Source organism: Thermogemmata fonticola, from assembly GCF_013694095.1.
In the GTDB taxonomy this organism is placed as follows: domain Bacteria; phylum Planctomycetota; class Planctomycetia; order Gemmatales; family Gemmataceae; genus Thermogemmata; species Thermogemmata fonticola.
The window spans coordinates 1-57,671 of the sequence record NZ_JACEFB010000012.1; the positions used below are offsets into that span (position 1 = coordinate 1).

At 60.3% G+C, this 57,671-nt stretch carries 43 protein-coding genes (1 of these 43 running past the window's edge); 14 read left to right on the forward strand and 29 right to left on the reverse strand.

Features of this window, described 5'->3' with window-relative positions:
- The first annotated feature begins 110 nt into the window (after positions 1-110).
- Positions 111-1,817 carry a serine/threonine-protein kinase gene (locus tag H0921_RS13745; RefSeq protein ID WP_194539090.1) on the forward strand — a complete coding sequence of 569 codons (1,707 nt, stop codon included), beginning with the start codon at positions 111-113 and terminating at the stop codon, positions 1,815-1,817.
- Positions 1,818-1,913: 96 nt separating this feature from the next.
- Positions 1,914-2,951 (forward strand): DUF3500 domain-containing protein, encoded by a 1,038-nt coding sequence (locus tag H0921_RS13750; RefSeq protein ID WP_194539091.1) that lies wholly within the window; start codon positions 1,914-1,916, stop codon positions 2,949-2,951.
- A gap of 8 nt (positions 2,952-2,959) precedes the next feature.
- Here H0921_RS13750 and H0921_RS13755 read toward each other — a convergent pair whose 3' ends face one another.
- The 4 genes from H0921_RS13755 to H0921_RS13770 form a co-directional block, all read right to left on the reverse strand.
- On the reverse strand, positions 2,960-3,988 hold the full coding sequence (locus tag H0921_RS13755; protein WP_194539092.1) for a WD40 repeat domain-containing protein: 1,029 nt from the start codon (positions 3,986-3,988) through the stop codon (positions 2,960-2,962).
- Positions 3,989-4,036: 48 nt separating this feature from the next.
- Positions 4,037-4,777 carry a YdjY domain-containing protein gene (locus H0921_RS13760; RefSeq protein ID WP_194539093.1) on the reverse strand — a complete coding sequence of 247 codons (741 nt, stop codon included), beginning with the start codon at positions 4,775-4,777 and terminating at the stop codon, positions 4,037-4,039.
- Positions 4,778-4,926: 149 nt separating this feature from the next.
- On the reverse strand, positions 4,927-5,994 hold the full coding sequence (gene holB / locus H0921_RS13765; protein WP_194539094.1) for a DNA polymerase III subunit delta': 1,068 nt from the start codon (positions 5,992-5,994) through the stop codon (positions 4,927-4,929).
- Between the two features lie 20 nt (positions 5,995-6,014).
- The gene (locus H0921_RS13770; RefSeq protein WP_194539095.1) at positions 6,015-8,309 is read right to left on the reverse strand and encodes a WD40 repeat domain-containing protein; all 2,295 of its coding nucleotides are present in this window, start codon (positions 8,307-8,309) and stop codon (positions 6,015-6,017) included.
- Positions 8,310-9,403: 1,094 nt separating this feature from the next.
- On the opposite strand from H0921_RS13770, the gene H0921_RS13775 reads away from it, so the two are divergent.
- The 3 genes from H0921_RS13775 (at position 9,404) to H0921_RS13785 (ending at position 12,791) form a co-directional block, all read left to right on the forward strand.
- Positions 9,404-10,066, forward strand: a complete 663-nt coding sequence (locus tag H0921_RS13775; protein ID WP_194539096.1) for a fused DSP-PTPase phosphatase/NAD kinase-like protein — start codon at positions 9,404-9,406, stop codon at positions 10,064-10,066.
- On the forward strand, positions 10,060-11,160 hold the full coding sequence (locus tag H0921_RS13780) for an LptF/LptG family permease (RefSeq protein ID WP_194539097.1): 1,101 nt from the start codon (positions 10,060-10,062) through the stop codon (positions 11,158-11,160). The genes H0921_RS13775 and H0921_RS13780 overlap by 7 nt, the downstream gene beginning before the upstream one ends.
- A 281-nt stretch (positions 11,161-11,441) precedes the next feature.
- Positions 11,442-12,791 (forward strand): OprO/OprP family phosphate-selective porin, encoded by a 1,350-nt coding sequence (locus tag H0921_RS13785; RefSeq protein WP_194539098.1) that lies wholly within the window; start codon positions 11,442-11,444, stop codon positions 12,789-12,791.
- 194 nt (positions 12,792-12,985) lie between these two features.
- On the opposite strand, the gene H0921_RS13790 is transcribed toward H0921_RS13785, so the two are convergent.
- Complete coding sequence (locus H0921_RS13790) at positions 12,986-14,479, reverse strand: serine hydrolase (protein ID WP_194539099.1); 1,494 nt, start codon at positions 14,477-14,479, stop codon at positions 12,986-12,988.
- Between the two features lie 359 nt (positions 14,480-14,838).
- Between H0921_RS13790 and H0921_RS13795 the strand changes: the two genes are divergently transcribed.
- On the forward strand, positions 14,839-16,071 hold the full coding sequence (locus H0921_RS13795) for an Lpg1974 family pore-forming outer membrane protein (RefSeq protein WP_194539100.1): 1,233 nt from the start codon (positions 14,839-14,841) through the stop codon (positions 16,069-16,071).
- A 344-nt stretch (positions 16,072-16,415) separates the two neighbouring features.
- Entirely contained in the window at positions 16,416-19,724 is a 3,309-nt protein-coding gene (gene carB / locus H0921_RS13800; RefSeq protein ID WP_194539101.1) for a carbamoyl-phosphate synthase large subunit, read from the forward strand.
- A 286-nt stretch (positions 19,725-20,010) separates the two neighbouring features.
- Here the strand turns inward: carB and H0921_RS13805 are convergent, their stop codons facing one another.
- The 17 genes from H0921_RS13805 to groL (H0921_RS13885) all read right to left on the reverse strand — a co-directional run bounded on the left by H0921_RS13805 (position 20,011) and on the right by groL (H0921_RS13885) (position 38,088).
- Positions 20,011-20,769, reverse strand: coding sequence for a lysophospholipid acyltransferase family protein (locus tag H0921_RS13805; RefSeq protein WP_194539102.1), 759 nt, complete (start codon positions 20,767-20,769; stop codon positions 20,011-20,013).
- Complete coding sequence (gene cmk / locus H0921_RS13810) at positions 20,766-21,440, reverse strand: (d)CMP kinase (RefSeq protein WP_194539103.1); 675 nt, start codon at positions 21,438-21,440, stop codon at positions 20,766-20,768. The genes H0921_RS13805 and cmk overlap by 4 nt, the downstream gene beginning before the upstream one ends.
- A gap of 70 nt (positions 21,441-21,510) precedes the next feature.
- Positions 21,511-22,575: a hypothetical protein gene (locus H0921_RS13815; protein WP_194539104.1), complete on the reverse strand. Its 1,065-nt coding sequence runs from the start codon at positions 22,573-22,575 to the stop codon at positions 21,511-21,513.
- A 109-nt stretch (positions 22,576-22,684) separates the two neighbouring features.
- Entirely contained in the window at positions 22,685-23,242 is a 558-nt protein-coding gene (gene rimI, locus H0921_RS13820) for a ribosomal protein S18-alanine N-acetyltransferase (protein ID WP_194539105.1), read from the reverse strand.
- 493 nt (positions 23,243-23,735) lie between these two features.
- Entirely contained in the window at positions 23,736-25,124 is a 1,389-nt protein-coding gene (locus H0921_RS13825; protein WP_194539106.1) for a DUF11 domain-containing protein, read from the reverse strand.
- A gap of 687 nt (positions 25,125-25,811) precedes the next feature.
- A complete protein-coding gene (locus tag H0921_RS13830) occupies positions 25,812-26,336 on the reverse strand; it encodes a nucleotide pyrophosphohydrolase (RefSeq protein ID WP_228499728.1) in 525 nt (174 codons plus the stop codon).
- Positions 26,337-26,560: 224 nt separating this feature from the next.
- The gene (locus H0921_RS13835; protein WP_194539107.1) at positions 26,561-27,562 is read right to left on the reverse strand and encodes an adenosine kinase; all 1,002 of its coding nucleotides are present in this window, start codon (positions 27,560-27,562) and stop codon (positions 26,561-26,563) included.
- A gap of 110 nt (positions 27,563-27,672) precedes the next feature.
- Positions 27,673-29,256, reverse strand: a complete 1,584-nt coding sequence (locus tag H0921_RS13840) for a glutamate--tRNA ligase (protein WP_194539108.1) — start codon at positions 29,254-29,256, stop codon at positions 27,673-27,675.
- 71 nt (positions 29,257-29,327) lie between these two features.
- Positions 29,328-29,852 carry a MaoC family dehydratase gene (locus H0921_RS13845; RefSeq protein WP_194539109.1) on the reverse strand — a complete coding sequence of 175 codons (525 nt, stop codon included), beginning with the start codon at positions 29,850-29,852 and terminating at the stop codon, positions 29,328-29,330.
- Between the two features lie 165 nt (positions 29,853-30,017).
- Positions 30,018-30,611: an NYN domain-containing protein gene (locus H0921_RS13850; RefSeq protein ID WP_194539110.1), complete on the reverse strand. Its 594-nt coding sequence runs from the start codon at positions 30,609-30,611 to the stop codon at positions 30,018-30,020.
- 535 nt (positions 30,612-31,146) lie between these two features.
- On the reverse strand, positions 31,147-31,341 hold the full coding sequence (locus H0921_RS13855; RefSeq protein ID WP_194539111.1) for a DNA gyrase inhibitor YacG: 195 nt from the start codon (positions 31,339-31,341) through the stop codon (positions 31,147-31,149).
- Between the two features lie 194 nt (positions 31,342-31,535).
- Positions 31,536-31,859 (reverse strand): FmdB family zinc ribbon protein, encoded by a 324-nt coding sequence (locus tag H0921_RS13860; RefSeq protein ID WP_194539112.1) that lies wholly within the window; start codon positions 31,857-31,859, stop codon positions 31,536-31,538.
- A gap of 222 nt (positions 31,860-32,081) precedes the next feature.
- On the reverse strand, positions 32,082-32,711 hold the full coding sequence (locus tag H0921_RS13865; protein WP_194539113.1) for a nucleotide exchange factor GrpE: 630 nt from the start codon (positions 32,709-32,711) through the stop codon (positions 32,082-32,084).
- Positions 32,712-32,843: 132 nt separating this feature from the next.
- The gene (dnaJ, locus tag H0921_RS13870; protein WP_194539114.1) at positions 32,844-33,980 is read right to left on the reverse strand and encodes a molecular chaperone DnaJ; all 1,137 of its coding nucleotides are present in this window, start codon (positions 33,978-33,980) and stop codon (positions 32,844-32,846) included.
- A 221-nt stretch (positions 33,981-34,201) separates the two neighbouring features.
- Complete coding sequence (gene groL, locus H0921_RS13875) at positions 34,202-35,848, reverse strand: chaperonin GroEL (protein ID WP_194539115.1); 1,647 nt, start codon at positions 35,846-35,848, stop codon at positions 34,202-34,204.
- A gap of 122 nt (positions 35,849-35,970) precedes the next feature.
- Complete coding sequence (groES, locus tag H0921_RS13880; RefSeq protein WP_194539116.1) at positions 35,971-36,285, reverse strand: co-chaperone GroES; 315 nt, start codon at positions 36,283-36,285, stop codon at positions 35,971-35,973.
- Between the two features lie 129 nt (positions 36,286-36,414).
- Entirely contained in the window at positions 36,415-38,088 is a 1,674-nt protein-coding gene (groL, locus tag H0921_RS13885; protein ID WP_194539117.1) for a chaperonin GroEL, read from the reverse strand.
- Between the two features lie 609 nt (positions 38,089-38,697).
- On the opposite strand from groL (H0921_RS13885), the gene pfp reads away from it, so the two are divergent.
- The 4 genes from pfp to H0921_RS13905 all read left to right on the forward strand — a co-directional run bounded on the left by pfp (position 38,698) and on the right by H0921_RS13905 (position 43,319).
- Complete coding sequence (gene pfp / locus H0921_RS13890; RefSeq protein WP_194539118.1) at positions 38,698-39,978, forward strand: diphosphate--fructose-6-phosphate 1-phosphotransferase; 1,281 nt, start codon at positions 38,698-38,700, stop codon at positions 39,976-39,978.
- A 450-nt stretch (positions 39,979-40,428) separates the two neighbouring features.
- On the forward strand, positions 40,429-40,893 hold the full coding sequence (locus tag H0921_RS13895; protein ID WP_194539119.1) for a DUF2784 domain-containing protein: 465 nt from the start codon (positions 40,429-40,431) through the stop codon (positions 40,891-40,893).
- A gap of 424 nt (positions 40,894-41,317) precedes the next feature.
- Entirely contained in the window at positions 41,318-42,313 is a 996-nt protein-coding gene (locus H0921_RS13900; RefSeq protein WP_194539120.1) for an ExeA family protein, read from the forward strand.
- A 37-nt stretch (positions 42,314-42,350) separates the two neighbouring features.
- Positions 42,351-43,319 carry a P-loop NTPase family protein gene (locus H0921_RS13905; RefSeq protein ID WP_194539121.1) on the forward strand — a complete coding sequence of 323 codons (969 nt, stop codon included), beginning with the start codon at positions 42,351-42,353 and terminating at the stop codon, positions 43,317-43,319.
- Positions 43,320-43,369: 50 nt separating this feature from the next.
- On the opposite strand, the gene H0921_RS13910 is transcribed toward H0921_RS13905, so the two are convergent.
- The 4 genes from H0921_RS13910 to H0921_RS13925 all read right to left on the reverse strand — a co-directional run bounded on the left by H0921_RS13910 (position 43,370) and on the right by H0921_RS13925 (position 49,526).
- Positions 43,370-43,633 carry a hypothetical protein gene (locus tag H0921_RS13910; RefSeq protein WP_228499731.1) on the reverse strand — a complete coding sequence of 88 codons (264 nt, stop codon included), beginning with the start codon at positions 43,631-43,633 and terminating at the stop codon, positions 43,370-43,372.
- Positions 43,634-43,930: 297 nt separating this feature from the next.
- The gene (locus H0921_RS13915; RefSeq protein WP_194539122.1) at positions 43,931-47,473 is read right to left on the reverse strand and encodes an efflux RND transporter permease subunit; all 3,543 of its coding nucleotides are present in this window, start codon (positions 47,471-47,473) and stop codon (positions 43,931-43,933) included.
- 136 nt (positions 47,474-47,609) lie between these two features.
- Complete coding sequence (locus H0921_RS13920) at positions 47,610-48,971, reverse strand: efflux RND transporter periplasmic adaptor subunit (protein WP_194539123.1); 1,362 nt, start codon at positions 48,969-48,971, stop codon at positions 47,610-47,612.
- A 111-nt stretch (positions 48,972-49,082) separates the two neighbouring features.
- Positions 49,083-49,526 carry a hypothetical protein gene (locus H0921_RS13925; protein ID WP_194539124.1) on the reverse strand — a complete coding sequence of 148 codons (444 nt, stop codon included), beginning with the start codon at positions 49,524-49,526 and terminating at the stop codon, positions 49,083-49,085.
- A 241-nt stretch (positions 49,527-49,767) separates the two neighbouring features.
- Here H0921_RS13925 and H0921_RS13930 point away from each other — a divergent pair, with 241 nt between their 5' ends.
- The 3 genes from H0921_RS13930 to H0921_RS13940 all read left to right on the forward strand — a co-directional run bounded on the left by H0921_RS13930 (position 49,768) and on the right by H0921_RS13940 (position 53,892).
- On the forward strand, positions 49,768-51,081 hold the full coding sequence (locus tag H0921_RS13930) for a Gfo/Idh/MocA family protein (RefSeq protein ID WP_194539125.1): 1,314 nt from the start codon (positions 49,768-49,770) through the stop codon (positions 51,079-51,081).
- A gap of 323 nt (positions 51,082-51,404) precedes the next feature.
- Positions 51,405-52,460, forward strand: coding sequence for a hypothetical protein (locus tag H0921_RS13935; protein WP_194539126.1), 1,056 nt, complete (start codon positions 51,405-51,407; stop codon positions 52,458-52,460).
- 208 nt (positions 52,461-52,668) lie between these two features.
- The gene (locus H0921_RS13940; RefSeq protein WP_194539127.1) at positions 52,669-53,892 is read left to right on the forward strand and encodes a hypothetical protein; all 1,224 of its coding nucleotides are present in this window, start codon (positions 52,669-52,671) and stop codon (positions 53,890-53,892) included.
- A 194-nt stretch (positions 53,893-54,086) separates the two neighbouring features.
- Here the strand turns inward: H0921_RS13940 and H0921_RS13945 are convergent, their stop codons facing one another.
- From H0921_RS13945 to H0921_RS13955, 3 genes are all read right to left on the reverse strand, one after another.
- A complete protein-coding gene (locus H0921_RS13945; protein WP_228499734.1) occupies positions 54,087-55,547 on the reverse strand; it encodes a hypothetical protein in 1,461 nt (486 codons plus the stop codon).
- 79 nt (positions 55,548-55,626) lie between these two features.
- Positions 55,627-57,081, reverse strand: coding sequence for an outer membrane protein assembly factor BamB family protein (locus H0921_RS13950; RefSeq protein WP_194539128.1), 1,455 nt, complete (start codon positions 57,079-57,081; stop codon positions 55,627-55,629).
- A 195-nt stretch (positions 57,082-57,276) separates the two neighbouring features.
- Positions 57,277-57,671, reverse strand: partial view of a DUF1559 domain-containing protein gene (locus H0921_RS13955; RefSeq protein WP_228499737.1) — the final stretch only. It continues 625 nt past the right edge of the window; only the last 395 of its 1,020 coding nucleotides appear in the window; its start codon lies beyond the right edge, outside the window; its stop codon occupies positions 57,277-57,279.

The window sequence follows — 57,671 nt, forward strand, 5'->3', positions numbered from 1 at the left end:
TTGCCCTTCTACCCTCTACCGTCGTTTGTTCCCCGGATTGGGTGTGATATGATGGAAGGTTGAGCGAATAACGGGGATAGAAGTGGTTTGTTCGGCGGAGTGCATCGCCCATGTTCTTGACCATCCTGCGTTGCGTCGGCGAAGCGGTGGGACACAAAGGTCTGGCCGCCCTGGCCGCCTCGGCTATTCCCCTTGGCGGGTTCCTCTACGAAATTGCCGAGGATGCGTTGGAACGCTACCGTCGCCGCCGCCAGATGGAACAATTCCGGGAAGATTTGCAGGCCCTGGTCCAGGCCGAGATGGCCGAGATCCGCCAGCAAGCCCAGCAGATCGCCGCTGAAGTTGTTCCTCCCGGCACCCCGTCCCAGCAGCAGAAGCAACTGGAGCTGTACCTGACGATGGTGCCGTTGGCCGCCCGGCAGACTTTTCGCCGTCCGGAAGACCCCCAGGGCCGCAGTGTGCCCGCTCATCTCGATCTGAGTCGGCCCGAAAACTTTGTTCAGATTTTGCCGCCGCGATCGCCCCGGTTTGAGATCGGTCAGCGTGTGCCTCATGCGCCGCAGTGGGAGTTGGTTCAGCCGTTGGGGTTAGGCGGCTTCGGTGAAGTTTGGCTGGCACGGCACACGTTTTTGGGGGAGCAGCGGGCGTTCAAGTTTTGTTTGGAGCCGCGGTATCAGGAACGTCTGCTGCGGTATGAGGGGGAGGTGGTGCGGCGGGTGATGGGGATGAAGGATCGTTTTCCGGCGGATCGGCACGGGATAGTGTGGTTGTTGGATGCGTATTTGGAGGGGGAGACGCCGTGGCTGGCATATGAGTATGTCGAGGGCGGGGATTTGGCGGCGGTAATTCGGAAAATGGCGGAATTGGAACCACGCCAGCGGGGACGGTGGGCGATGGAGTATCTTCAAGCTCTAGCACGGATTGTGGGTGAGTTTCATGCGTTGGAGCCGCCGATTGTACATCGGGACCTGAAGCCGGCGAACGTTCTTTTGCGTCGTACTGCGAAGGGTGTGGTGTTGCGGGTGACGGATTTTGGGATCAGTCAGTTGGCGGCGGAGCATGCGGTGGGGCAGACGCGGGTGCAGAGTCGTTGGGTGACGCAGTGCAGTTTGGTGCGGGGGGCGTACACGCCGTTGTATGCGTCGCCGCAGCAGCGGCGGGGGGAGAGGGCGGACCCGCGGGATGATGTGTACAGTTTGGGGGTGATCGGTTGGCAGATGTTGTATGGGGATACCACGGCGGAGCGTCCGACGGCGCGGACGTTGCGTCGGGTGGCGGAGCAGTGTCGGTTGCCGTCTGGGGTTCTTGAGGTGTTGGAGCGGAGTTGGGAGGATGAGGCGGGGGAGCGTCCGGCGGGTGGTCGAGAGTTGTGGCGGCAGTTGCGCGAAGCGTTGGGGTCGGCTCGCGTTTCAGAAACCAGGGTTTTGCCTTCGCCTCCGGTTTTTCGGGGTCAACTTGTTCACAAGCTGGAGGGGCACAGGGATGTGGTGTGGCGTGTGGCGGTGAGTGGTGATGGTGGGGTGGTGGTGTCGGGGGATCTTTATCAGGTGTTGGTGTGGGATGGGGTGAGTGGTCAGTTGCGGCATCGGCTGGAGGGGCACGAGGGTTGGGTGAAGTGTGTTTCCGTGAGTGGTGATGGTGGTGTGGTGGTGTCGGGGGGTAGGGATGGTCAGGTGTTGGTGTGGGATGGTGTGAGTGGTCAGTTGCGGCATCGGCTGGAGGGGCACAGGGATAGGGTGTGGTGTGTTTCCGTGAGTGGGGATGGTGGGGTGGTGGTGTCGGGGGGTTTTGATGGTCAGGTGCTGGTGTGGAAGTGAGGATGAGGAAAAAGTGGCAGCCCGTTGCAGGGGAGGGTGGCGCTGTGTAGGAAGTCAAGAGACGCAGAACCAGAACCTGAAACAGGGGGAGGAGCCATGCAGGCGGGAAGTCTCTGGTGGGGGGGAGTGGCGGCGGGAATGGTGCTCCTGGCGGCGTGGGTGGGGCAGGAGAAAGGGACAGGGGCGGCCGGACGGATGGAAGCCGCAGCACGCGCTTGGCTGGAGTCGCTCAATGCCGAGCAGAAGTCGCGGGCCGTTTTCGGCTTTGACGATCCCCACCGCCTGCGTTGGTTCTTCACTCCGCAGCAGGACAAAGAGCGGCGCTACACCCGCAAGGGCCTGCCTCTGGAGGAAATGACCGCCGAGCAGAAGGCAGCCGCCCTGCGCTTGCTGCGAGCAGGACTCTCGGAGCGGGGGTATCAGCAGGCTCTGGAGATTTTGCAACGGGAAGGGTTGTTGGCGGAGCTAGAAGGCCCGAAGGGGGCGATGGTGCGCAATCCGGGGTGGTATTTTGTGAGTATATTCGGGTCGCCATCGGGGAGCAGCCGCTGGGGTTGGCGCTTCGAGGGGCATCATCTATCCGTGAATTACACTCTCGACCGGGGAGAGGTCATCTCGGCGACGCCGCTATTGTTCGGAGCCAATCCGGCGGAGATCAAAGCTGGCTCGCGGAAGGGGCACCGGGTGATGCCGGAGGTGGAGGATCACGTCCGGGCGTTGATCCGCTCGCTGAGTGCCGAGCAAGTCCAGCGGGCCAAACAGGAGAAGCATTTCCCGGAGATCGCCGAGGGTCGAGCGCAGGCAGGGGTGGGTCCGCCGGTCGGCTTGCGGGGCAGCGAATTGACCGCCGAGCAGCAGCGGATTCTGGCCGACCTGTTGCAAGCCTACGCCGGCCGCCTGCCGGAGGATGTCGCCCGTCAGGAAGAGAAGCGGTGGCGCAGCGCCGGCTGGGAACGCATCACCTTCGCCTACTCCGGTAGCGTGGAACCTGGCCAGCCTTACACCTATCGAGTTCAAGGTCCCGATTTTGTCGTGGAGTTTCTCAACGTGCAAGCAGATAGTGCCCGCAATCCTGCCAATCACATCCACAGCGCCTGGCGACACTTGCCGGCGGACTTTGGTCTGAGCCGCTGAGGGGAAACTCAGGGACGGAGGCGTTGCGGCTGCCAGGGGACCAGATGGACGCGGCTGTCGCCTCCCGCGGCGGCAAGCATTGGCTCTGCACCGACAGTGAAGCCGAGGGCGTAAAGGACATCCTTGCTCTCCGCGACGACGCCGAGGCATTCCCGCTGTTTCAGATCATAGACGCGCACCTTGCGGTCTTCTCCCGCGGCGAGCAGATGCCGTCCGTCCGGGCTGAAAGCGACGGCGAAGAGCGGCCCCTTGGCCTCGGTGAAGGTGGCCACGCACTGGCCGGTCTCGACATTCCACAGCCGCAGTCGCTTGTCATGACAGGCGGTCGCCAGCAGTGACGATTGGGGAGCGAAGCGGCAGCGGTACACGTAGTTGTCATGCTGGAGGACATGGCGGAGTTGGCCGCTGGCCGGACTCCAGATACGGACGGTGTGATCCGCGGAGGCGGAGGCCAGCCAGCGCCCATCGGAGGAGAAGGCCAAGCCGTAGAGGGCGTCGCCGTGCCCTTCCAGGGTCCGTAGGCATTGGCCATTCGCCAGGGACCAGAGGCGGCAGACGGGGTCATGCTCCCCTCCCCCCGCAGCGAGAAGCTGCCCATCGCCGGACAGCCCTAGGGCATACACCGGATCGTTGTGGCTTTTCCATTGGCGGAGGACACGGCCCGTGGTCGGATCGAAGCGGTGGAGCCGCCCCCCGCCGTCACATGCCAGAATGTGCCCGCTCGCTGTGTCAACTACCGCATCGTAAAAGGCATCCTCGCCCCGCAGCCGGTGCCGCAGCTTCCCCTCTGGCCAGTCCCAGATGCGGATCGTTGCATCTTCGGAGACACTGGCCAGCCAGCGCCCTTGCGGTTCGCTCACCAGAGCATAGATGTTATCGCTGTGGCCTTCCAGCCGCCGCGGGACCGCTTCCGCCCCTCGAACGGCCTCCCACAACCCCGTTACCGCCAGACCTACACCGCTGGCTAACCCCAGAACATACTCCCGCCGGCTCGGCCAGCTCTCCCGACCGCGGCAGGGCCGTTCGGATCGACTCACGGATGACGACTCCTGACGAAGAAAAGGAAGCGATGCGATCAGAGAAGGTCATTCCCGGCTCAACAAAGGCCGCAGACGCACATAGACCTGTGTCCCCGCTGGAGGCGCACGGGACAAATCGAACTTGACCAGCGGTTTGGGGTCGTAGATCGGATAGCGATTGTCCGCAATGATGCCTCCCGCGCAATCACAGGGGCAGGCGATGCATCCCGTGCCGGACTTATGAATCGCCCCGCTGCCGTGGAACACGAAGTGCGGCGTCCAGGGCTTCTCCGTCGGCTTGCCGTCTACCACCACCCGTTCCACCACAAAGTCTTGGTAGGGCCGCTCCACCCACTTGCCGTTCTGCTGCCAGAAGATGGAAATATGCACCGGGTCCCCTTGCAGGTAATCCTCCGGCTTGGTATCGGGACGCAACCCGCTGCGCCGCCGACCTTCCTGGATGCTGTAATGCACTCGCGGTTTGCATCCCAGCTCCAGGAGCGCCTTGTGCACCTCTTCCGTCGGCACATCGACCAGAAAGACGAAATACGAGGCCATCTTGGCATCACCGCCTGCCGCCTTAGCACAGCCCACAAACGCCTGCACCCGCTCCCCGAACTCATCAATGCACGGCAAGCCCTTCGGATGCTGCACCCTCGCGGATAGGATCACTTCGCCGCGCTCTTTGTCCACCACCACCGTCCCCGGCACCGGCAGCTTGGGACCTTGGCCCTCCGCCCCGCGCAGCCCGCTGCATACCGCCACCCCCAAACCTAGCAACAAACCGGTGACGAAGCGCTTCCTCATCGCCACTCCCTCTCGACTTGCCATAGGACTGCCTTACCACACGCGCTACTTCCCCGTGACGTTTGACTATTAGACGTTCATCCCCGCCGGATTATTCATCCGCGCCTCGGTTCGCCATCCCAGGATCATTTCCCGCCGCCCACCCCGCTTTACCCCGCCGGGGTCGTCTGGACTTTCAACCCGGAACATGCCTGGGCATAGTGCTCGAAAAGCGACTCGAAGACCAGCGGCAGCGGTACCCGGCGATCCAGATGCTCGTAGGCTTGCAGCGTCCGTTCCTGCCAGTCCAGGATTTGCTCGACTCCAAAGCGTAGCCCCAACGTCTGCTGGCGCTGCTCTTCCGGGCTACTTCCGCTCCCGCCGATGACCCCCCAACGCAGCCCCTCCCGCAACCCTTCCAAAAGCACGTCCAGCACCAACTCCGCCCGTTCCCGTTGCGCCGCGGACTCCTTCCCAGCTCCTTCCGCATACTCCAGGCAGCGCTTGACCCAACCCTCCACCTCGACCTGTCCTTGGAATAAACGGCTGAGCAGCTCTTCGCGCAGCTCCCACAGTCCCCCCCTGGCAATTGCCAGCGCCCGCGAGGCACTCCCCCGGCACCACCGCAAGGCCGCCTCCCGGACCGCCTCGTCCTCCACCCCGTGCTCTGTCAGAATCGCCGCCACATCCTCTCGCCCCAAGGGCCGTAAACTCACCTGCTGACACCGCGACCGGATCGTCGGCAGCAGCCGCTCCCAACTCGACGCCACCAGCAAAATGACCACCCCCGCTGGCGGCTCCTCCAATGTCTTCAAAAAAGCGTTGGCTGACTCCGCGTTCATCTCCTCCGCATCCTCGACGATTCCGACGACCCATCCCCCCCGCAGCGGCTTGCGCCACAAAGCCGCGCAAAACTCCCGCATCTGCTCCACTGGCAGACTGTGCTTTCCTTCCGGCGTCCGCACGACATGCACGTCAGGATGCGTTTCCGCCAGGACCTGCAAGCAACTGGGGCACCGGTCGCACGCCGCCAGCTCTGCCGCCCGCCGTTCGCACATCAGCCCTTTGGCCAGCTCCCGCGCAAAAAGACGCTTGCCAATCCCCGCCGGACCGGTGAGCGCATAGGCATGGCCCCACCGGCCGCTCCGCCAATAGCGCAGCACCTGCTCCCGCGCCGCCTCCTGTCCTCGTATCGCCGCCCAACTCATCACCTCTATGACTAGGAAAGACCCCTGCATCCCACCAGAGCTTTCCTAGATTAGCGCGGCACTTTCCACACCCGCACCGCCTTGTCCTCACCCCCCGACACCACCACACCACCATCAGCACTCACGGAAACACCAGACACCCCACCCTCGTGCCCCTCCAGCCGATGCCGCAACTGACCACTCACACCATCCCACACCAACACCTGACCATCACCACCCCCCGACACCACCACCCCACCATCACCACTCACGGAAACACGCCGCACCCCACCCTCGTGCCCCTCCAGCCGATGCCGCAACTGACCACGTACTCCATCCCACACCAACACCTGACCATCCCCACCCCCCGACACCACCACCTTACCATCACTACTCACGGAGACACCATGCACCACACCCTTGTGCTCCGCCAGCCGATGCCGTAACTCCCCACTCTTCCCATCCCACACCAACACCTGACCATCACGACCTACCGACACCACCACACCACCATCCCCACTCACAGATACACCCCACACCTCACCCTTGTGCCCCTCCAGCCGATGCCGCAACTTCCCACTCTTCCCATCCCACACCAACACCTGACCATCATCACCCCCTGACACCACCACTCCACCATCCCCACTCACGGAAACACCTCGCACCCAGTCCTTGTGTCCCTCCAGCGTGCATAATAACTCCGGTTCCTTCATATTCAAATCAGGCTCTCCCTCTTGCTTGTCATTTTGTGCTAAATCCGAGTGTTTATTTGTTGCTGACTTTAAGTCATTCGTGTCTAAATTGTGATCTTCTTCCTTTTCAGTATTTTGATTAGTCACTTGTTCCATTTCTGACTTTATCAAGCTCTTAGTCCACCACCATCCACCTGCAACAAGACTAAGCCATGCTATTATCATGATTAGTAACGCTACTGATACTGCCTCAATAACATAGGGTCGTGCCCGTTCCCACATCCATAACTTATTACTTCCACTTGCTGACACTTCCCACACACCCTCACCCTCGTAGTTCCTCAAATGGAATGAAACCCACTGCACTGTCGTTGTCTGACCTTGGACCAGTCTTGCCACCTGAAACGCCGAGTACCAATACTTGATATTTTTCCAAACAAGGAACAATAGACAAATAAGTGCAGGTAAACCCCATACCCCAAGACCAAAATAACCAAATCCATACCCCAAAAACCACCGCAATATATTAATCGCTAAAAATAAAATTGAGAATATAAGAATAAAAAAGATAGATATAAAACCAGATATCATTGCAAGAAATTTGATATTATACCATATTAGAATTGAACATAAAGGAATAGATTTCCAAATACCAACAGGTAAATTAATTATTTTTTTGATGAAAGTATATGTTGGTGACCATAATAAAGGTAATATATACCATACTCTAATAAATATATAAACTATTTTTTCTACCAAATATCTGTAATCTCGATTCTTATGGCGTGCAGATGCTGGAACAATCGGTGCTATTGGGGAGCCGGAAGATGGATTAGCGGCCCCACCTAGCGCCCCCGCAGGAGTAGGAGTTGCTGGCAACTGAGCTGCAGTATGAGGAGATAATCCCGTCGCAATATTTGATGATGATAGAGATGCTGTTCCAGAGGATGCACCCGCTGTTGGCGCTGCCTGCTGAAGACTCGCTGTACCCATAGAGGTTCCGGTCGTGTCCCTTGCAGGAAAGGAAGTAGCCGCCGAGACTCCCCCGGACGCCAAATGCCCACCTCCCAAGCCACTACCCCCCTCTAAACCCAACACCTGCACTACCTCTCCCTCTTGCCACCCTTCCAGTCCTGCCACCTCCTTCACCTCAAAACCGTCATACCGCACCAACTCCCCCAACGGCTTCACCTGATCAACCCCACCCCGCAACCCCAACACCAGATGACCCACCAACCGCCGCAACCCCTCCTCACCACTCCCCCACAGCTCCCGCAATAAACCCGATCCTCCCGGATGGACAAAATCCCCCTCCGTAAACAAAATGTTGTCCCCCTGATCATACCGTTGCCACAAACCCCCACGATCCCCACTCGCCGCCAACGCATACAAACCCGTGTACATCACCAACAGCGGAAAATGATCCATCGCTGGTCCATAATAACCCTCACGACCCGGATGCTGATAATGCCGATGCCCATACTCCCCCGACGGAATCCCCGCCACCGCCGGGACCCACATCCCGTCATAATCCACCAACCGCATGTCATAACCCATCACTCCACCACTGCCACCCCCCACCCCCTCCAAAATGATGAGGTTCCCATGCTGAATATCCCCATGGGCAATCTCCTGCTGCACCAACTGCTGCGACAGGTACCACAACAGATACATCAAACTCCGTAACCCCGTCCCCTTCTCCAATCGCCCCGCCACAAACTCCCGACACGTCAGACCTTCCACCCACTCCATCTTCACCACCGGATACCACTCATTCCGCACACGAATCCCCCGCTCCAAATACTCAAACGGCACCATGCAGGACAACGACCGACTCTGCAAATGCCTAGCGATCGCCGCATACCGCTGCTGCAAATTGGCCACCGGACGTGTGAAACACTTCACCGCCCACTCCTGCCCCTGCCGACTCCGCAGCCGAAAAACGACGGCAAAGTTACCGCTACAGGAGACAGGCAGCCCCATACGGTTAGTCACCGCTTCAGCCTGCTGCAACTCTGGGTCGGCAAAGCGCGTCGGCGGGGATTGCACCGCCTCGAAATAGTCCACATCGGTTGGCCACATGGTGGGTCCCTCAGGCGTCGGCCACGCCCTTCCGGGGGCGTACCCCTTCGGTCCGTCCCGGGGGTGGGCGAGGTTGTCGCTATTGTAACTCATGGTTTCCCCCGACGGTAGCAGGATGGAGCTTGCTTTTCGTGTTCGTCGGACTGCCCGCGGCTTTGGTCGGACGAAGAGCAAACCGTAGAAGTTATGGGAATGTTGGTAGGAGACGGCGCTGCTGTTGGGCGGGTTGTGGGGTGTGGGTCGTCGGCGTGTCATGGTGTTGTCCTCCTGCCGAGGGTTGGAGTTTTTCCCGGCCTTGGTCGATTGGACCATTCCGGTTTATCTGATCGGATGTACTACTGTAAACATGAACCATAAAACGGAAAAAGTCAAATCGCGTCGGCAATTTTTTTGGCCAACTCCCGACCCATCAACGCCGCAAAGCCTTGGTACACCTGGACTTACAAGCCGCCAAAACAGGGGAAAAAATGTTCCATTTTTTCCAGTCAGGGACAGCCTACCGCAGGCAAAGGAAGGCGGGAAGGAAGCGACACAGATGTCCAAGAGACAGCCACGATAAGGTGAAGCGCAGGAGAGAGAAGCGTCAGGTTGGCATTGACACGGGAGGTGCAACGGGTATCAATCGGGGCATTGGAGGGTGCGCGTGGGGAGGTTGGCTGGGGGTGGCACGCAGGGCGGGGCACAGGATGCGAAACTGGTTTGGCTTATTCTGGCGGGCATGTTTGACCACAATTTTGGTGGTCATAGTGCTAGCGCCGGCGCCGCTGTGGTATCGCTATCGGTATGTGGAGGGCAAGCGCTTTCGGGTGGTAGCGGATGGGGTGCTGTATCGTGCGGGGCAGATGACAGCGGCGGGCTTGCGGGAGGCCATCGAGCGCTATGGAATCCGCACGGTGATCAACCTGCAACATGAATCGCCGGACCCGTTGTTGCCGGAGCACTGGCTGGGGCGCGGCGTGATCCGCGAAAGCGAGTTGTGCCAGCAGATGGGTGCCCGTTATATCGTTTTGACTCCCGACATTTTGCCGCCGGACAACCGCTTGGACCAGATTCCTCCCGCGGTCGAGGAGTTTTTGGGGATCATGGACGATGAGCGGAATTATCCGGTGCTGTTGCATTGTCGTGCGGGGTTGCATCGGACCGGGCGGCTGACCGCGATTTACCGGATGGAATACGAGAACTGGTCGGTCGGCGAAGCGTTGCGTGAGTTGCGGGCGAACGGTTACGGCTTTATGGCGGCCAGCGAAGCGGATGATTTCGTCGTGCAGTTCATTCAGAATTACCGGCGGCGGGCAGAGCGGAACCCACCGGTGGCGCCGTACCCCCGCAAGGTGTCCGAATCATGGTGACGACGCTGGATCGGATGTTTTTCTGGTCTTTTGTGCGTTCCTACATTTTTGTAGGGGTTAGCTTCATCAGTCTGTTCATAGTGATCGATCTATTTACACATTTGGATGCATATGTGAATCGTCCCGGCGGCTGGTGGGCCATCGCGCAGCACATCGCTCATTACTATCTGGTGCGCTTGCCGCAGATGTTCGACTTCATGGCCGAAGCGATCACCTTGATGGCGGCGACCTTCACTGTGGCGTGGATGCTGCGGAACAACGAACTGCTCCCGCAACTCTCCGCCGGCATTCCGACGCGGCGCGTCATTCGGCCTGTGCTTGTTGGTGCCCTGCTGACTCTGCTGCTGCCGCCGCTCAATCAGGAATTCGTCATACCCGAACTGGCGGATCAGTTGATGACTTCACGCGACGATCCGGAAGGAGCCAAGGCCCAGGTTCTACTCGGTACGTTCGACAGCTCCGGCATCCATTTGGAAGGCCAGGCGGGTTACCGCAAGGACAAGCGGATCGAATGGCTTTATGTTACCTTTCCGGAGCATTCCCCCGGTGGGATGGTGCATTTGGTGGCGGCGGAGGCTTTTTATATTCCACCCGGTGATGGCCCCTTGACAGGCGGCTGGCTGCTGATCAATGCTACACCGGATACTTTCCCCGGTCCGCTCCCGATGCATCTGACCGTTTTAGGGCCGGGGCGGTATTTTCTGAAGGTGGAAACGGCCAATTTCGATGCGGTGAATCGCGGCAACACGTGGTATATCCACGCGGCCACCTCCCGGCTTTACGAGTTGCTGACCAACTCGGAGGGACGGCGGCAGGAAAAGATGGCGGTGCTCTTCCACACCCGTTTGACCCGCCCGCTTGTCGGTGCCCTGTTGGTCCTTTTGGGAGTGTCGGTCATCCTATGGAATCCCCAGCGGCATGTGGTGCTTAGCGCAGGGCTGTGCGTGGTCATTGGAGCGGGGTTTTATGTTTGTGTGGTCGGGTGCAAAGCCTTAGGCGATGCGGAGTATATCACGCCTCCCCTCGCCGCCTGGCTGCCTGTACTGCTCTACGGCCCGATCGCCATCGTGGCTTATGATGCCATGCATACCTGACCGACTTCTTCCCCCATTGGATTGGAATTGGCTGGGCCTTTCACCACAGCAGGGCATTTTCGCTTCCGTCTTGGCGTCTTTTCGTAACGTCAGAACTCATTCCAGTATCGCAAGATACTCACCCTTGCAACTCGTTGACCGAGTCGTTATAGCCGGGTGCGACGCCACAACTGCAACCGGGGTAGGCCGTCGAGGGGGCATCGGCACGGAAAGGGTATGCCGTGGGAAGGTGTGGGATCGGCGGATGCGTGGGCTGGCTGCTGGGTGGACTTTTCCTATTTATGGCGAATCTTGGGCTACTGCGAGGGCAGGAGCTTTTCTCGCCACTTTCCTGTCCTCCTTCCGTCGGAATGGTGCCGGCGGCGGACGCCAGCGACCAGCCTGGCATCGGGGGAGAAGAGAAGCGACCAGAAGAGCGGCTGGCGGAATTGGAGCGCCGTCTGGATCAGCTCCACGAGCAACTGCGGCAGCAGCGCGAGCGTTCCTCCTCCCGGCCCACCGCTCAGATCACGGGGATGATCCAACTGGATCGTTACTGGACAGGGGAGGATAGCGAGTTCCGGCAGGTTTACGGCGTTTTGCCTGATGGCACGGCTTTCCGCCGCGTGCGCATTGGGGTTCAGGGCACTTACGGGCCGTGGGAATATCGGATCATTCCCGATTTTGCCGGGGCTGGCCGCCCTTCTCTTCTGGATGTGTACATAGGTCTGAACGATATTCCCTCTCTCGGCCATCTGCGGATCGGGCATTTTGCAGAGCCGTTCGGCTTGGAACAAAGTAGCAGCACGCGGGGGGTCAACACTCTGGAACGTTCGCAGCTTACGGAGGTGTATGGCCGCCGACGGCGCGTGGGCCTCATGGTCTTCAATACTTGGGATCAGGACCAGGGAACGTGGGCAATCGGCGTTTTTCGCAGCCTCAACGACATTTTCGGAGACGATATTGGACCGCGGGAATTCCGCTCCGCTTTGACTGGCCGGCTGACGCGCCTGCTTTGGTACGAGGAACGGGAGCAATCGCTGGACCTGTTTCACGTCGGCGTTTCGTATTCGGCTCGTGTGCCTCAGAATCGGGAGGTGCAATTCCAGTCGCGGCCGGAGGATCGCTTCGGTGCGGCGGCCAATAATCTACCCGTACTCATCGACACTGGTCCAATTCCGGCCAGCTTCTATCAGCTTCTCGTCGGCGAAGCCTTGTGGATTCGCGGCCCCTTCTCTGTGCAGGGGGAGTATCTTCTGGTGCCGGTGAGTACCCGCACGCAAGGGGCGGTGTACTTCTCCGCCTGGTATGTGCAAGCCAGTGTCTTTCTGACGGGCGATCACCGCCAGTACCGGCGGGACACGGCAGTCTTGGATGCGGTCATTCCGCGGCGAGATTTTCTGCGTCGGGAAAATGGCCAATGGTTCGTGGGTCCGGGTGCTTGGGAACTGATGGTACGGCTTTCCCACGCCGACCTGAACGATGGCGGTATCACGGGGGGCCGATCCACCAACCTGACCTTCGGCTTGGCCTGGTATCTCAATCCCTACATGCGGATCATCGCCAACTACATCCAGACTCATCCCACGTCGCCACAAGGGCCATCGGCCATCGGGCACATCATCGGCCTGCGCACCGCTCTGGAGTTCTGAGGTGTTTTCGCCATTCGCTATGCCAGGTTCGCAGCTAGCATCATCGGCTTGCGCACCGCTCTGGAGTTCTGAGGTCCTCCCCGTCGAGCTTCTTCCCGTGGCGAACAGGATAGTCACGGCAGGGGAAAGGCTTCCTCCCAAATTGGAGTGCACGGCGTGTTTCGCTGGTGTTTTTCTCCAACCGGGACCAAGGATCAAGGCCGCCGGGGAAAGTTCAGGTCGAGGAAGCGCAAGGCCGTGACACGCTGGCCGGTCACGGTGAAGGTTACCAGTTCATCGGTGAAGAAGCCCTCGGCGATGCGGAAGGTGTCCGCGGCGAACGGTTCCAGGGGGCAGTCGAAGGAGCTGAAGCGCAAAAGAAGCGAGGGGGACGCATCTTTCTGGGGGCGGAGGGTCACGGAAATGGGGCCGTAAGCGGGGTGATCGTACTCGCCGGCGTAGCATTCCAGGGAAAGGGACGGGGGGCGGTGGGGATCGCGTTGTTTGAGGCGCTCGGCCCGCCCGCGGGCTTGTTCGCGTTCGTCTTCTTCATCGAGGCGGCGATAGTAGCTGATCCAGTCCTTCGGAGGCAGCCCCAGATAGAGGTCGATCAAGGCATTGGAGAGAGCCAGAGGCAGGCGGCAGTCTTGCCGATTGCACAGGACGGCACAGGCCAGGTCGGCCTCGGGGAGCAAGGTCAATTGCAGGCGGAAGCCGTCGATCAGCCCGCCGTGGGCCAGGACGCGCCGACCGCGGTAGTCGTAGCTGAGCCAGCCGAGGGCGTAACAGAGCTGGACAGTCTCCGGATTTTGCCGCCGGGCGGCTTCGGTCATCGGCAGCAGATTGTGGGGCCGATGCGTTTCCCGCAGTTGGGCAGCCGAGACTAAGCGTCGGCCATTGGGAGCACGCCCTTCGTTGAGCTGGAATTGCAGCCACAGGGCCAGGTCCCGCGGCGTGGCGTGGAGCGAACCGGCGGGATTGGCTTCCGCCATCGGATAGGGAGCCACGGCTTGCAGCCGCTGGCTGGCGGTATCCCAGCGATACCCTGTCGCTGGCACCACACCTGGTGGAAGCGGGTCGCGCGCGTGCATGACCACGTTGGCCATCCCCATCGGTTCGCACAGCCGGTCCCGCAACAGGTCCTCCCAGCGCTGGCCGGTCCGCTTCTCCAGCACCTTACCCGCCGCAATAAAGGGGATACTGGAATAGGCGAAGCCACCGCGGAAGGGATAATCCAGGGGCAGATGTTGGGTGCGTCGGAGGACTTCCTCCAGTTTCCAGGGAGCACGATACCAGAGCAGATCGTGCCCGCCGAGTCCGCAGCGGTGGCAGAGCAGGTCCCGTAGGGTCAGCAAGGCGTCAGCACGGCGGTCGGAGAGGTGGAAATCGGGAAGGTATTTGCTGGGAGGATCATCCCAGTGCAACTGCTGTTCATCGACCAACTGGGCGAGCAGGGTAACCGTGAACGCCTTGGTGCAAGAGGCGAGCGGAAAGAGGGTATCGACGGTGAGGGGCTGTTCCGGCTGGAGCTGACGCAGACCGCGGGCGCGCAGGTAGAGAACCTCCTCCCGCCGGACAACGACCACAGCCACTCCCGGCGCGGACCAGGCTCGGCGGGCGGCTTCGATCCGGCGGTCGACATGCCCAGGAGTGGGGAGCGGAGCCAGCACCACTGCGGCTGGCAGCAGCAGTCCAAGGGAGGACAGCATCAGCACACCTCATCGCGAGATGGGACGAAAGCCGCCACTGTCGCTTGGGGTGGCCCCGCGGAGTTTCCGGGGTTTTCCTAGAAGGGGGCGGCCTCCTAGTTATCCTAACTGTTGCGGCAATCGCAGTTTGGTCAGTTTCCAGTTCATTCGCAAAAATCTTGAAAAAAAAGCCATTTTTGGGGCAAAAGTCTCTTGACCGCAGCGGGAGGATCGGTATTGTCCCCGCGACTTTCCACCCCATCGCGCCTGCGGTGTGGGTGTTGGGGGAAGACACCCTGAGGTAAGGTGTCGGGGCCGCGGCCGGGTTTGGGGAACTCGCCGCCGGCTGATAGTCCATGCAGTGAAGGGGGATGCGGGATATGAGGTATCGCGACTTCGGGGGAGTACTGGTGGCGGCTGTGACGGTGCTGGCTGCACCCGCCCAAAGTCTGGCCCAGCATGTGGTCGGCACACCGGCCCTGACGGATGGCTCCGACGGCGGATTCCAAGTGCCGCTCAACACCGACCCCATCTATCGCTTGCCCACAGGACGAGCTGGCGATTCCGGCTTCTACACCGCCGCCGAGTTCGTCATGTTGACCCAAACCCGCGATTTCGGCTCGCAAACCATCGCCGTCCGTGGGTTCTTCGACTCGGCTGGCGTCCTGACCGGCATCCCCGGCACCTTCGTCGGCAGCGGCACGGAAGCCCTCAACACCCGGGACTTCAGCCGCCAGACCTATCAACCCGGTTTCAACGTCGAAATCGGCTATCGCTTCGACAACGGCATGCGCCTGTTCTTCAACTACATGCAATTGGTCGAAGCCCATGCCTCGTTAGGAGCAACCCTGGTTCCGCCGCTTTTCCGTGGGCCGCCCGGACTAGCGGATACCTTCCTCTCCGCTCCGGTCTTCAACTTCCCGCCGAACTTCGCCGGCCCGGCCCAGAAGGTCCAGGGATTCGGGGACTACCAAATCTACGGTATCTGGAACGCCGCCTCGACAATGGACATTCGCATTGTCCAGCGCTATCAGGAAATGAACGCGGGCTACCGCATCCCGATGCTGGAGACGGATTATAGCCGACTCTACGGCACCGCGGGCGGCCGCTTCGCTTGGATCTTCGAGCGCTTCCAATGGTGGACCTTCAGCTATGACATCAACGGCAACGTCCGGCCCCAGGATACCGCCCGCTATACCAATACTCTCTCCCAACGGATGTACGGTCCGTTCATCGGCGTCGGCCATGAAATCTTCATCCTCAACCAGTTCTCCTTGAGCACCGATCTGACGGGGGCCATGCTCTTCGAGGTGGCCAAGATGCGGGCCAAGTACCAGCTTGGCGAGAACGTCCCCGCCGACATCGCCACCCAATCCAAATTTGGACGCGAGGAGTTCCGCATCGTCCCCAACGTCAATGCTGCCGTCAACTTCTGGTGGTATCCGGTGGAAGGCGTCCAGATCCGTGTCGGCTATCAGGCCCTGATGTTCTTCAATACCTTGCACATGAACGAACCCGTCGGTTTCAACTACGGCAACATCGATCCCAGCTACAAGGTCAAGGAGTTCCGCCTGATCCACGGCTTCAATGCTGGCATCGGCTTCTTCTTCTGATCTGATCTCACGTGGGCCTCAGTTCCGCATCGCCTCGAACCTCCCGGTGCGACCCCACGTGCCGGGAGTTCTCCCTTTGTCACGGCAATCCTCTGTCAAGGCGAAATCCCTTTTTCCTGTCTGGAAACATCTCGGAATTCTCGGTCCATTGCAGGACGAAGCAGGAGGTGAAAGCGACCGTTCCAGAGCAATCGGACCCTACCCGGCACGAGCGCAGCGGGCCGTTGGCCAGTTGCCCCCTTGGTGATGGTCAGGGGAATTCATAAGCTAAGCGGGGTTTGTGCTGGGTGGTCTCCGCACGCCGTGGAGCGGACCTGGCCGGGTTGTGACGATACTTACCAACGATGCCGAAGCGTACCGATCTCCGCAAAATCCTGGTCATTGGTTCAGGACCCATTGTCATCGGTCAGGCCTGCGAGTTCGATTATTCTGGAACGCAAGCCTGCAAAGCTCTGCGAGAGGAAGGCTACACCGTCGTGCTGGTCAATTCCAATCCGGCGACCATCATGACGGACCCGGAAACCGCCGACCGTACTTATATCGAACCGATCAAGTGGCCGATCGTCGAAAAGATCATCGCCGCGGAACGGCCTGACGCTCTGCTCCCCACCTTGGGCGGCCAGACGGCCCTGAATACCGCGATGGACCTGGTGCGCCACGGCGTCCTGGAACGCTATGGCGTGGAGATGATCGGGGCCAAAGCCGAAGTGATCGACAAAGCCGAGGACCGCCAGAAGTTCAAGGATGCCATGCTGAAATTGGGCCTGGAAGTGCCCCGCAGCGGCGTGGTCCGGTCCCTCGCGGAGGCGATCGACATCCTGGATACCATTGGCTTGCCTTGTGTCTTGCGCCCCAGCTTCACCCTCGGCGGCACCGGCGGCGGAATCGCCTACAACCGCGAGGAGTTCGTCGAGTTAATCAACCGCGGCTTGCAACTGTCCCCCGTCGGCGAGGTCCTGGTTGAGGAGTCCGTCATCGGCTGGAAGGAATTCGAACTGGAAGTGATGCGGGATCGGGCGGACAACGTCGTCATCATCTGCTCCATCGAAAATCTCGACCCGATGGGAGTGCACACCGGCGACAGCATCACCGTCGCCCCGGCTCAAACCCTCACGGACAAAGAGTACCAGCGCATGCGGGACGCCGCCATCGCCATCATCCGGGAAATCGGCGTGGAAACCGGCGGCTCCAACATCCAGTTTGCCGTCAATCCCAAAGACGGGCGCATGGTGGCCATCGAAATGAATCCGCGGGTCAGCCGCTCCAGTGCTTTGGCCTCCAAAGCCACCGGCTTCCCCATCGCCAAAATCGCCGCCAAACTGGCCATCGGCTACACCCTCGACGAACTTCGCAACGACATTACCCGCGAAACCCCCGCCTCCTTCGAGCCGACCATCGACTACGTCGTCACCAAAGTGCCGCGCTTCGCCTTTGAAAAGTTCCCCGAAGCTGATCCGACCCTCACCACCCAAATGAAGTCGGTCGGGGAAACCATGGCCATTGGCCGATCCTTTCCCGAATCCTTGCAGAAGGCCCTGCGCGGCTTGGAAGTCGGGCGCTTCGGCCTCGGCTGCGATCGCAAAGACCGCTGGGGCACTGATTCCCAACCTGACCGCGAAGAAATCATCCGCAAACTGGCCCGCCCCAACGCCGAACGCATCTGGTACATCCGCTATGCCTTGCTCGATGGCCTATCTGTCGATGACATCCACCAGCTCACCCACATCGATCCCTGGTTCCTTCGGCAGATTCAACAACTGGTCGAGGTAGAACGGCGCTTGCGGCAATGTTCCTCCCTGGAGGAGGTCACTCCGGAGTTGCTTTGGGAAGCCAAGCAACACGGCTTCGTGGACCGCCAACTGGCCCACCTCTGGGATTGCTCGGAAAACGACGTGCGCGCCTTGCGGCAACGTCACGGCATTCTCCCGGTCTTCAAGTCCGTGGACACCTGCGCCGCCGAATTTGAGGCCTACACCCCCTACTACTACTCCACTTACGAGTTGCCTGTGCGCCAAGCGGACCAGTCGAAGCACTGCGAGGATGAAGTCCGGCCTCCTACAGGCAAGCCGCGCATCATGATCCTTGGCGGCGGACCCAATCGCATCGGCCAAGGGATCGAGTTCGACTACTGCTGCGTCCAGGCCGCCTTCGCCCTGCGCGAAGCTGGCTATGAAGTCATCATGGTCAATTCCAACCCCGAAACCGTTAGCACCGATTACGACACCTCCGATCTGCTGTTCTTCGAGCCTCTCACGGTCGAAGATGTGCTCAACATTTATGAGCGGACGCGGCCTCAAGGCGTCATCGTGCAGTTCGGCGGACAAACCCCACTCAACCTGGCCAAAACGCTGGAACTCCACGGCCTGCCCATCATCGGCACCAGTGTCGATAGCATTGACATCGCCGAAAACCGTGAACGCTTCGCCCGCCTTATCCACGATCTCGGATTGCAGCAACCGGCCAATGGGACCGCCATCGATGCCGCCCAGGCCCTGCGCGTCGCCCGGAAAATCGGTTTCCCTGTTCTGGTGCGCCCCAGCTTCGTCCTCGGCGGACGCGACATGCGCATCGTCTACGATGAACACGAGCTACTCCAGTACATGACCCGCATCGAACCGGACCTGACTCCGGAACGGCCGGTGCTCATCGATCAGTTCCTCCTCAATGCCGTGGAAGTCGATGTGGATTGCCTTGCCGATGGCCAGCGGACCTACATTGCCGGTGTCATGCAGCACATTGAGGAGGCGGGCATCCATTCCGGCGACTCTGCCTGTGTTCTTCCGCCTCACAGCTTGCCCCCGGAGATTGTCGCCGAAATCGAACGCCAAACCCGCTTGCTGGCCCAAGCCCTCCAAGTCCGCGGCCTGATGAATATCCAATTCGCCGTCGCCGGACTGCGCAATGGATCAAGTCCTGGCGGTCCGCCCCAGGTCTACGTGCTGGAAGCCAACCCCCGTGCCAGCCGCACCGTCCCCTTTGTCTCCAAGGCCATCGGCCTTCCCCTTGCCCGGCTGGCCGCCCTCGTCATGGTCGGCAAAACCCTCGATGAACTCGGTCTCCACAAGGAAATCGTTCCCTCCCACTACTCCATCAAAGAAAGTGTCTTCCCCTTCAACAAGTTCCCCGGTGTCGATATCATCCTCGGACCGGAAATGAAGTCCACCGGCGAAGTCATGGGCATCGACGACCAGTTCCCTCTGGCCTTTGCCAAGTCCCAACTCGCCGCTAACTCCCCCTTGCCCAAATCGGGCACCATCTTTATCTCCGTCGCGGATCGCCACAAAGCTGAGGTTGTTCCCATCGCCCAGCAGTTCGCCGAGATGGGCTACAAACTCATCGCCACGCGCGGCACGGCCCGCCACTTGGCGGCGCACGGCATCACGGTTGAGGAAATCCCCAAAATCGCCGAAGGGCGGCCCAACTTGCTCGACCTGATGAAAAACGGCCAGGTCGCCCTGATCATCAACACCCCCAGCGGACATGGCCGGGCGACCGATGAAGGCAAAATCCGCGCCACCGCGGTCACCCTTGGAGTCACCTGCATCACCACGCTGGCCGCCGCCCAGGCCGCCGCCGATGCTTGCCGGGCGCTCCAGCATTCCGAGCTGACCGTCACCGCCTTGCAGGATCGCTTCCCCACCTCACGCCGTTGATCCTCCCCTTCGCATTCCACGGAAGCCATCACACCCGCCCTAGTCGGTTGCCCCGTGATGGGTCCCTTTTTTCCTCCCCGCGCTACCGCCTGACCCGTGGCCGAAAAAATGGACAATTTTTTTGCCCTCCGGACTAGTTGTAACTCCAGGTGTGCCAGAGCCTTGCGGCGTTGGTGGGTTGGGAGTTGGCTAAAAAATTGCCGACGCGATTTGACTTTTTCCGTTTTATGGTTCATGTTTACATTAGTACACAAGATCAGTCCAAGGGGGACAGTCCAGCGGAGGTTCACTTCCTGCGGAGGCGTTCGGCGAGGGCGACCTGCTGGATGATGGCCTGGCGGAGTTCTTCGAGCATTTCGGCGCGGGGCATGTCGAGGTAGCGGCAGGGGTCGAGGGGCGGACCGACGGAGACGGCAAGGGTGGCATCGGTCGGTGGTGCAAAGAGGGGAGCCAAGCGGGGCCAGCGGCGGAAGCGGTTCCAGGCAGCAAACGCTCCGGCAATACCCACCGGCACAATCGGGCAACGGACGCGACGGATCAAAAGCGAAACCCCCGGCTTGAGAGGCTGAACCTGGCCCGTGTGCGAACGTTCTCCTTCCGGGAACATCACGACGGCATGTCCCTCTTCCAGGGCGTGCAGGACGGTTTGGATACCTTCCTTGCCCAAGGAGCGGTCGATGGGAATGGCGTTGAGGGAACGGATGAGGGGTGCGAGAAGCGGTTGCTGGAAGAGGGTGTGACGAGCGAGGAAGGAGAGGTAGCGGCGGGCGGCCAGGCCAACGAGGATGGGATCAAGCATGGATTGGTGATTGGCGATGATGAGGACCGGTCCCGTGCGGGGGAGGTGGTGCCAGCCGCGGCGGCGGAAGCTGTAGGCGAGGGTGAAGGCGGTCCACATGGCCCAGTAGGCGGTGTTGTACCAGAGGCGGGGCAGCCAGCGGAGTTGGGCGGTGGGTGCCGGGCCGGAAAAGGTCGGCGGGGATCCAGGAGGGAGGTCCGTGGTATGGGCCGAGAGAACGGAGGCGCGAAACGGCGACGGATTCATAATGGCCGCTGGGATGGGGGAATCGGGAGTCGTTGCCGGGCGTGTAATTCCATGATATCCAGGACCTGCTGCGGGGTCAGGTGGGTGGAGTCGATGAGGATAGCATCGGGGGGCTGGCGCAAGGGGCTGTCGGAGCGGGTGGAGTCGCGGGTATCCCGCTGCTGGAGTTCGTGGAGAACGGTTTCGTAGTCGGTGGCGAGGCCGCGCTGCTGGAGTTCCAGCCAGCGGCGGCGCGCGCGTGTGGGCAATTCCGCTGTGAGGAAGAATTTGAGGTCTGCATCCGGGAAAACGACGGTCCCTTGATCCCGGCCTTCGGTGACGAGGTGGCGTCCCTGGGCATGGCGGCGCTGCAACTCGACCAGCCAGCGACGGACTTCGGGAATAACGGCTACGAGGCTGGCCCCTTCACCCACTTCCGGCGTGCGTAAGTGGGAGGTGATGTCCTGGCCGTCGAGAAGGATGCCCTGCGGGGTGAGTTCCAAATGGAGCTGCGGCAGGAGGGTGCGGAGAGCCTCGACATCTGAACAGGAAATCCCGCGTTGCAGGGCTGCCCAGGCGACCGCGCGATACATGGCCCCCGTGTCGAGGTAGTCGAAACCCAGACGGGCGGCCAAGGCTTTAGCAGCGGTTCCTTTGCCGGATGCCGCGGGTCCATCAATGGTGATGACCATAGGTGGCTCTTGCACACTGAGGCTGAAAAACGGCGCGAGAGTGGCCAACCGATGGGGAAGATTGTGGAGGTCAATGAATGCGCAGGATTACCAGTTCCTGTTCGCGGATCGGTTTGCGGACGAGGGTGCCCCCTGCCTCGAGAAGTTGATAGGAGAACTCTCCCGCGGGAATGCTGACATCGACGCTTTGCCGGGGCGGGATGCGGTAGGTGACGCCGTTGAGTACGAGGGTGACCTCGGAGGAAAAGTCGTTAACCAAACGGACCAAGCCTTTGCCAGCCCAAGGCGAGGTCGAGGGTAAGGAAGGCGTGGCGGGGCGAGTGGGAGAAAGGGCCGAGTATTGGGAGCGGAGTTTGTTCAATTCGGCTTCCACATCGGCCAATTTGTTGCGGAGTTGGCGGATTTCCTCGAGCAGTCCAGGGGTCGCTGGAGTTTCCGCGCTTCCACTGCGTCCGCGAAGCAGGTCGCTCAGTTGTTGTAACTGCTGCTGCATTTGGGTGAGGCGGGAGTTGGTCTCATCAAGCTGTTTTTTCAAGGCGGCAAGTTCGGGAGTGCTGCCATTTTTGCTGGTGTCACTGCCGGGGGTTTGGGAGACGGCGATGGGCAGAGGCGGTAGCGGGGCGTCCGAGGCGGGGGCAGGATCTGGCAGAGCGAGGAGCCAAACGCCGAATGCCGCGGCACGTGCCAACGATGATGGGGTGGCATGGATCATGGCAGAATCTCCCGGCGACACAGGTGTGAGCGGAGAAGCCGGCGGAGGTACGAGGGGTGGTGGAGCCGGCAAGGGGCGGGTTGGCACCGGAGTGTTCGTACCCGCGCCCTCTGAATTGAGAGTAGATGACGGCGGGGGCGGAAGCAAGCGGGAATCAACGGCAGCGGCAGGCGGTGGCCATAGCGGTGCTGGAGGGGGCAAAGGTGGAGCACCATCCGGCGGTGGCGGAGGCAACGACGGCAATCCAGGAGGAATCCCGCTACCCGAAGGCGGCGGAGGCAAAACCGATGCTGGCGGGGACCCGGACGGGGAAACAGCCAACAGGGGCGGAGAGCTTTCCGGGAGGACGGCTTGGCCCCACACGAGCGAGACCAAGCCGAGCAGACTGCCGATTCCTCCGATCGCTAAGAGACGAGGACGCATGCCTCTCCCCTCCGAATTTGGTACTTCGGGACACTATCCCGTCTGGCCGCAGTGTTTGGGTAAGGACCTCGCCTGCTTCAGTCCCCTCCTTCTCCCTCTGAGACCGAAGTCAGTCCGACTCGTAAGAACTAATCCGGTTGCTCAGCGAAAGCTCTGGGGTGTCGTTAGCGGTGGAAAGAGCACGATATTCCATTTGGTAAGCATCCTCGCCAGTGTCGGGATAGTAATGGCGCAGGAGCCGGACAGCCTGGAAACCCATTTTGCGGAAAAAGAGTTGGGCGGTCAGATTGCGTTCACGGACGAGCAAGGTAATAGCGCGGCGGCGGTGAGCCTCCATTTTCTGGATCAAGCGCTGGATCATTTGGGTGCCGATGCCAGTGCGGCGTGCAGAGGGGTGGACGGCGAAATTGAGGAGGTGCAGGCAGCTCTTCTGCAATTCGTAGATCATGAAGCCAACGATGCTCTCGCCTTGTTCCGCCACCATGCCGATGCAGTGGCGCTGGCGTAGGCAGCGGAGGAAATCTTCCTCCGACCAGGCATATTCGAAGCTGGCCATTTCCGTGCGGAGCACGTCGCTCAGGTCCCGCCGGATCATCCAGCGGATATGCACAGGCGGTGCCGGGTTGGTTCCCTCCCGCTGGCGTGGACGCGTCGAACGACTGTTCATAAGCGGTCTCCTTCCCCCTGGGGAATCCCCGCTGCGGCAAGGTGCCGGCGAGGGTTCCGTTTGTCCGTCGGCTTTCCGTGCCTTTCCCCTCCGCCGTCATCACACGGACTTATTCTGACTTATCCGGCGGGCACTCCGGGCGACTGGGCCGGCACTATCCCAGGCATTTCCCCCATCGGCAGATACCTCCCCCCGCCTGTGGCGAATCTGCAACAAATGTGACGCCTTTGTCGAGGGGGATTTCCGGGCTGCCAACACCTCTAGCAATAATCCCTGCATTTCCGAGTCGGGCCAGTCGTGGCATAAGTGTTGGTATCGACGCGAAGCACCCTCGATCGGGATGGCCAGGATCGTACACCCGCTTGCCGGTCGTCTGGGTCCGAGGCGAGAGCCTCGATTCGATGCTATCGGCGGACCGGATTGCGCCGGGAGGATGGCGGCTTCCAATCGCCCGCTACTGTGGTTTGTGGGGTTCATGGTGCGGTCCGAAGCGTCAGGGCTGGATAAACTGGGTACTTTCCTCCTTGATCACTGGTGCGCGTATGGAATCGTAACTCAATTGGACCCGCAGACGGGCATCGCCGGCTACGGTGCCGCGAATCCGCAGGCGATAGATGGCTTCGCCGCGCACCGGCAGGTTGGCCAAAGGAGCGAAGATCAAGCGGTTCTCTTCCTGGCGGATCGCCGTGGGGCCGCTGGAACCTTTGTATTCAGCACCTTCCGGCAGCAAGGCGGTCAGTTGAATCTGCTGGCAGGGGCTGGTTCCCTGGTTGAGCAAGCGGATTTCATACACAGCTTCCTGGCCCACGAGCACAGGGTCCTCCAGATCGAAGACTTCAAAGCGCAGGGCAGGTACTCCCTCGGCCCGCACAGGTAACTCGCTTTTGGCCTGAAGCGTCCGGCGGGAGGAAGGCAATGGAGCGGCGGCTCCCTGGACGGCGGGTGGTAGCGTTTGCGCCAGACAGCGCAGAGTCCCCTCACCAGGCGCCGTGGCCCGGAGCTTGATCCCGATGCTGCGCGAAGCTCCCGCCGCGAGTGACGGCAGTTGCCAGACGACGCAACGCTGCTCCGGCTGATAGGTTCCCCCTTCCCCCGCTTGGACGAAGTCGAGCCATGGCGGCAGTTGGACGTAAAGTGCCAACGGTTCGGTCTCCGCGGAACCAGGATTGGAAAGGGTGATCTCATAGACCGTTTCGGTTCGGACCAGGCACTTGGAGGGGCCGTGGACGCGAAGTTCCAAACGAGGCTCGACGATGCGGATCGCCGCTTGAGTCGTCACTTCTCCTTGGGCCGTCGCCACGGCGAGAATCCGGCACTGATGCATTCCTGGAGCAACGGCTGTCACCCGCAGGGGCAACGTTTTGCTCTCCCCGGCAGCTAGCACCGGAATCTGGGCTTCGATAACGGCCCCTTGGGCGTGGCGCAGCCCTTCGGACAATTGAGCCTGCACCAGCAGGTTGTGGGCGGGTCCGCTGCCGCTGTTGTGGAGCTGAATAGTCCACGTGATCTCCTCGCCGACCCGGCACTGCTGCGGGCCGCTCAGTTGGAGCAGCACACGCGGCCGCGTCACCCGCAGAACCTTCTCCGCATTGGCCGCTAGCGACACTACGGGCCGCAAGCGCAACGACCCTTCCTGCAGCGGTACTAGCCGGATCATTACATGCTTTTCGCTTCCCGCTTCCAGCGGGCCGATTTCCCAGCGGAGTTTGCGCCCTTGCACCTGCGCGGGCGGCTCACTCCCGACATAATTCGCCCCTTCGGGCACCTCATCTTCCAAAACCACCTGGTTCACACTGCTGGTCCCGACGTTGCGCAAACGGACCTCGCAGCGGCATTCCACGCCGGCCACGACCTGCGGCGGCGTCGTTACCTCCAGCCGCAAATGAGGGCTGACATCCGCAGGTCCGTCCGGTTCCCCGCGGGATGCTGGGAGTGAAGCAGAAGAAGGAGGCTTCGTCTCGGAGATTGGGGAGGGACCTGCCAGGGCCGGCGAGCTTCCTGTCTCGGGCGAGGGAACGCTTCCTGGACGTATCCCACTTCCGGGAAGCGGCGGGGGTGAAGCAGTTGCGCCCGAAACCGCGGGAGTGGGTGGGGCGGTGTGTGATGGGACTGAAGGATGTACGCCGAGCGGCGAAAGCGACAACGGAGCTGGCACGGGGGGTACCTCCGGTCCCGGAGAAGGCACGGCTGGTGTCGTTGCGGTCCCTTGGAACGGCTCTGGAGAGGCAGTCGGTGAAGAAACCGAGGAAGGAACGAGCGGGCGGGAAGGTGAAGATGCCTCAGGGAGCGGCGTAGGGCCATTCCAGACCTGAACGCCGTCGGCACCTGCTACCACCGGTCGCGTCAGCCGAGTTTTGAGTCCAGAAGGAGATTTGGGAAGGTCCGCAGGGCGCGGCTGGCCTGCCCCGGCAACGGGTGGGGGTGGCGGCAATCCTGGAGCCGATCCTGGGGCAGAGCCAAGGGTAGGTGGTAACGCCGGCGGTTGGCTCCGACTGACCGAAGCCAGCCCAGCGATGATCCCGCACAGCACGATCCATACTCCCCCGCGTCTGAGCACGGTTGGTTCCCCCTATGGATTGAGGTATTCCGCTCCCCGTTCTTCCCCCGTTGGAGGAGGGGGGTATTTCCGGGCGTTTTTTTCTAGCTTGGCCCGTACAGCGTCGCTCAGATCAATGCCGGTGTGGGCGCTCAACAGCAGGAGAATGTTGGCCACATCCGCCAACTCATCGGCGATAGCCTCCCGCTGCTGAGGATCGCGGGCAGCAGAGAGCGATTGTTCGGGACTCAGCCAGCGGAACAAGGCACATAATTCGCCGACCTCACTGGCCAGGGCTAGAGCAAGGTTTTTGGGCGTGTGGTATGGTTCCCAGCCCCGCACAGCCGCAAAGTGGCAGATTGCTTCTTTGAGCACTGCAATCGGCGTGCTCGCGTCTCCGCCCGGCAGGTCGGTCATGATCGTCGTCACAGCTTTCCGGATCGTCGCTGCCACCGCTTCCCCCGTGTGGCAGTCCCCCGACGTGGCGCCCCCTATAGCCTGGTGTGGATTCCTGTCAATCCCTTCCCCGCTGCCATCCGCCAGAGTCGCTTGTGTCATTTCCGCTTCGGTCTGGTCGTTTGTGCGCTGGGTGGACTTGAGGCCAAAGCGGAAAATCGCCCCAGAAAGGCCGCCTTGAGGGTCAGGAGGAGGGTTGACTCGAAGAGGGTCAAGGAGAGAGGTCGTCTCGAAGGGCTTGGAGAGGGTCAAGGAGAGAAGTAGTCGAAGGGAGAGTCGCGCGGAGCGGGGCAAAAACCATAGACAGATGGCGAGCCGGGATTCGGTCAAGAGGCGAGAGCTTCGTTCCAGTAGTGGCGCGTGCCGTGATGGAGGCGTGCGCCGATTTGGGTGATGACTTTCATCGCCAGATAGTTGGCCGCTCTGGCCGCCCGCAAAGGCGGCACGCCGTGGGTGATTCCGTAGAGGAAGGCCCCCGCGAACATATCCCCCGCGCCGGTGAGGTCCTTGGGTTCGCAGGGAAAGGCGGGAACATGGCCTTCCTCGCCGCCATAACGCACATAAGCGCCGTTGGCTCCATCCGTGACTACGCAGTTGGGAACCACCTCCCGCAGCGCGGCGAAGGCTTCCTCGGCATCGCGTGCATGACCGGCTACCGCCAGGGCCTCCGGAGCGTTGCAGAAGAGCAGATCGGCGTGATCCAGGGCCTGATGAAACGCCTCGCGGAACGCCAGCGGGATGAACTGCTCCGAGCAGGTAATGGCAATACGCACTCCATTCTGGCGGGCGATCGACACAGCTTTGCGGATGGCGTGCTGGCCGCTATTCGGATTGGCGAACACATACCCTTCGATGAAGAGCCAGCGACTGGCCGCGACTTTGGCCTCATCCACATGCCGATCGGACAGATGGCTGGACACGCCCAGCGCGGTGCGCATCGTCCGTTCCGCGTCCGGCGTGATGATGCTGACGCAGGTCCCGGTAGTCTCTCCGACCAGCGGCGGATGAGTAAAATCGATGTCTAGCTCCGCGAACTCTTCCACGTAATGCAGGCCGTAACGATCATCCCCCACACACGCCGTGAACGCTGCACGTCCCCCTAATTGAGACAGAGCAATGATCGAATTGGCCACGCTGCCCCCCGACACCAGCCGCGGTTCCCGATGATGGAACGCTTGCAACAGGCGCCGCTGCTCCTCCACCTCGACCAGACGCATCGTCCCCTTCTCGAAGTGTAAGGCCGCGAATTCTTCCTCGCTTAGCTCCAACAGAATGTCCACCAGCGCATTCCCCAAGCCGAGGACGTCGTAGACTTTCGTGGCCGTCATCGATGAAACCATCCCGTATAGAATCCGAAGTGGGGGACAATAGCCAGGGTCCTGGGCAGTGGCAGGGGGTGTTCCGTGGCTCCCCTTCGGAGGGGCGGCGTCAAGGTCGCTTAACTCCTGCCGGCCAATGCTGGATTGTCGCAGAGGGTCAAGGCCAGATCGATCCGCCGGAGAACTTCTTCCTTGCCAAGGATCGCTAAGGTTTCGTAGAGGCCGAAGCCGACCGTCACGCCGGTCACCGCTACACGGGTAGCGGCCACCAAGGCTTTGTGGGCGGCTTTTTCGGGAGCAAAGGTACGCAAGGCGTTCTCCAGGGTGGGGGCATCGAACGGCTCGGCGGCGGCCAGAACCGACCGGAAGGATCGCAGGAGTTCCGTAGCGGGGCGTAAGGCTTTCTCGACGGCTGCGGGGTCATAGGCCGGATCGTGCCGGAGCAGCGGGGCGGCGAATTGCACCAAGTCGGAGAACAGCTTGATCCGCTCTCCGGCGGCTTCCACAATCTGGAGCAATCGCTGCCGTTGATGTTCCGGCAGGGGATCGCTCACGAGTCCCGCTCGGCGCAGATAGGGGAGGCCCCGTTCGACCTTTTCCGCCGCCGGCACACGCTTCATGTACTCGCCTTGCAGCCAGTACAATTTCTTTTCGTCGAAGTTGGCTGGAGCCTTGGTCACGCGTTCCAAGCTGAAATGCTGCAAGGCCACTTCCAACGGGATGTATTCGCTACTGTCATCGAGCGACCAACCGAGGCGCACCAGATAGTTGATGAGGGCAGCGGGAAGGTATCCCAGCTCCCGGTAGTAGGCGACCGTGGCGATATTCAGATCATCCCGTCTTCGCAGTTCCTCTTCGGTCCAGCCGCAGGCCTTGAGCCGGGCGATCTCATCGGCAGTCAAAGGCGGGAGTTTGCGCTTGCTCATCTTCTCCCCCTTGTAGTTGACAAGAGGGATGTGGGCGAATTCCGGCGGCGTGGCTCCGAGGGCTTCGTAAATGAGAATCTGGACCGGCGTGTTGGTCAGGTGCTCCTCGGCCCGGATGACATGAGTGATGCGAAAATCGATGTCATCCACCACTGTGGCGAAGGCGTACACCGCCCGGCAATGCCCCTGCTCATCGGGTGCCCGCAGCAGAACTGGATCGCGGATGGTGTCGGTGCTGACCTCCACCGTTCCCCGGACATGATCGTGAAAGCGGACGATGCGTCCCAGAGGGACTTTCAGCAGCAGAGGGGCGGGGCGCTCCCGGTAGAGCCGCACATTGTCTGCGGGATCGTGATCCCGATGGCTGCCGCGGTGGACATACGGCTGGCGCAAGCGTTGGGCCAGTTCCCGACGCTGCTCCTGCTCTTCCGGGGTCGTGTAATCAGGGTAGGCTTTGCCTTGCTCCAGCAAACGCATGGCGGCAGCTCGATATTTGTCCTGGCGCTGGCTTTGGAAATACGGGGCATGGGGGCCGAAGCTTGCACCGCTGCCGTCGGGAGTCGGTCCTTCATCCCATGTCAGTCCCAACCAGGCGAACCCATCCAGGATGGGTTTCACAGCTTCCGCGCGATTGCGGGCGGTATCGGTGTCATCGATCCGAAGGATGAACTGGCCGCCGTGGCGCCGGGCGAACAGCCAGTTAAACAGGGCGGTGCGGACACCCCCGATATGCAAATATCCGGTCGGGCTAGGAGCAAAGCGAGTGCGCACAGTCATGGGAGTCGATTTGCAGCTTCTGCGGGTCTGCGGTCCAAGGATGCCGGCAGCCAACCGGCCTGATCCTGGCTTTATTCCATCGTGCCGTTGGGGCTGATCAAAGCGGCGTCGGGAACAGCCAAGCGCCGTTCATCCCCCTGAGCCGGCGGTCGGGCTTCCACCAAGAGCACGATCTGGCCTTCCTGCACGATCTTATTGTCTTGGTTAATCAAGCCCCGATACCAAACTACCTCTCCGCGCCGGCCGCGCCCGCGCAACGTCTTCTCCAGCACTCGGCTTTTGATGCGAATGGTATCGCCGGCGAAGACGGGTAAGAGGAAATTCCAATTGATCACGCGCAACAAGGCAATTGTCCGCAGGGGCGGGGTCATCACACCTAAGCCGCTGCCGATGGAAAACACTGCAAATCCATGAGCGATCGGCCGGCGGAAGGGTGTCGTCTTGGCAAATTCATGATCTACATGGATAGGATTGAAGTCGCCACTGAAGCCGGCAAAATTGACGATGTCCGCCTCCGTGATCGTCCGGCCGCTGGAAATCCACTCCTGGCCAATCTCCAGGTCATCGAAATACAGATGGATCGAGGAAAAGCCCATAGACGAAGTCCTAATCGAGGCGGGAAAAAACAGAGGGACCAACACCTGGTCCACTGGCACTCTATCGGACCATGAGTCGAGAAACAAGGTGGACGGCGCTGATTTAGCCGATTGGGGGAAGAATACCTGCCGCTAGATTCGTTACTCGGTATGGACAGCTTGCCGTCACTGTCGGCGGAAAGGGCGGCGGGGAAGAGGACGGCGCCGGAAACGTGAAACAGGACGTTGCTGAAAAGCCTGCAATAGACCCTCAAGCTCGGCGGCGGACAGCGTGGCCTTTTCCTTGTCTTCCTCAGGCGGGGCGCTTGCACTGGGCTGGACAGGCGGTGAGCCGGCGGGCGGGGTTTCGCGGCTCCAGCGTTCCAGAAAATCGCTGCATTCCATCCAAGCAATGCCGCGTCGATTCGCCATGTGCTGCACCCCGTGATCGTCGGACACGACTGTCACGGCTTGACGGCCTTGCAGGGAACGCAGCCGTTCTTCGATCCAGTGATCCGCATGGGTCCTGTAGGAATAATGGACCTGCAAGCCGAAATACACCTCCGGGTGAGTCGGCTGGGGAGCGTTGTAGGCATCGAAAACAACTTCCACCTCATCCTTCGGATGGCAGCGTGCGCGATGCGTTCCCAACCAATCCAGAAACTTCTGCCGGTGCCGCTGAAATGCCTTTTGGGACCGACTCGCCGTCGGATGGGTTTGGGGATGCGGCAAGGGCGACCATGCATGCATCAGGTTGTATCCGTCGATGATCCAGAGCATGGCTGGTTTCTCCCCGGCGGCCTGGGGTCTGGAATGGTTGGTGCGGACAACACTTCTATCCTGTCCATCGCTGCTTCTAGCCTTCCGTTCTGGGAACCGTGTTCCCCTCCACCCAGTTATTCGCTGCACGCATAAGGGTCTTACGCAGATATTTTACTTTCCCGACACAATCCAATGACTTGCTCACTCCCATCCGAGCAATCTAAAGCGGCTGGGGGCAGTGTCCGGCTGGCTGCTTCTTTCGGAAAGGGGGCTTTCGGAAAGGGAGATTCTGTTTGCCTCTCCCCACGAGAGAGGGCTTACTTTGGGTTTAGAACGGGAGCAGGTTTCGGGGATTTGTTCCGGCGGCGGGGAAAGTTGGGAGGGATCTGGTTTGTCCAGCCGTACTGTTCCGGGAGAAGCTGGGTTTGGCAGAGGAGATTTCGTCGGTGCTGCGGCGATAACAGCAAAGGCACGACCCATTCCCGGGGGTGGAATGGGTCGTGGAATCTATACTGAACGGCCGGGGAGGGCGGCCGGCTGGGTGGAGGAGGCCCTACTCCTGCTCGTCGGGCGGGGGCAAGGGTGGGCGATCCTCCTCGGGGGCGGCCTCGACAATCCGGTACTCCTCGTTCAACCAGCGCCCCAGGTCAATTGTCCGGCAGCGTTTGGAACAGAACGGGTAATCCGGATAGTCTTGCCAGTTGCCGGGCATGGGTGTGTCACAGATCGGGCACCGCATAGGTTTCATCGGCCCAGGCCAGCTCCGACTTCGAGAATTTCCCCGATTTCCTGCCTCCTGGTGACTGTCCATCTTTTGCTCCTCTACGGTGCCGCCTGCTCTTCCCGATTTCAACAGATTACTGGTTTTCGTGACCCAATCCCGTCCCAATGATCCGGTTTATAGATTTCCATCTCCGAGGGGATGGAGTGGTGTCCGATGTATTATGCCTGCCGCGAGGTGCCTGGCTCCGAGGAGGGGGAATCGGCATTGTTTCCTGGGGGCGAGGCCGAGCTGGAACTAGCCGAAGGGGCAGTCGAGTCCTGCTGTTTCCGATTTTTATCCGCTTGCCGTTGGGACTGAGGGCGGCGATAGTCGGTTTCGTAAAAACCGCTTCCTTTGAAGATGATAGCTCCGCCGCTGCCGAAGAGGCGAACCAAACGAGGTTGGCCGCAGCGGGGGCAATCGGTCAAGGCCGCCGCCGAAAACGACTGCCACTGCTCAAAGCGATGATCACACGCGCCACAGGCGTATTCGTAAGTGGGCATGGTAACACTCGCTCCTTTCGGACTTGGAACATCGACTTCCGTCGGTCTGAGTTATTGGCTTCTCACTCTTCTTTCGCTTTTCACCCCCTGATACACGTATACTTGGAAGGCTGCTCGTAAGCTTGGATTTTCCCGATGCTGCTCGGAGGGTGTTGGTTCCCGTGCTACGCTCCGACGCGCAGTTATCGCCGGGCAACGTCAGAGCTTGGTCGTCGTGGCAAGTCAAGAAGCCGAGGGATTGCCCTGGTGGGAAGCCGGTTCAGCGGGTGGGGCCTCCGGTGCAGTAGCCACGACAACGGCGGTGGGTCGCAGGACCCGATCGTGGAGGCGGAAACCATGATGGAGGATTTGCAACACATGTCCCGGCGCCACCGTTTGGCTCGGCTGTTGGGCCACGGCCTGGTGGATGTTCGGATCAAACGGCGTACCGGGGGCACAGTCGATCCGCGTGACACCGTGGCGGCGGAGAATGTCCAAAATCTGGGCGGCTGTCGCACCGACGCCGACTGCCAGAGGGCCGTTGTCCCCTGCAGTTTTTGCAGCCTCGATGGCTCGTTCCAGGTTGTCAAAGGCACCGAGCAAGTCCCGCACCAGCGGTTCAATCGCGTATTTTTTCTCTTCTTCTACATTCCGGAGTAGGCGCTTACGGTAATTTTCCACGTCGGCCAAGCGGAGCTTGAAGTTGTGCAATTCCGCTTCGACGCTGGCCAGCTTCTGTTCCGTTTCCGCAAGCAATTGCCGCAAGCGCTCCACCTCACCGGTGTCGGTCGGCGTGTCATTCGCAGCAGGGGTAGAATCGCTTCGATCCGTCACGGCACTTTCTGGGGTAGGGGTCATCCGGTCCTCCGCCATGGTCGAGATTCCTCAGGGTTATTCCGGAAAATCATCTGTCTATTTGAGTTCCGCAATGGCAGTTGCTCAAGTATTGGAGCCGTGGCGATGCATCATGAGAGAATCCTTGGGGATGTTTCGCCCCGGTGTTCACTACGTTGGAGGGTGTTCGCCGGTGATCAGATCCTTCAATTTTCCGAGGATGCCTTTGCGGGGTGCTGCTGGTGGGGCATTTCCTTCCAGTTCTGCCAATCGGCGGAAGAGTTGCTCCTGTTCCGGGGTGAGTTGGGTGGGCGTCTCGACGACGAGGACGACCAGCAGGTCGCCTCGACGGCGGGGATTGTCCAGATCGGGCATGCCGTGGCCGGGAATCCGCAGGACCGTATGGGTTTGCGTACCACGGGGGACCTGGAGGGTCACCTTTTCTCCTGTCAGGGTGGTCAATTCGACCGTTCCTCCCAAGGCGGCCCGCGCGAAGGAGATGGGACACTGGCAGATCAAGTTGTGGCCGTCCCGCTCGAAGACTTTGTGTTCCCGGACACGGAGGATCAGGTGTAGGTCGCCGCGGGGGGCACCGGGGGTTCCTTCGTGGCCGTGGCCGCGCAAGGTCAGGCGCGTGCGGGTGTCCACTCCCGGAGGAATGGTCACGGTGACCGTCTCGCGGGCTTCGACGCGCCCTCGACCCCGGCAGTCCGTGCAGGGATGGGCAATGGTGTAACCTGCCCCGGCACAGGCCCGGCAGCGCTGCGGCAGAGCGAAGAAACCGCCGCTGATGTATTCCGTGCCGCTTCCCCGGCAGCGGCGGCAGACCACGGGCTGGGTGCCCGGACGTGCCCCCGTCCCTCCACAAGTGCGGCAATTTGCCTCATAACGCACGGTCAGGGTGCGGGAGACTCCCGTGGCGGCTTCCAGCAACTCCAGGTCGAGCACTTCCTCGATGTCTGCCCCACGGCGCTGCCCGCCCCGTCCACCCCGCCGGCGCCCGCCGAATAGGCCGCCGATCAGATCATCGAAAACCTCCGACAGGTCAATGTGGATACTCCCCTCCGGAGGCATCCCGCCGTTGGCCAAGCCTTCATGACCATACCGATCATAAATAGCCCGCTTTTCCGGGTCCTTGAGGACTTCGTAAGCCTCTGACACCTCGTGATACTTTTCCAGCACCGAGTCATCGCCCGGATTCTGATCCGGATGGTACTTTTTCGCCAAGGCACGATAGGCTTTGGTGATTTCGGCTTCCGTGGCGGTTCGGGGAACACCCAGAACCTCGTAGTAGCAACGCTTGGGCATAGTCGATCCACCGCCAAAGGCGTTTCCAGTCTCGGTATGGGGGCGGAAAGAACAACAGTCCAAAGAGGCAAGCCGACTTTATTGTACGGCCATTCTCTTTGGACTGTGTCAAGGTCAAGGTAGACGGGCAAGAAGAAGAGGGTCGCAGTCGGAAGGCTGGACCGCTGAGTGGACCGACTCCGCGGGGAATAGGCATTTTGGCCTGCGGGAGTGGGTCTTGCTCAGGCGACAGCTCCAGCCACGGGAGCCTTCTTCTTGTCGTCTTCCTCTTCGATCTTGGTGATGGCCACTTCCGTGGTCAGCATCAGCCCCGCGATGGAGGCGGCGTTTTGCAGGGCATTGCGGGTCACGCGCAGAGGATCGACGATCCCCGCTTTGAACATGTCCACGAATTCATCGGTATTCGCGTCGTAGCCGATGTTGGGGTTTTTCTCGCCGCGGATGCGGACTTCATCGGCGATGACCGCGCCATCCTTGCCGCAGTTTTCGGCGATTTGGCGGAGCGGTTTGGCCAAGGCCCGTGCGACGATCTCAGCTCCGGTTTGTTCGTCACCCTTGAGTTTGGCGGCTAGCTCTTCCACCACAGGGATGCAGCGGAGCAGGGCCACACCACCTCCCGGCACGATCCCCTCAGCCACGGCGGCGCGTGTGGCATGCAGGGCATCTTCGACCCGCCCCTTGGTTTGCTTCATCTCCGCTTCGGTGGCCGCTCCAACCTTGATGATAGCGACGCCCCCCACGAGTTTGGCCAGCCGCTCCGAGAACTTTTCCTTGTCGTATTCGCTTTCGGTTTGCTCCATTTGCTTGCGGATCATATCCACCCGGGCCTTGATCGCCTCCTGGCGCTTCTTGTCCACCGACTTGTCGCAGATGATGGTGGTGCTTTCCTTGTCCACGACCACACGGTCGGCGGTGCCCAGCATGTCCAAGGTTGCATTCTCTAGCTTGATGCCGCGATCCTCACTGAGGAAGACGCCTCCGGTCAAGACCGCGATGTCTTCCATCATGGCCTTGCGGCGATCGCCGAAGCCGGGGGCCTTGACGGCGCACACCTCCAAGAGGCCCTTGAGGCGGTTGACCACGAGCATCGCCAGGGCTTCGCTTTCCACATCTTCCGCCACGATCAACAAGGGCCGACGGGCTTGGGCGACTTTCTCCAAGATGGGCAGCAATTCCCGCACACTGGAGAGCTTCTTCTCATGGAGCAGGACGAAGACATTTTCCTGTTCCCACTTCAGGTCCTGGGTGTTGACCGCGAAGTAGGGGGAGATGTATCCCTTGTCAAACTGCATGCCATCGACAAATTCCAGCGTCGTTTCCGATGTCTTTCCTTCTTCCACGGTGATGACGCCGTCCTTGCCCACCTTCTCGAAGGCGTCGGCCATCAGTTTGCCGATCCGGGGATCGTTGTTGGCGGAAATGGTAGCCACTTGCTCCATTTCCTCCTTTTTGGTGAGCTTTTTCGTGAGGTTGTTTTCCATGTACTCGACGGCCTTGGCGACGGCTTTGTCGATACCGCGCTTGATGCTCATCGGGTTGGCCCCGGCGCTGACACTGCGCAGGCCTTCCTGGTAGATCGCCAAGGCCAGGACCGTGGCGGTGGTGGTTCCATCCCCGGCCACATCGCTGGTCTTCTGAGCCACGGCATTGACCAGCTTGGCCCCCATGTTCTCGAACGGATCCGGCAGGTCAATTTCCTTGGAAACGGTGACGCCGTCCTTGGTGACTGCTGGACCGCCGAAGGATTTTTCGATGATCACGTTACGCCCGGTCGGTCCTAAGGTGGAACCGACAGCCTTGGCGAGTTTCTCAGCGCCCGCCAACAGTTTCTTACGGGCCTCGTCGGTATAAAGCAGTTGCTTCGCCATACTTGATATCTCCCCTTTGCGGTGATGTTTCTATCGTATTCGATTCCAGACTTATGCAGATGCAACGCCTCATGCAGATACAAGGCCAGGTAAGCAGGCAATCCTCCTAGATTCGCGGCCGTTCACTTTTCGAGCTTGGCCAGAATATCGCTTTCGCGGAGGATTTTCAGTTCCTTGCCGTTGACCTCGACATCGGAACCGCTGTATTTGCCGAACAGGACGATGTCGCCCACGGCTACATTCAGGGGCAGCCGCTTGCCGTCGTCGGTTTGCCGTCCCGGCCCGACGGCGATGACTTTGCCCTGCTGCGGCTTTTGCTTAGCGGTATCCGGCAGCAGGATACCGCCGGGGGTCTTCTCTTCGGCCTCAAGCGGCTCCACAACAATGCGATCATCCAGAGGACGCAGGGTGATGTTCGCAGTTTCTTTTTTCGCCATGTGTGTTCTCCCGTAAGGATAAATGTAGTCAGTCTATGCTTGTCTCCTCGTAAACCTCATCATTATTTCTGGTGAACCTCTGGACGCTTTTTGGGGATAGTCCAGGAGGTGTCGAGGTTGGCATAGGGTTTAGAAGTCGTGGTGGTGATGGTCGTCTTGTCCGCCCGCCTTCTTGGGTTCCGGAATGTCCGCGATCATGCATTCGGTAGTCAGGAGCAGGCAGGCGACACTGGCACCGTTCTGCAGGGCGCTGCGGGTGACTTTGAGAGGGTCGATCACCCCGGCCTTGCGTAGGTCCTCGTACTGTTCCGTGTCGGCGTTGAAGCCGTAGTTCTTGTCCTTCTGCTTGAGGATGTTATTGACCACGACGGTGCCATCATACCCGGCATTTTCTGCGATGAGGCGGGTGGGCATCGCCAGGGCATCGTAGAGCACGCTCAGTCCTTGGGCTTCCTCTGGATTGTCGTGATTCTTCCGAGCTTTTTCGAGGACTTTGCGGGCATTGAGCAGGGCGACACCGCCACCCGGGACGATCCCTTCCGCCAGAGCGGCTCGCGTGGCATGCAGGGCATCCTCGTAGAGGGCCTTGCGTTCTTTCATGGCCGTCTCGGTGGGAGCGCCGACTTTCACGACAGCGATACCACCCGCCAGTTTCGCCAGCCGTTCCTGAAGCTTTTCCCGATCGTATTCGCTTTCCGTCTTTTCGATCTCCTTGCGGATCTGCTCCGCTCGGCCCTCGATAGCGGCAGGATCGCCTTTCCCCTCGGTGATCGTGGTGTTCTCGGCATCGATCCGGACCTTCTTGGCCCGGCCCAGGTAGTCTACCACTGTCGGTACCGGTCCCTTGGGCGTTTGCTTGACGCTCTCCAGTTGGATGCCTAGGTCCTTGAAGATGGCCTTACCGCCGGTGAGGATGGCGATATCTTCCAACATGGCCTTGCGGCGATCCCCATAGCCGGGAGCCTTGACGGCGCAGACCCGGAGTACGCCCTTGAGCTTGTTGTACACTAGAGTTGCAAGGGCTTCCCCTTCCACATCTTCTGCAATGATGAGCAAGGGGTCCTTTTGCTTGGCGGCCCACTCCAACAGGGGAATGAGCGACTTCACATTGGAAATCTTGTCCTCGTAGATGAGGATGTAGGGGTTCTCGAATTCACAGACGACTTCTTCCTGATTGGTGACGAAGTGCGGCGAGAGATAGCCCCGGTCGAACTGCATACCTTGGACGACGTTGACGACGGTTTCCGCCGCCTTGCCCTCTTCGATGGTGACCACGCCGTCTTTAGCTCCCACCTTTTTGAGGGCTTCCGCTAGTTTCTGGCCGATTTCCTTATCGTTGTTGGCAGCGATGGTGGCGACCTCGGTGAGAGCCTTGGTATCCTTGGGATCAACAGGTTCGGCCAGCTTTTGCAATTCTTCGACGACCAGGCTGACTCCCTTCTGAATGCCGCGGACCAAGGCCATCGGGTCGTGCCCGGCAGCCACGGCTTTCAGTCCCTCGCGGAAGATGTACTCGGCCAGGACCGTGGCGGTGGTCGTACCATCCCCGGCGACATCGCTGGTCTTGCTAGCGGCTTCCTTGACCAGTTGCGCGCCCATGTTCTCGAAGGGGTCCAGCAGGTCGATGGCTTCGGCCACCGTCACACCGTCTTTGGTCACGTTCGGGGCCCCCCAGCCTTTATCGATGACCGCATTACGACCGCGAGGACCTAACGTGCAACGGACCGCCCGTGCCAGTTTGCTCGCCCCGCTGAGCAACTTCTGGCGCGCCTCGTCTGCGTAAGTCAGTTGTTTCGATGCCATGGGTCGTGTTCCCTGATCGAGTCGTTGGATGCCTCGGATGAACGATCGTCTGGGCAATATCCCATCGATGCACAACTTGCAGATGCAATTCCTGTGCCTCTTAACCGATCGTTCATTAGTCACGATTCCGTAAAGACTTATGACTCATTCCCGCTCGTGTTTCCCCGCCCTTGGTGCCATTCTGGCAGTATCGTCCGGTCCGCTCCCCGCCGATTCTGGCAGCCCTGTAGCGGATCATTGGTCCCCTTTTTCGATGGAGGATCATTGGTCAACTTTTGGGGATGGAGGTAAGGAATCCCTTCTCTGTCTCTCAAAACAGTTTTTCAGGTCGCAACTTGAATGGTGGATGGAGAGGAAGGAAGAATGCCGCTGGGTCGAGGAGAGGCTGAGGAAACCGGATCGAAATGTTGCCAGAATGTTACTCGGATTATTCGTTCTTTCCGCTGGGTCAACCGGAAACCGAACCTTATTCTCCGGGGTCCAGAAACTCTCCCCCCTTGAATCTGAGAGGGCCGCTTCCGATGCTATACCGCGAGTCTGGGTGCGGCGAGACATCGCAGTGCTCCAGACCATCGAAATCTGTTTGTGAACCTTTGAGGAATTGTCCCTATGGCAGAGCGTGGTAAGTTGGGCATTGTCGTTGGAGGAGGACCGGCTCCCGGCATCAATGGCGTCATCAGTTCCGTGACCATCGAAGCTATCAATCAAGGATTGGAGGTGATCGGCATTCGCGATGGATTCAAGCATTTGGTCAACGGCGATCTCACCCAGGTTCGCACTTTGACAATCCCGGATGTTGCCCCCTTTTACCAGAAGGGGGGAAGCCTTCTCGGCACCAGCCGGACCAACCCGACGAAAGACCCGCAGCACATGGCCAATGTCCTGGAGGGGTTGAGGCGCTTGGGGATCCAGTATCTGGTGACGATTGGCGGGGATGACACAGCTTTCAGCGGCAGTCAGGTGTATCAACATGCCCGCGGAGAAATCCGGGTAGCTCACGTACCCAAAACGATTGACAACGACCTGCCTTTGCCTCCTGGTATTCCCACCTTTGGTTTTGAGACGGCCCGGCATTACGGCGCTCAACTCGCGCGTAACCTGCATGAGGACGCCAAAACCACCAACCGCTGGTACATTGTGGTCAGCATGGGGCGCGCTGCCGGTCATCTGGCCCTGGGCATCGGCAAAGCCTCGGCGGCGACGGTGACCATCATCGCCGAGGAGTTCCAGAATCGCACGGTCACGCTGGAGCTGATCTGCGACATCATCATCGGTTCGATGATCAAGCGCAAGGCTCAGGGGAAGGGTTACGGCCTGGCGGTCCTGGCGGAGGGACTGATGGAAAGCATCGGCGAGGAACGCCTCAAGGAAATCCTGAGCCAAAATCCCGGCAAGTTCGGCAATATCGAGGTGGATGCCTTCGGGCACTTGCGGCTGGGCGAGATCGAATTTGGCCGACTGGTTCGCACCTTTTTGGCCGACCGCCTCAAGGCACTCGGTTTGAAATTTGACATGATCGACAAGGACCTGGGGTATGAGTTGCGTTGCGCCGATCCCATTCCCTTCGATGCAGAGTACACCCGCAATCTTGGCTACGGGGCCGTCAAGTTTCTTCTCTCGCCGCAGGCCGAACGCCACGGTGTGGTCATCACCTTCGTAGGCGGCAGCATGGTTCCCCGGCCCTTTGAGGAAATGATCGATCCGGCGACCCGGAAAATGCGCCCGCGACTCGTGGACATTCACAGCGAAACTTACGAGGTGGCCCGCCGCTATATGATCCGCTTGGAAAAGAGCGATTTCGACGATCCCGCACGCCTGGAAAAGCTCGCCGCCGTGGTCAAAATGACCCCGTCTCAATTCACAGAGCGCTTCGGCTACCTGGTGCACTGACGGCTGCTGCCTGCGGATGAGCCGCGCTAGCCCCGCGATGACTTGATCACGTCGGAGGCCAACCGGCCTTCCCCCGCCCTCTTTCCCCTTCGGTACAAACCCTCTGCCTCGGAAACAGGTCATACCCGGAGATCCCGCGTCATGAGTTCGGGCATCTCACTGAGACGCTGTTCCACTTTCCTTGCGGGATAATTCTGGGCATGCTTGCCTCTACTGCCTGCATGGATGGGCCGGCGGCTGTGATACTGGGTGTTTGAAATGAAACTTGAGATAGCCGGCTGATGCTGCTTTTTGGGGAATAGTTCCCGCTTTTCTCCATCCTACCTATTGAGATACTTCCCATTGTGCACTCACCGTGATCCGGATCCCTGGCGGCGTGACAGAGATCGCTGGTCCGACTGTAAGACCTATTCCGGGAATCGATCTACATATTGCTGGTGGAACTGTATCATGAGTGAATCTGTATATTATGGTTTGTTGGCAGATGTGGTAGTGGCTCTACATCTGGCCTATGTTGCGTATGTGGTTGTTGGGCAGGTTCTGATTGTGATCGCTGCCCCGTTCCGCTGGCAGTGGGCGCGCAATCCATGGTTCCGCCTGACCCATTTACTGGCCATTGCGATTGTGGCTTACGAAGCGATCATGGGAATCCGCTGTCCGTTGACGGTGTGGGAGGAGCAACTGCGCGAGTTGGCCGGCCAGCCCTTTGACAGCGGTCAAACTTTCCTAGGCCGCCTCTTCCACGACCTCCTGTTTTACGAAGGTTTGCCAGACATCTTTTTCACCACGCTCTATATCTCGATGCTTGTAGTAGTCCTTCAGGGAATCATTATGTATCCGCCGCGGATGTTTCGCATCAGACGAATGCCTCCGCCAGTCTCTCCAACTGCACACACATTGTCGCTACCAGCCTGAAGTGGTTAGGAAATTTTGTATCGCATCGTGTTGGCGACTGCTTGTGGAGTGCAGGGCTTGAATCCTCCACTCTTTAGGTAGAGTTCCGCGAAAGCCTCCCTCGACCGCTGGCCAATCCTCTGCCGGTAGCGCCCTTTCCATCCCAAGGTAACCGATCCTGTCAAGTGACTCCTCCGGTCGGGTCGATGAAGACAGCAGACTCGTCGATGATGACAAGGGGCATGGGTATCATCGCAGCCGGGCTGTTCCTTGGATCGCGGGGGGAGTTCTGGCGCGACTGGAGGCGAAAACTGGGTGTTTGCGCATGGAAAAACTGCCCTTAGAGCTGCAAAACTTCCGCCCGTGGAACTGTCAAAGGCTGATGTGAAGATCGTCGACCGGGCTGTTCTAGAGGGCGAGGTTGGAGGGCCAAAGGAGGGTTAGTGTGAGGGAGTCAGGCATAGCGTTGTCGGGGGCCGGTTTTGCGTTGGAGGGAAAGCGCTATTGCCCTCTGCCTGCTCTGGAGGCGGCGCGTCAGATGTGCCGGCGGGCTTGGCAACGGCGGGAAAGCGTGGTCATCACGGGTCCCAGCGGTGTGGGCAAAACCATGCTGTTGCGGCTCCTCCTGGCAGACCTGCCTCCCGCAGCAACGCTTTGGCTCATTCCCCATGGCCGGGCCGAGACCGCCGCCGAATTGTACCAGGCGATCCTCTTCGATCTCGGCCTTCCTTATCAGGGACGTTCCCCGCAGGAATTGCGCCTGGCCGTCTGGGAGGTATTAGTTTCTGCCAAGATGCCGGTGTCGCTGATCGTGGATGAAGCCCAGCATTTGGGGGAAGAAGCGATCGAAGAGATGCGGCTGTTGACCAGTTTCGGTAGCTTTCAAGGTGCGGTGGTGATCCCGGTATTGGCGGGGCAATGCGGACTTCTCGCCAAGCTGCGCCAACCAGCCTTGCAGTCCTTTGCCGCACGCGTGGGCCTCCATTGCCGTCTGGAAGCGTGGAGTGAAGAAGAGTCGCTGACCTTCCTGCGTTGGCATTGGCAACAGGCGTCGCTGCCGATCGAGGAGGAGGCGCTGGCATGGATCGCACGTGTTTGCCAGGGGAATGCCCACCGTTTGGTGCAATTGTCGCTGGAGGCCGAGCGCTTGGCCCAGGTGGATGAAGCTTCCTGTGTGGATGGTGAGGCGGTTTGGGAAGCCATCCAGCAACTGGGTTTATCGCCGAAGATAGCCGAGGAATCTGGGGAAGCGAAGTTGACTCAGCAACGGGAGCAGGAGGAAGAGGTGGGGGAGGGAATAGCCGCCGTGCCGCCGGGCCTTCCATCGGGGGATGGTTCTCGATGCGAGCGGCGGGCAGCCAGCAAAGATCAAGTCTCGTCCCTGGTTCAGACGAAGGAAGTAACAGCACCTGGCGGCGTACCGGAGGTAGAAGCAGCATGAGGGCCGCGGGGTTCTACTATCACAGCGAGGGCCAGGGATGAGCCGGCTTTACAACGCTATGACTGGAACGGATGCTGCCGCTCCTGTGCCTGCCGTTTCGATGGCGCCCGACGACGGGGTATGGGAGAACAGCCCGGAAGAGGTGCCGTACATCGAAATAGGCGGACCGGAAGGTCCGGTCGGCACCGTGGTCGCATCTTCAGCCGGTTCAGTCGCCTCGACTTCCCGCGGCAGCGGTGCGGCTGGGTTTTCCCGGACCGGTCCAACTCCTCAGACCCGGCCTTACCCCCGATTGGCCGATGCCTCACCACCGCTGTATCTCTCCGTGCGATTCCACGATTTTCCCGCGGCTCGCCAGAGCGACGCCCCTCAACCGTCCGAGCCGGATGCTTCTTTGGTTGTCTTTCATCAGCCGCAACATCCTATCAGCACCGAGTACAAAGAAGTTTGGGAAGCGATTGTCCAGCAGTGTCGGGGCAATGCCAGCCATCTACTACATTTTGTCGCGCCTGCGTCGGAAGCGGGAACTACAACCGTCATCTTGAACCTGGCCATTCAGGCGGCCCGCCAACGGGGGCGGATTGTCGTGGTGGATGCTCATGGGGAGCGGCCCGCTGTCGCCGCTCGCTTGGGTATGCCGTCCGCTCCTGGTTTGTCGGATGTGCTTGTGGGTCAGTGTCCTTTGACGCTGGCACTCCAGCCTACCGGGATCGAACGGTTGCACGTTCTCAGCGCAGGTGAGGCTTCACCAGTCCCACCCGAAGCAGTGGGCCGGTCTTTGCCGCTGGTACTGTCCCAATTGCGCCAGTGGTACGATTGGGTGCTCGTCGATGGAGGAGTGTGGGGCGAGAACCCTCAGCGCGACGCACTCTGTGCCGGAGCGGATTCTCTTTACGTCGTGGCGCGCGACGCCGATGTCTTTGGAGCTGCGGTTTCCGATCTGCGGGTCCAGGTGCGTCGACTGGGAGGGCAGGCCCGTGGGGCAATTGCCACTCGTTTAGCTTGAACTGACGCCGTGGCTCGCCGATTGAGTCTCGGTCGCGCGGCGTTCCCCTCTCATCCTTGGAGGCGCTCTTTCACCAGCCGGGCTAAGATTTGCGGGTCTTTCTGCTGGAGAATGTGGGTAATGCGCGCTTCGGGCACCTCCAGAGCGCGGAGATGAGCGGCCACATCCTCCCAGAGCCGGTCCCGCCGTTTTCCTTCAGCTAGATACAGCTCGCTGACCAGTTCCGCCAGCCGTTGCCAAGCGATCTGACCCCGATGGCGGTAGTAACGCTTGATGATCCGTTGCTGGTAGGGGGTATAATCTTCCAGGCTCATCGGTTCTTCTCCGGTGCGGCGACTCACTCGGAATCTTGAGGGATTAGAGCCAGACCCGCCGCGTTCATTCATTGTAGCTTCACGGCGTGAGTCCGTATTCCCCTCTTGTCCCCGCTGCTACTGGTATGCAAAACCCTTTCAGCTATCACTGCTCTGGAGTCTCAGGCGAGAGATTGTTGGCTAACGGAGTAATCGAGACCGACCATGTCGGGATCATCGAGATCGGTTACTTTCATCTCCGCTGCCAAGGCTAGGCATAACTGGGGGGATGAATAACCGTGGGGAATGAAAGGCGGATCAGGAGGCGGGGGAGTGCGGAAGCGGTGAGGGTTTGTCGGGGGCCGCTGAGGAGGAAGAGCCAAGATCCGTAGTGTCGTTGGAGGTGGACTGGGCGAGTCGTACCGCATCCCGTCCGCAGAAGCGCCAGAAGACACCGGGATGAATGAGAAACTGGCAGAAGGTCGCTGTGAGAATGCCGCCGAGGATGACCGTAGCGACGGGATAGAGGATTTCGCGGCCCGGTTGCTGCCCGCCGATGACCAGAGGCAGGAGGGCAAAACTGGCCGTCATCGCCGTCATGAGGACCGGCGTAAGGCGTTCCAACGTGCCACGCAGGATCATCTGTTCGCTGAAGCTCTCCCCCTCGTGCCGCATGAGATGGATGTAGTGGTTCATCAGCAGGATGCTATTGCGAATGGCGATACCTCCTAGCGATATGAAGCCGACAAGGCTAGCGACACTGACGGTCTGGCCGGTCACAACCAGGGCCAGGACGCCGCCGATAAAGGCGGTGGGGACAGCATTGAGGATTTGCAGGACGATCCGCAGGGAAGGCAACGGCATGAGCAGGAGCAGAAAGATGCCCAGTGCTGCCAGAGCGGCCAGGAGGCTCAAGGTTCGAGTGGCCCGTTGCTGACTGGCGAACTGACCGCCGTACTCGATGAAGTAACCCTCCGGCAGTTGAACGCGGTCCGCAACTACCTGTTCAATGTCGCGCACGACACTGACCAAGTCCCGCCCTTGCGCGTTGCAACGGACAATCAGCCGGCGGCGCAGATTGTCCCGCTTGACTTGGTTGGCGCCCGCATCGCCACCGGTGGGGGGGGTGACGTCCGCGATCTGCTCCAGATGCAGGTGGTCGCCGTTGGGCAACTCCAGGTGCAGATGGCGGAGATTGGCTACATCCGTGCGGTACGGTTCGTCAAAACGGAGGACCAAGTCGAAGCGCCGCTGCCCTTCGATGACTTGCGACACGACCGAACCCCGCAAGGCGGTTTGCAAGAAGTGCCCGACATATTCCCGGCTCAAGCCGTAATGGGCGAGGGCCTCGGGCTTGAGCTTGATGTGGACTTCCTCGACCAGTCCGATCCGTTCGATGACCAGGGAGCTGACGCCGGGGACCGTCGCCGCGGCGGAGCGGACTTCCTGAGCCAGACGCTCCAGCACATTCAGATCATCGCCGTAAATCTTGATCGCGATCTGAGCGGTGCTGCCGGAGATCAGGTGGCTGATGAGGTGGGCCAGGGGTTGCTCGACTTCGACATCGACCCCTGCGACTTCCTCCGTGACCGCTGAGCGGAGCAGGTGCAGGATTTCGCTGCGGCTTTTCCCGCAATCAGGGTTAATGGTGACAAAGAATTCGCTCTCGTTGGGCGGGTCAGCATGCTCGTCCAGTTCGGAGCGTCCTGTCCGGCGGGCATAGGTCAGAATCTCGCCGTGGGGATTGTCCGGAGAAACCTGATAGCGGCGCAGGAGGCGATCCACGACGGCAGCGATCTGATTCGAGGCTTGGAGCGAACTGCCGGAGGGGAGCAGGACGTTGATCTGGACGGTTCCTTCGTCGAAGGCCGGGAGGAAGTCACCGCCGAGCGTGGTCAGCCGCCAGGCGCAGTAGCCGACCAGGAGCCAGGTCGCCAAAAGCAGAAGGTAAGTGTAACGCATGCTCCAGCGGATGAGGATGCGGGCGATGGCCTTGAGAACTCGCACGAGCAGGCTCTCCCTTTCCCGATGGAGGACCGGCGCGCGCGACAGCAGGTAATACGACAGCACCGGCGTCAGAGTCAGGGACACCAGCAGGGAAGCGAGAATGGAAGTGATGTAGGCGATGGCCAAGGGAGTGAATAGCCGACCCTCGATCCCGGACAAGGCGAGCAGGGGGAGGAAAACCAGGATGACCACGAGGGTGCCGAAGACAATCGTGGAGCGGATTTCGACGCTGGCTTCGTAGATGACCCGCAGGGGAGAACGAGGCTGCGACGAGTGGGCGTTCTGCCGCAGCCGGCGAAAGATGTTTTCCACGTCCACTACGGAGTCGTCCACGAGTTCACCGATGGCCACTGCGATGCCACCCAACGTCATGATGTTGATGGAGAGCGGCGTGCCCGTGAGCTGACCGACCAGCCGGAAGATGATTGCTGTAATCGCTAGGGACAAGGGAATAGCAGTCAGCGAAATGAACGTGGTGCGGACGTTGAGCAGAAAGAGGAACAGAACCACCAGGACGAGCACGGCTCCGATGACAAGAGCTTCCCCGACGTTGTAGACGCCTCGATCGATGAAGTCCCGCTGCTGGTACAGATTGCGGTCGATGATAACATCTAGGGGGAGAGACGGTTCGATTTGGGCTAAGGTATCCTGGATGGCGGCGGTGACATGACGGGTGTCGGCCTGGGGTTGCTTGATGATATTGATGAGGATGCCCGGATGGCCGTTGATACTGGCATCGCCGCGAGGAAGCTGTGGGGCTTCGGTCACCCGTGCGACTTGTTCCAGGAGAACCGGACGATGTGGATGCGGGCGGAGGGGAATTTTCCGCAGGTCAGCCAGGACCTGCTCGCTGTGCGGTCCCAAGCGCCCCAATACGCGGATGGAGCGTTCCACATCTCGCAAGGTGGATAGCCCGCCGCTGGTATTGACGTTGTTCTGCTGCAAGGCAGTTTCCACATCGTGCAGGGTCAGGTCGAATTCGTGGAGGGCGTAAGGGTCGATCAGGACGTGATACTGCTTACGCCCACCGCCGACGGTGAGCACTTGAGCCACTCCAGGAACCTTGAGCAGCCGGGGGCGCACCACCCAGTCGGCCAGGGTGCGCAGCTCCATCTGCTGCCTCTGCTCGCTGGGGAAGAGGACCCAATGGGGCTTGCCGTCGAGTAGGAGCCAAAGATGGCGATTCCCTTCTGCATCCGGCGGTTGCCAGTGGGCAGCCTCGTAGGGGACGGTAGTCCAACGGCTGGGGTCCCGGCGCTCGGTTGGTTTCCAGACGGCAATGCGGGGGGAGGTCACGCCCGTAGCCGTGGCAGCGGGTGAGGAAGCTGGTGGTGGAGTTGGCGGAGGCGGAAGCTGCTCAACAACGTAAGGAGTATTCGGGATGGGGGCCAGGATGCCACCTTGAGGGCCGAGTTGCCGACGTAAACCCGCCAGCATGATCTGGCCGAGCAATGCCCCCGGCGGCGCCATGTAGGGGCGAACATCCGCGGGCAAATCCGCCGTCACTGTGGCCAGACGCTCCTGGACCACTTGGCGGGCGTACCGCTGTTCCACACCCCAATCGAACTCCACCACCACGGAGGAAAATCCCGGTGCCGACTGGGAACGCACGTCGGTCACTCCACTCGCCCCAATAACGGCGGATTCGATCGGAAAGGTCACGAGCGTTTCCACCTCTTCCGCTGCCAGGCCAGGGCATTCGGTCAAGATGGTGACCCGCGGACGGTCCAGCTCCGGGAACACATCGATCGACATCGTGCTCGCCAAGTAGCCGCCATAGAACAGAACAACCAGTGCAGCGATGACAATCAGCGGGCGGTGGCGCAGCGCAAAGAGAATAACGGCATTGAGCATGGGACATCACTCCTGGCAGTCCGAAGCTGGCGAACAGCGGGAAGGACATCGCCAGTGGGTTGGGTCAGGAATGAGCGGCAGGCGGTAGCCCCCATGGGGCGGCCGGTAGCTTTCATGGCTTTCCGCGAGCATGGCCTCAGTGATCATGGTCATGGTCCGAGCCGCCGGTCTGAGCGGCTTTGAGGGCGCGATTCAGGGCCGCTGCCTGGTTCAGTACCACGAGTTCCGCTTGCGTGATGCTCCGGTCGTTGGCCAGGACCGCCTCGCGCCAATCCTCGTACAACACGCGCACAGGTTTGCGGATGAACAGATCGCCCGCCTGAACGAAGACGTAGGCTTCCGGTCCTTCCCGTACCACAGCTTCCACCGGTACCACGAAGGGGTCGAGGCTCGTGAGGCCATCAGGGCCATTGGTGGTAAGCTTTTCCACAGGCACGCGCAGCCGGACCCGCTGTCCGGGGCGGAAGCGCCAGGCCAGATAGGTTTTGCCATTGCGCTCAAAAGACCGGGCCTGGTTGGGCAATGACAGATAGAACGGAAAGGTGCGGTTGCGAGGATCCAATTGGTTGCCTAAATGGTGGATAGTGAGCGGCTCAAGGGGTGGCCAATCTTCCGGTTCCTCATCCACAAAGTCGGCGGTCACGGGCCAGTTTTTCTCCGCTGCTTCGGTGAGGGCTTTGGCTTCGCTGGGAAAGGCCCAGCCTTCGATAAAGAGCCAGCGGTGGTCGGATAGGGTGCACAGATGTGCGCCAGCGGCCACCTGATCGCCCAGGCGGACCTTGAGCTCCTTGACCTCATAGAGGGTCTGGGCTGTGGGGGCATCGGAACGCAGCGGGACGGTCAGGAGCAGCGTGGTTTCCACCGCGCCTTTCTCAATCCGTTCAATCTGATCCGGTTGCAGGCCGTAAAGCTGCAACTGCCGGCGCAACGACTGAACAAGGTGCGTCAGGCGTTCTACCTGACTTTGTTGCCGCACGAGTTCTGCCGCAGCGACGCTACCCCCTTCGACCAAGCGCGCAATCCGGTCCCGCTCCACTTGCGCCAAAGCGAGTTCCTTGACTGTTTTGGCCAGTTCAATTTGGGTGGCTTGGAGAAACTCGCTGACTAGCTCGATGCGGAAGAGAAGCTGGCCGGGACGGACCGTCTCGCCAGGCCGAATGGCAATGTCCGTGATCACTCCTCCCACGCGGGCATGGATGCCTATGTCTGATTCTCCTGGTCGATCGACCACAACCCCAGGGATCAACAACGTTCGCCAATAGGGCCGCGGAGTCAAAGTCGCGGAACGCAGCCCCAGATTCTGCTGAGCCTGCGGCGAGAGTTTGATCCGATCGGCCGGGGCAGGTTCGGTTTCCCCCGCGTTTGCTTCCTCAACGGGAGGAGGCGGTGCTGGAAACACGTACGGCCACCAGTAAGCCTGTGTCTGATACGCAGCGACCAGGGCGCCGATGAGGCACAATCCCACCATGCCGCGAATAAGCCAATGCCCGATGCGCATAAAGAGCACTCCGCCTGATCTGAATCCCAGAAGCCGCCCCCCGGCAGGCCAACACTGCGGAGTTAGCCTCATCCCCGGGAGCACAAGGACCACCGATGTGGCGTCTGGGCTTCAATTGCGGAGTTGGCACAAAACCTGATGCAAGGGAGTTGGTGAGAAGCGTAAAGGCGGGGAGTAGGAGTCCAGCGAAAACGGGACAGAGTCGAGAATTGACAGCCCGTCCCAAGAAATCATCTCTACCGGGGGCATTTCCGGACTCGCTTCGTCGGGCAGATCTGCCGGGGTAGGCAGAATCCCCGGTGCCATCAGCGGTCGGGGGCGAACCAGGTGGCAGTCCGGATCATGTTCCACCAGCGGTTGCAGATGGTCGGTCAGGATGGACTCATCAGGAGTAACCGGGGCCGGTAGGGGTGGGATGTTCTGCCGCCCATCGAAAGGGGAAAGACCATGCAGATGCAGACTCGCCCCGCAGGTGCAGATGCGCACCGGTAGGGCGCCCGCTACGGTGATCGCGAGAGCCAACCAACGCAAAGCTATAAGCAGCGGTGCAGCCATCGGTGCGCAAAGTCCGGAAAAAGGCGGACTAGGTCTCAGCTTGCGGGACCGTTTAGTGACTAACCCAATTATGGTAGGTTAGGCTGCCGACGTCAACTCAGGCCGCAGCTTTCGGGGAAAACCATTTCCAGGCCGAGGAAAGAGGAGCTATATTGACAGACAACAATATGCCCAGATGTTGTTCCTGCCTCTATCCCTCCCTCCGTGTTGCGTTCACCGGAACCTTATCAAGGAGTATCCTATGGCTCGTCTCACTCGCCGTCGTTTCCTGCAAGTTGGTAGTACGGCACTGGTTGGGCCTTATGTGTGGCGCCGGCACGGTTACGCCGCTCCCAGCGAGACGGTTCTGCATGCTAGCTTTGGCGCCGGGGGTATGGCTGCGTCGGACATCAGCGCCCTGACGGCTTCCAAACATCTGCAATTGGTGGCAGTTGCCGAAGTCGATGAAGCTCGTTTAGGCAATCTCAAACAGCGGTTCCCCCATTGCACCGTCTACAAGGATTACCGCGTCCTCTTGGACAAGGAGAAAAATCTCGATTCGGTCAATGTCTCCACTCCGGACCATATGCATGCCCCGATCGCCTTGCGGGCGATGATGCGCGGTTTGCACGTGTATTGCCAGAAACCGCTCACTCATACCATTCAGGAAGCCCGCTGGATGCGGCAATTGGCTGCTGAAAAGAAGCTCGTCACCCAGATGGGGATTCAGATTCACAGCCATCCTATTCACAAGCAAGTGGTCCAAATGATCCATGACGGCGTGATCGGGAAGGTGAAGCAGGTGTACTCCTGGAGCGGCAAGCAGTGGGGCGATCCGCAGCCGCGTCCCAAACGGGAGGACACCCCGCCGCCGGGGTTCGATTGGAACTTATGGCTGGGCGTGGCGGCGGAACGACCGTTCATTGGCAACGGCTACTATCACCCTGGCAATTGGCGCAAACGCCTCGACTTCGGCACGGGGACCTTCGGCGACATGGGATGCCATATCCTCGATCCGGTCTTTGGTGCTCTGGGAGTGAGCCATCCCACCACGGTGTGCTCGGTTCTTCCCGGCCCCAATGACTACAACTGGCCGCTGGATGTGGAAGTGCATTACCGCTTTCCCGGCACCCAGTACACCACCGATCCGGTGACCCTGGTGTGGTATAACGGCAATGCTCGACCGCCGCAGGAAGTCCAAAAACTCCTCGGCAAACCGCTTCACGACCAAGGCTCGATTTATGTCGGAGAGAAGGGGATTCTCTACTCGCCCTACATTGCTCCTCCGCAATTGCTCCCCGCCGAGGCATTCCGCGATTACAAACTTCCTGAAGTCAAAGGGGACAATCACTATCTCCAGTACGTCGAAGCGATCCGTGGCCACGGCCAAACTTCCACCCCTTTTTCCTACTCCGGTCCGCTGACAGAGATGGTTTTGCTGGGCTGCCTCGCGACGCGATTCCCGAAAGTCGAGTTGCACTGGGATAGCGCCGCCCTTCGATTCACGAACCATGAGCCGGCCAATGCCTTCGTTCATAAAACCTACCGGCGGGGTTTCGAGGTGCCGGGATTGTGATTCGTTCCCCGTGGAGTCGGGAGCAGCATTGCGTGCCAGTACGTAGTCACGAGTATGTGGTGGGGGAGTTCCCCCCTCCTGGTGTTCCTTCCTCCGACATTTTTCATGATTTTTTCCTTGCATGAAGCATGGGGCAGTCAGGAAGATCAAAGAACCGGGAGCACTTTCCCTCTGTGAGGGATGGATTGTTCGGGGTCGTCGCGGGTGTCCCTTGGCTGCGCGGTTGGTTCCAGTGTGGCTGGCGCAGGAGCGGAAGCCCACCGGATGACCCATCGGACGTGAGCCTGGGAACCGTTCCTTCGCCCATGACAGGAGGATGACGCATGCGAACGATTCTGTTGCTTGTCGGGACCTTGTGGGTGGCCCCCCTTTGGGCTGCCGAGGGGGTAGTCAGCAAAGGAACGCCGCCGTTGCAATCGATTACGGCTCTAGCTTTCGGCCCGGATGGATTGCTGTTTTTGGGCGATCCGCAAAGTGGCATTGTGGTAGCCTTGTCTACCGGCGACACTAAGCCAGCGGGCAGTCAGGCTGTGAACATCGAACGGCTTGACGCGAAAATCGCCGGGCTGTTGGGAGTCGGCGAAAAGGAGGTGCGGATCCACGACCTGAAGGTGAATCCCGCCTCCGGGAACATTTACGTTGCGGTGACGCGCGGCACAGGAGCTGGCCAGCCTGCCCTCATTCGCGTCAAGCGCAACGGAGAAGTCGAGGCCGTTCCGCTCAAGGATGTGGAGTATTCCAGCGTCAAGCTGCCGAATCCCGGCAAGACGCAGCGGGAACCGTTGGGGGCTATTACCTGCATGGCCTTCGTGGGCGGCCGCCTCTTTGTGGCCGGCCTATCCAGCGAAGAGTTCGCTAGCACCCTGCGTGTCATTCCTTACCCCTTCAAGGAGGCGGATAAGGGCACCGTCATCGAAATCTATCACGGTTCGCATGGCCGCCTGGAAACCAACGCTCCGATTCGTACCTTCACACCCTACCGCATCGGCGAGGAAGAGTACATCATCGCCTCGTACACCTGCACTCCGCTCGTGAAAATCCCTGTGAAGGAACTTAAACCGGGGGCCAAGGTGCGCGGCGTCACCATTGCGGAGTTGGGCAATCGCAATCAGCCTTTGGACATGATTGCCTACACCAAGGATGGCCGGGAGTACATCATGACGGCCAATACGGCACGTGGCGTCCTCAAGATTCCCACCGAGGAATTCGCTACCGCTAAGCCCATCACCAGCCGCATTGCTGACACTGCGGGCGTCCGCTTCGAGAAAGTCGAGTCGCTCCAGAACGTCGTCCAGTTGGACAAGCTGGATGATAGCCGAGCGGTCATCCTCGTCCGCAGCGGGAATGGCTTTGATCTCAAGACGATTCCCTTGCCGTAAGGACGAATGGGTGAGCCAGGTCGTAGCAGAGAATGACCGCGAGGGCTAGCGGAGTACCGAGAGTCGCTCTCTGGCCCTCCTGGGTCTTTTGCTGGGATCCGAGGCCCCCTGCTTGCCTCCGCCTTCCCGTAACCTCCAAGCGGCGTGGCGTGCAGTCCTCCCCGGTGCCGGTAACGACATGTTTTGTGCTCTTCTCCAGGATAAAGCCATGATCATGCGGTCGTTCCAGAGTGTGAGTATTCTTGCTCTATGTGTTTCCTTTCCCGTTGTTTTCGTGGAGTTGGGAACGATCCTGTGTCCAGAAGGGGTTGAGGCTTCGCCGTCTGTACTCCGTGGAGAAGAAGCGGAACGGCCGGAGATCGTGCTGGTCTCCGTTCCTAGTTCTGGGACTGCTGGAGAGAAAATCTGGGTGATTGAGGCCCGGCATCTGCCTGCCGAGTGGCTCCAACGCTGGAAGCGTCAGCCGCCCGCTCCAGAGCAATGGCGGCTGCTGTTTCCCGTGCGAGTGGCGGAGGGGGCTGGGGATCGACCCGCCTTGGCCGGCACCTACAGTATGACCGCAAGCGGTGTGCGCTTCGAGCCGCTATATCCCCTGGCCGCGGGGCATGAGTATGTGGCCGAATTGCGGCTGTCTGCCAATCATCCGGCGGCGGTTCAAGTCCGGTTGAAGATACCCGCACCGGATCCGGGACCTCGCGTCCGAGTGGTGGCTGTTTATCCTTCAGCCGCCGTTCTGCCAGAAAATACTCTACGCTTCTACATTCATTTCTCCGGCGAGATGTCCCGTGGTGATGTTTATCGCCATTTTCGCCTTCTGCGCGAAGATGGCCGGGAAGTGCCTCATCCGTTTCTCGAACTGGACGAGGAATTGTGGTCCCATGATGGCCGACGGCTGACACTCCTGTTTCATCCAGGACGCGTCAAGCGGGAACTGGTGCCGCGCGAAGAAGAGGGGCCGATCCTGGAAGCGGGGCAGCGCTATACCCTGCTGATTCGCGGTGACTGGACGGATATCTATGGTCGGCCATTGGCTGCGGAATACCGCAAAACCTTCTTAGCAGTTCCGGCTGAGGAATCGCCTGTGGACCCCCAGCAATGGAAGCTCCAGTTGCCGCGGGCGGAAAGCCGGCAGCCTCTGCTGGTGCGTTTACCGCGCCCTCTGGATCGGGCATTGCTTGAACGGCTCGTGTGGCTGGAAACCGAAACCGGCCAGCGCCTCGACTTGACTCCGGCTGTAGGAGGCGGAGAACACCTTCTTACCTTCACGCCGCTACAGCCATGGTGTGCTGGGAACTACCGCCTCGTTGTGGACACACGCCTGGAGGATATGTGCGGCAATCGTGTCGGCCGACCGTTTGAAGTCGATCTCTTTGGCCCTATCACACGAGAAATTCGCATCGAAACGGTGGCCCTGCCCTTCACAATACGGTGATAGCATACCGTGATGGGTGCCCGTTCCTCACTTTCCCTGTTTTTGATCACGAATAGTCACGAACTGCGTGGTATAGGCACAACTAGGGACAAGCCTGGAGAAAAACGGTAGCACGCCGGGGTGGACGAATGCCCCGACGTGCTCCGCTCCCTTTCCCTCCTCTTCCAGGAGGCTGCACACTGGTCTGGCGGCCGTTAGTCGTCTGTCTCTCGACTCCCCACGGCAACTAGTGACGTCGGCTTGCCATCAAATGTGAAGGCCGCCACGGGTTCCAGAGTCTTCAACGAGAGCACGACTACGGTCTTGTCCGCCGGGTTGGTCAGGAAGCCGAATTGCTTCTCAGCATCGAAGGTGAGGTCATGGTGGCCGAAATGCCCCTCGACCGCGCTGGCTCCGACAGTAAGAGTCTTGATCAATTTCGCATCCTGGAGCTTGCCATCACGGTCGGGGTCCAGGTCGATGACGTGAAGCACTTCCGTGGCATTTTCCACCGGTTTGACACGATCACAGAACACGAAGGCATACAGCGGGCCGTAGGCGGTGTCCGCGAGGATTGGCGTGACCGGTTGTGTGCCTGGCGGTACGGGGAGGGGGACATACCACGGTTGGGGCTGCTCTGCGCGGGCATCCAGGATGGCGAGCGCAGCTTGCACGGTCTTGCCCGTGGTGAACAGCACATAGTTTTTGTGAGTGGTGAAGGCCCCGGTACGGCGTGGTTTGTCGTCTTCGGTACCGAGATCGATGTGATGCACTTTCACTGTATCTGGCGTCTGCCGCAATTCGAGATCCGCAGCCACCCAACAAATGCCGGCGCTTGGAGCAAAAAAGACCTTGCCGGCAGCAGTAGTGGCGCCGTGGATTCCGCCGCTAGGTAGATGGAAGGAGTAGGCAGGCGAACCGGCTTTGTCTCCCTGTATCGGAGTGACATCGACTCGTCCTTTATTTGACCCGCCGCCATCAATCCAGCAAGAGTAACCCACCTTATCCTCCACCACGGCTAAGGTGATGTGGTTGCCGCCGCCAGAGATGAAGCGGGGCGTGTCTTTGTGAAGGACACCCTCTTTGGTTTTCTGATAGCGGCTTGGGTCGATCCGGGTGTAGCCGTTGCGGCGATCATTGGCGAGGAAGAATTTACCATTGTACACGTACAGGTGGGCTGGATTACCCTGTTGGTCATCAAGTTTTTGATCCCAGACTAGAGGTGTCCGGCGGAAGTTCCAATGTCCGTGATCACCGTGATCGATGTAACGCACCCCGGTATCCAAAAGGACCCAGCCGCTCTGAAATGTGCCATCGGCATCGTCACGGACCCCGACAAGGAGGATATGATCCACGACATCCATCTGCACAAGTTTCTGCCGCTTAGGGTCGAGGTTGGGAAAGCCGTCCACCGTAGTCCAGGGATCATGCAACCACTGGTTCCCTTCACCGAGGCGAACAGTTGTCCATTTGAGGGTGCAGTTGTCAAGGTCCTGGACAAAGAGGCGGGTCAAGGGGCGGGGTTGGACGTTTTTCTTCCCTGGCTCGTCGTGATTCCCCGCAGAGGAGGAAGAAAGCGGCGATGATAGCCCCTCTTCCCGCCCATTGCAGCCGATGATTTGGCTAAGCAGGGCGATGAGAAGCACCAGAGACAGACCCCACAAGCGGCGTAGCATGGTCATACCTCCGTACCGAGTTGGTGAGCGAGTCGGGGGGCAGCGAATCCTGAGTCAAGAGCCATAAGCCCATCGACTTTCATCGCGAAGAAGTCCCCGTCGGCTGGCGGATGACGATCAGTTCGGTGCCTGTGCGGACGATGAAGGCGCCATCCACCGCGGCAACAGCGTAGACCACATCTCCAACCGTGGCGTAGCGGACGGCCTGCATCTCTTCCGGCGGAACAACCGGCCCTCCAGCCGGTCCCTTTCCCGGCGGCGGGGGTGGCAACTTCTTCTCCGCCTCTTTTCGGGCTTCAGCCAACCGGGCGGCGTATTCCTCGGGTGTCCAAAGACGGTTGACAGCCAGTTTCTCAAATTCTGCTCCACTCTTGAGGACGATCGTGATCCCCTTCTTGCCGAAGAAGTAGATGCGGTCTCCCGCGGCAATGGGTGTTGCCCAGACCTCATCTTCCAAGCGTTCAACGTAACGTGGCTCACCGGTGCGGGCATTCAGGCAGTGCACCATTCCCTCGCGAGTAAGGAAGTACACGTGCCCATCGTAGATTAGGGGGCTCGCAAAGGCACTCACCGCCTTCTTCCCCGGCCAGACCTGAGACAAGCTCCATTGTCCATTTTTGTGTTGCAAACGCAGCAGGCAGTTGGAACGAGCGGAGGCGGCGGCATCGGGCTTGAGGCGGTTGACCCCCGCTCCCAACACAATCCACTCCCCCTCGGCCACTGGGGAGGCGATGTTTAGCCCGACCAGATTGTCCAGAGTGGCCAAGACTTTACCCGTGGCGGCGTCATACACGGTGACGGTGTCTCCAGAAGCAACGACCACCACGGTAGTGTCATCGACTTGGGTCACCACAGGTGAGGTCCACGAAGTCCGCGACGGGCGATCCGCTTTCCAGCGTGTCTTACCGGTGGCCTTGTCGATAGCCACCAGGTAGGAGGGGCCGGAGTGATCGACCAGGATGAACAGTTGCTGGGCATCCTGGGCTAAGGAACTGGCCAGTTCATGATTGTTCTTGATGGCTCCATAGTCCTGGCTCAGGGAACGCTGCCAGCGGAGTTTGCCGTCGTGTTGCAGGGCGATCAGGTCCCCGCTTTCAAAGAAGCAGTAGACTCCTTGTTCATCTGCGATGGGGGTGGACGCAGCCCGGCTCATCATCGGATTGTTCCGCCCTTTCTGACTGGCGGAAAATTCCTTGTGCCAGACCACCCGACCATCCCTCAGGCGTACAGCTACAATGTGCAGCTTTTCTTTCTGCTCTCCTTCGACGGCGGTGACATAGACCTGTCCCTTCCAGACGACCGGCGACGACTGGCCGTAACCTGGCAGACGGATGCGGAAGGCGATGTTCTTTTGGGGGGACCACTCCAGCGGCAGGTTCCGGGCCACAGTGACGCTGCGGCCATCACCGCGGAAACCGGGCCAGACATTTCCTGCCACCCCAGCCGGGGATGAATCCTCACGCGCGTCAGACGGCGTGCCGACACCGCTGAGGACGATGCTCCAGCCGACGAGCCAGCTCCAGGTTGCTGTCATTGGCGACTCCTTCGTTTATGGGAAGAACCGATGTCCGAAGCCGGAGGGGGAAGGCGTTGCTATTTCCCTCTTTTTCCTTCGTTCCAACCGGCCTCGGTCATAGATAGCTATAGGACTCCTGCAAACACGGAGGGCAACCTCCGGCATTTCACGTTTGGAAGATGACTGGAGTCTTCGTTCGCATGCTGGGGGTCCTCAATCATTTCCCGGAAGAACCTCCCCTCCTGCGCGAGTCGCCATGGCTCGCCAGACGGCTACCGGGATGTCGTTCCGAATGAAGCGCACGCTGCCGTCGGCAAAACAGCAGTTGACACCTCCTGCGAAGAAGCTGCGGGCGGTGTACCAACCGGCGCCATGCCCTAGACAGTCCGGAATTGCACTGTTCGGCGGCAGGTAGGCGTTGAAACAGGTAGCTGCCAGGTCGGGTTGGATCCAACCTCCGCCGCGCGCCCCACGCCATTGGGTGGCACTCACACATTCACTTTCCGTAAGCGGAGGGTTCAAACCCAGGGTTGGGTCAGGTCTGCGTCCTGCGGAGCGGTTGGCCGAGTGGCGGGCCGGGCCGGTAGGCCGCGGTCCTGTGACATCGT

Bases quoted from the DNA above. Each gene is read 5' to 3' on its own strand.
- H0921_RS13745 (WP_194539090.1), top strand. From the start codon at position 111: ATGTTCTTGACCATCCTGCGTTGCGTCGGCGAAGCGGTGGGACACAAA.
- H0921_RS13750 (WP_194539091.1), top strand. From the start codon at position 1,914: ATGCAGGCGGGAAGTCTCTGGTGGGGGGGAGTGGCGGCGGGAATGGTG.
- H0921_RS13760 (WP_194539093.1), bottom strand. From the start codon at position 4,777: ATGAGGAAGCGCTTCGTCACCGGTTTGTTGCTAGGTTTGGGGGTGGCG.
- holB (WP_194539094.1), bottom strand. From the start codon at position 5,994: ATGCAGGGGTCTTTCCTAGTCATAGAGGTGATGAGTTGGGCGGCGATA.
- H0921_RS13770 (WP_194539095.1), bottom strand. From the start codon at position 8,309: ATGTATCTGTTGTGGTACCTGTCGCAGCAGTTGGTGCAGCAGGAGATT.
- H0921_RS13775 (WP_194539096.1), top strand. From the start codon at position 9,404: ATGCGAAACTGGTTTGGCTTATTCTGGCGGGCATGTTTGACCACAATT.
- H0921_RS13780 (WP_194539097.1), top strand. From the start codon at position 10,060: ATGGTGACGACGCTGGATCGGATGTTTTTCTGGTCTTTTGTGCGTTCC.
- H0921_RS13785 (WP_194539098.1), top strand. From the start codon at position 11,442: ATGGCGAATCTTGGGCTACTGCGAGGGCAGGAGCTTTTCTCGCCACTT.
- H0921_RS13790 (WP_194539099.1), bottom strand. From the start codon at position 14,479: ATGCTGTCCTCCCTTGGACTGCTGCTGCCAGCCGCAGTGGTGCTGGCT.
- H0921_RS13795 (WP_194539100.1), top strand. From the start codon at position 14,839: ATGAGGTATCGCGACTTCGGGGGAGTACTGGTGGCGGCTGTGACGGTG.
- carB (WP_194539101.1), top strand. From the start codon at position 16,416: ATGCCGAAGCGTACCGATCTCCGCAAAATCCTGGTCATTGGTTCAGGA.
- H0921_RS13805 (WP_194539102.1), bottom strand. From the start codon at position 20,769: ATGAATCCGTCGCCGTTTCGCGCCTCCGTTCTCTCGGCCCATACCACG.
- cmk (WP_194539103.1), bottom strand. From the start codon at position 21,440: ATGGTCATCACCATTGATGGACCCGCGGCATCCGGCAAAGGAACCGCT.
- H0921_RS13815 (WP_194539104.1), bottom strand. From the start codon at position 22,575: ATGCGTCCTCGTCTCTTAGCGATCGGAGGAATCGGCAGTCTGCTCGGC.
- rimI (WP_194539105.1), bottom strand. From the start codon at position 23,242: ATGAACAGTCGTTCGACGCGTCCACGCCAGCGGGAGGGAACCAACCCG.
- H0921_RS13830 (WP_228499728.1), bottom strand. From the start codon at position 26,336: ATGACACAAGCGACTCTGGCGGATGGCAGCGGGGAAGGGATTGACAGG.
- H0921_RS13835 (WP_194539107.1), bottom strand. From the start codon at position 27,562: ATGACGGCCACGAAAGTCTACGACGTCCTCGGCTTGGGGAATGCGCTG.
- H0921_RS13840 (WP_194539108.1), bottom strand. From the start codon at position 29,256: ATGACTGTGCGCACTCGCTTTGCTCCTAGCCCGACCGGATATTTGCAT.
- H0921_RS13845 (WP_194539109.1), bottom strand. From the start codon at position 29,852: ATGGGCTTTTCCTCGATCCATCTGTATTTCGATGACCTGGAGATTGGC.
- H0921_RS13850 (WP_194539110.1), bottom strand. From the start codon at position 30,611: ATGCTCTGGATCATCGACGGATACAACCTGATGCATGCATGGTCGCCC.
- H0921_RS13855 (WP_194539111.1), bottom strand. From the start codon at position 31,341: ATGAAACCTATGCGGTGCCCGATCTGTGACACACCCATGCCCGGCAAC.
- H0921_RS13860 (WP_194539112.1), bottom strand. From the start codon at position 31,859: ATGCCCACTTACGAATACGCCTGTGGCGCGTGTGATCATCGCTTTGAG.
- H0921_RS13865 (WP_194539113.1), bottom strand. From the start codon at position 32,711: ATGGCGGAGGACCGGATGACCCCTACCCCAGAAAGTGCCGTGACGGAT.
- dnaJ (WP_194539114.1), bottom strand. From the start codon at position 33,980: ATGCCCAAGCGTTGCTACTACGAGGTTCTGGGTGTTCCCCGAACCGCC.
- groL (WP_194539115.1), bottom strand. From the start codon at position 35,848: ATGGCGAAGCAACTGCTTTATACCGACGAGGCCCGTAAGAAACTGTTG.
- groES (WP_194539116.1), bottom strand. From the start codon at position 36,285: ATGGCGAAAAAAGAAACTGCGAACATCACCCTGCGTCCTCTGGATGAT.
- groL (WP_194539117.1), bottom strand. From the start codon at position 38,088: ATGGCATCGAAACAACTGACTTACGCAGACGAGGCGCGCCAGAAGTTG.
- pfp (WP_194539118.1), top strand. From the start codon at position 38,698: ATGGCAGAGCGTGGTAAGTTGGGCATTGTCGTTGGAGGAGGACCGGCT.
- H0921_RS13895 (WP_194539119.1), top strand. From the start codon at position 40,429: ATGAGTGAATCTGTATATTATGGTTTGTTGGCAGATGTGGTAGTGGCT.
- H0921_RS13905 (WP_194539121.1), top strand. From the start codon at position 42,351: ATGAGCCGGCTTTACAACGCTATGACTGGAACGGATGCTGCCGCTCCT.
- H0921_RS13910 (WP_228499731.1), bottom strand. From the start codon at position 43,633: ATGAGCCTGGAAGATTATACCCCCTACCAGCAACGGATCATCAAGCGT.
- H0921_RS13915 (WP_194539122.1), bottom strand. From the start codon at position 47,473: ATGCTCAATGCCGTTATTCTCTTTGCGCTGCGCCACCGCCCGCTGATT.
- H0921_RS13920 (WP_194539123.1), bottom strand. From the start codon at position 48,971: ATGCGCATCGGGCATTGGCTTATTCGCGGCATGGTGGGATTGTGCCTC.
- H0921_RS13925 (WP_194539124.1), bottom strand. From the start codon at position 49,526: ATGGCTGCACCGCTGCTTATAGCTTTGCGTTGGTTGGCTCTCGCGATC.
- H0921_RS13930 (WP_194539125.1), top strand. From the start codon at position 49,768: ATGGCTCGTCTCACTCGCCGTCGTTTCCTGCAAGTTGGTAGTACGGCA.
- H0921_RS13935 (WP_194539126.1), top strand. From the start codon at position 51,405: ATGCGAACGATTCTGTTGCTTGTCGGGACCTTGTGGGTGGCCCCCCTT.
- H0921_RS13940 (WP_194539127.1), top strand. From the start codon at position 52,669: ATGATCATGCGGTCGTTCCAGAGTGTGAGTATTCTTGCTCTATGTGTT.
- H0921_RS13945 (WP_228499734.1), bottom strand. From the start codon at position 55,547: ATGCTACGCCGCTTGTGGGGTCTGTCTCTGGTGCTTCTCATCGCCCTG.
- H0921_RS13950 (WP_194539128.1), bottom strand. From the start codon at position 57,081: ATGACAGCAACCTGGAGCTGGCTCGTCGGCTGGAGCATCGTCCTCAGC.